Origin of the sequence: Halomonas sp. SIMBA_159 (assembly GCF_046536035.1) — a bacterium.
GTDB classification, from domain to species: domain Bacteria; phylum Pseudomonadota; class Gammaproteobacteria; order Pseudomonadales; family Halomonadaceae; genus Vreelandella; species Vreelandella venusta_A.
On the sequence record NZ_JAWJBT010000005.1, the window covers coordinates 57672 to 115137 of the forward strand.

At 58.4% G+C, this 57466-nt stretch carries 53 protein-coding genes and 1 pseudogene (2 of these 54 only partly in view); 32 read left to right on the plus strand and 22 right to left on the minus strand.

Features of this window, described 5'->3' with window-relative positions; genetic code table 11:
• The 5 genes from R0J87_RS04555 to R0J87_RS04575 all read right to left on the minus strand — a co-directional run.
• Nucleotides 1-976: the 5' portion of a nuclease/transposase family protein gene (locus R0J87_RS04555; protein ID WP_498884615.1), read on the minus strand. Its footprint begins 398 nt before the window's first position; 976 of the gene's 1374 nt are visible here — the first part of the coding sequence; it begins with the start codon at nt 974-976; its stop codon lies off the left edge, out of view.
• A 132-nt stretch (nt 977-1108) separates the two neighbouring features.
• Nucleotides 1109-1387, minus strand: a complete 279-nt coding sequence (locus R0J87_RS04560; protein WP_016915098.1) for a peptidylprolyl isomerase — start codon at nt 1385-1387, stop codon at nt 1109-1111.
• Between the two features lie 55 nt (nt 1388-1442).
• Nucleotides 1443-2561, minus strand: coding sequence for a serine hydrolase (locus tag R0J87_RS04565; RefSeq protein WP_498884616.1), 1119 nt, complete (start codon nt 2559-2561; stop codon nt 1443-1445).
• A 29-nt stretch (nt 2562-2590) separates the two neighbouring features.
• Nucleotides 2591-3697, minus strand: a complete 1107-nt coding sequence (locus R0J87_RS04570; protein ID WP_498884617.1) for a heparan-alpha-glucosaminide N-acetyltransferase domain-containing protein — start codon at nt 3695-3697, stop codon at nt 2591-2593.
• Between the two features lie 191 nt (nt 3698-3888).
• Nucleotides 3889-4185 carry a hypothetical protein gene (locus R0J87_RS04575; RefSeq protein WP_054641241.1) on the minus strand — a complete coding sequence of 99 codons (297 nt, stop codon included), beginning with the start codon at nt 4183-4185 and terminating at the stop codon, nt 3889-3891.
• Between the two features lie 432 nt (nt 4186-4617).
• Between R0J87_RS04575 and R0J87_RS04580 the strand changes: the two genes are divergently transcribed.
• Nucleotides 4618-5559, plus strand: coding sequence for an exopolyphosphatase (locus R0J87_RS04580; RefSeq protein ID WP_498884619.1), 942 nt, complete (start codon nt 4618-4620; stop codon nt 5557-5559).
• Between the two features lie 67 nt (nt 5560-5626).
• Here R0J87_RS04580 and R0J87_RS04585 read toward each other — a convergent pair whose 3' ends face one another.
• From R0J87_RS04585 to speB, 4 genes are all read right to left on the minus strand, one after another.
• Nucleotides 5627-7072, minus strand: a complete 1446-nt coding sequence (locus tag R0J87_RS04585; RefSeq protein ID WP_498884620.1) for an aldehyde dehydrogenase family protein — start codon at nt 7070-7072, stop codon at nt 5627-5629.
• Between the two features lie 9 nt (nt 7073-7081).
• Nucleotides 7082-8710 carry a 5-guanidino-2-oxopentanoate decarboxylase gene (locus tag R0J87_RS04590; protein ID WP_498884622.1) on the minus strand — a complete coding sequence of 543 codons (1629 nt, stop codon included), beginning with the start codon at nt 8708-8710 and terminating at the stop codon, nt 7082-7084.
• 10 nt (nt 8711-8720) lie between these two features.
• The gene (locus R0J87_RS04595; protein ID WP_404464176.1) at nt 8721-10103 is read right to left on the minus strand and encodes a YjiH family protein; all 1383 of its coding nucleotides are present in this window, start codon (nt 10101-10103) and stop codon (nt 8721-8723) included.
• 142 nt (nt 10104-10245) lie between these two features.
• Nucleotides 10246-11196 carry an agmatinase gene (gene speB / locus R0J87_RS04600; protein ID WP_404464177.1) on the minus strand — a complete coding sequence of 317 codons (951 nt, stop codon included), beginning with the start codon at nt 11194-11196 and terminating at the stop codon, nt 10246-10248.
• 251 nt (nt 11197-11447) lie between these two features.
• Between speB and R0J87_RS04605 the strand changes: the two genes are divergently transcribed.
• From R0J87_RS04605 to recQ, 3 genes are all read left to right on the plus strand, one after another.
• The gene (locus tag R0J87_RS04605; RefSeq protein WP_498884624.1) at nt 11448-12866 is read left to right on the plus strand and encodes a sigma-54 interaction domain-containing protein; all 1419 of its coding nucleotides are present in this window, start codon (nt 11448-11450) and stop codon (nt 12864-12866) included.
• 128 nt (nt 12867-12994) lie between these two features.
• On the plus strand, nt 12995-13510 hold the full coding sequence (locus tag R0J87_RS04610; RefSeq protein ID WP_404464181.1) for a P-loop NTPase family protein: 516 nt from the start codon (nt 12995-12997) through the stop codon (nt 13508-13510).
• 93 nt (nt 13511-13603) lie between these two features.
• On the plus strand, nt 13604-15724 hold the full coding sequence (gene recQ / locus R0J87_RS04615; RefSeq protein WP_498884626.1) for a DNA helicase RecQ: 2121 nt from the start codon (nt 13604-13606) through the stop codon (nt 15722-15724).
• Here the strand turns inward: recQ and mtnA are convergent.
• Entirely contained in the window at nt 15721-16740 is a 1020-nt protein-coding gene (gene mtnA / locus R0J87_RS04620; protein ID WP_305947753.1) for an S-methyl-5-thioribose-1-phosphate isomerase, read from the minus strand. The two genes, recQ and mtnA, sit on opposite strands and share 4 nt — an antisense overlap.
• Nucleotides 16741-16844: 104 nt before the next feature.
• Between mtnA and mtnB the strand changes: the two genes are divergently transcribed.
• The 3 genes from mtnB to R0J87_RS04635 are packed head-to-tail and all read left to right on the plus strand — an operon-like array spanning nt 16845 to nt 18704.
• Nucleotides 16845-17435: a methylthioribulose 1-phosphate dehydratase gene (gene mtnB, locus R0J87_RS04625; RefSeq protein ID WP_498884629.1), complete on the plus strand. Its 591-nt coding sequence runs from the start codon at nt 16845-16847 to the stop codon at nt 17433-17435.
• Entirely contained in the window at nt 17432-18118 is a 687-nt protein-coding gene (gene mtnC / locus R0J87_RS04630; protein ID WP_498884631.1) for an acireductone synthase, read from the plus strand. Before mtnB ends, mtnC begins: the two co-directional genes overlap by 4 nt.
• 37 nt (nt 18119-18155) lie before the next feature.
• Nucleotides 18156-18704 (plus strand): 1,2-dihydroxy-3-keto-5-methylthiopentene dioxygenase, encoded by a 549-nt coding sequence (locus R0J87_RS04635; RefSeq protein WP_498884633.1) that lies wholly within the window; start codon nt 18156-18158, stop codon nt 18702-18704.
• An 83-nt stretch (nt 18705-18787) separates the two neighbouring features.
• Here the strand turns inward: R0J87_RS04635 and mtnK are convergent, their stop codons facing one another.
• Nucleotides 18788-20050: an S-methyl-5-thioribose kinase gene (gene mtnK / locus R0J87_RS04640; RefSeq protein ID WP_498884635.1), complete on the minus strand. Its 1263-nt coding sequence runs from the start codon at nt 20048-20050 to the stop codon at nt 18788-18790.
• A gap of 183 nt (nt 20051-20233) precedes the next feature.
• On the opposite strand from mtnK, the gene R0J87_RS04645 reads away from it, so the two are divergent.
• Complete coding sequence (locus tag R0J87_RS04645; protein WP_498884637.1) at nt 20234-21913, plus strand: methyl-accepting chemotaxis protein; 1680 nt, start codon at nt 20234-20236, stop codon at nt 21911-21913.
• Between the two features lie 42 nt (nt 21914-21955).
• Here R0J87_RS04645 and R0J87_RS04650 read toward each other — a convergent pair whose 3' ends face one another.
• Nucleotides 21956-22888, minus strand: coding sequence for a LysR family transcriptional regulator (locus tag R0J87_RS04650; protein ID WP_498884639.1), 933 nt, complete (start codon nt 22886-22888; stop codon nt 21956-21958).
• An 88-nt stretch (nt 22889-22976) separates the two neighbouring features.
• Here R0J87_RS04650 and R0J87_RS04655 point away from each other — a divergent pair, with 88 nt between their 5' ends.
• Together R0J87_RS04655 and R0J87_RS04660 are read left to right on the plus strand one after the other, a co-directional pair.
• Nucleotides 22977-23405: a DMT family transporter gene (locus R0J87_RS04655; RefSeq protein WP_404464198.1), complete on the plus strand. Its 429-nt coding sequence runs from the start codon at nt 22977-22979 to the stop codon at nt 23403-23405.
• A 13-nt stretch (nt 23406-23418) separates the two neighbouring features.
• Complete coding sequence (locus R0J87_RS04660) at nt 23419-23883, plus strand: DMT family transporter (RefSeq protein ID WP_404343809.1); 465 nt, start codon at nt 23419-23421, stop codon at nt 23881-23883.
• On the opposite strand, the gene R0J87_RS04665 is transcribed toward R0J87_RS04660, so the two are convergent.
• Entirely contained in the window at nt 23831-25066 is a 1236-nt protein-coding gene (locus R0J87_RS04665; protein ID WP_498884642.1) for a sensor domain-containing diguanylate cyclase, read from the minus strand. The two genes, R0J87_RS04660 and R0J87_RS04665, sit on opposite strands and share 53 nt — an antisense overlap.
• A gap of 199 nt (nt 25067-25265) precedes the next feature.
• On the opposite strand from R0J87_RS04665, the gene R0J87_RS04670 reads away from it, so the two are divergent.
• A complete protein-coding gene (locus R0J87_RS04670) occupies nt 25266-25550 on the plus strand; it encodes a YrhK family protein (RefSeq protein ID WP_498884645.1) in 285 nt (94 codons plus the stop codon).
• On the opposite strand, the gene R0J87_RS04675 is transcribed toward R0J87_RS04670, so the two are convergent.
• Complete coding sequence (locus tag R0J87_RS04675; protein ID WP_498884647.1) at nt 25547-26305, minus strand: DeoR/GlpR family DNA-binding transcription regulator; 759 nt, start codon at nt 26303-26305, stop codon at nt 25547-25549. The genes R0J87_RS04670 and R0J87_RS04675 overlap by 4 nt on opposite strands.
• Nucleotides 26306-26462: 157 nt before the next feature.
• On the opposite strand from R0J87_RS04675, the gene R0J87_RS04680 reads away from it, so the two are divergent.
• From R0J87_RS04680 to R0J87_RS04700, 5 genes are read left to right on the plus strand one after another with little or no spacing between them, the layout of a single operon-like run.
• On the plus strand, nt 26463-27443 hold the full coding sequence (locus tag R0J87_RS04680; RefSeq protein ID WP_498884649.1) for an ABC transporter substrate-binding protein: 981 nt from the start codon (nt 26463-26465) through the stop codon (nt 27441-27443).
• A gap of 2 nt (nt 27444-27445) precedes the next feature.
• A complete protein-coding gene (locus R0J87_RS04685) occupies nt 27446-29146 on the plus strand; it encodes an ABC transporter permease (protein WP_498884651.1) in 1701 nt (566 codons plus the stop codon).
• Nucleotides 29134-30204 carry an ABC transporter ATP-binding protein gene (locus R0J87_RS04690; protein WP_498884653.1) on the plus strand — a complete coding sequence of 357 codons (1071 nt, stop codon included), beginning with the start codon at nt 29134-29136 and terminating at the stop codon, nt 30202-30204. The genes R0J87_RS04685 and R0J87_RS04690 overlap by 13 nt, the downstream gene beginning before the upstream one ends.
• On the plus strand, nt 30201-31283 hold the full coding sequence (locus R0J87_RS04695; RefSeq protein WP_498884655.1) for an MBL fold metallo-hydrolase: 1083 nt from the start codon (nt 30201-30203) through the stop codon (nt 31281-31283). The genes R0J87_RS04690 and R0J87_RS04695 overlap by 4 nt, the downstream gene beginning before the upstream one ends.
• 11 nt (nt 31284-31294) lie before the next feature.
• Nucleotides 31295-31741: a phosphatase domain-containing protein gene (locus R0J87_RS04700; RefSeq protein WP_498884657.1), complete on the plus strand. Its 447-nt coding sequence runs from the start codon at nt 31295-31297 to the stop codon at nt 31739-31741.
• A gap of 12 nt (nt 31742-31753) precedes the next feature.
• On the opposite strand, the gene R0J87_RS04705 is transcribed toward R0J87_RS04700, so the two are convergent.
• Nucleotides 31754-32437 (minus strand): GntR family transcriptional regulator, encoded by a 684-nt coding sequence (locus R0J87_RS04705; RefSeq protein ID WP_305947738.1) that lies wholly within the window; start codon nt 32435-32437, stop codon nt 31754-31756.
• Between the two features lie 154 nt (nt 32438-32591).
• Here R0J87_RS04705 and dctP point away from each other — a divergent pair.
• From dctP to R0J87_RS04730, 5 genes and pseudogenes are all read left to right on the plus strand, one after another.
• A pseudogene (dctP, locus tag R0J87_RS04710) lies at nt 32592-33587 on the plus strand (TRAP transporter substrate-binding protein DctP).
• An 80-nt stretch (nt 33588-33667) separates the two neighbouring features.
• A complete protein-coding gene (locus tag R0J87_RS04715) occupies nt 33668-34189 on the plus strand; it encodes a TRAP transporter small permease subunit (RefSeq protein WP_253018320.1) in 522 nt (173 codons plus the stop codon).
• 2 nt (nt 34190-34191) lie between these two features.
• Complete coding sequence (locus tag R0J87_RS04720; RefSeq protein WP_498884660.1) at nt 34192-35526, plus strand: TRAP transporter large permease; 1335 nt, start codon at nt 34192-34194, stop codon at nt 35524-35526.
• A 13-nt stretch (nt 35527-35539) separates the two neighbouring features.
• Nucleotides 35540-36895 carry a malonyl-CoA decarboxylase gene (locus R0J87_RS04725; RefSeq protein WP_498884662.1) on the plus strand — a complete coding sequence of 452 codons (1356 nt, stop codon included), beginning with the start codon at nt 35540-35542 and terminating at the stop codon, nt 36893-36895.
• Complete coding sequence (locus R0J87_RS04730; RefSeq protein ID WP_498884663.1) at nt 36892-38415, plus strand: malonate--CoA ligase; 1524 nt, start codon at nt 36892-36894, stop codon at nt 38413-38415. The genes R0J87_RS04725 and R0J87_RS04730 overlap by 4 nt, the downstream gene beginning before the upstream one ends.
• Nucleotides 38416-38654: 239 nt before the next feature.
• Here R0J87_RS04730 and R0J87_RS04735 read toward each other — a convergent pair whose 3' ends face one another.
• Nucleotides 38655-40253, minus strand: coding sequence for a solute:sodium symporter family transporter (locus tag R0J87_RS04735; RefSeq protein WP_285263629.1), 1599 nt, complete (start codon nt 40251-40253; stop codon nt 38655-38657).
• A 303-nt stretch (nt 40254-40556) separates the two neighbouring features.
• Between R0J87_RS04735 and R0J87_RS04740 the strand changes: the two genes are divergently transcribed.
• The 3 genes from R0J87_RS04740 to R0J87_RS04750 are packed head-to-tail and all read left to right on the plus strand — an operon-like array spanning nt 40557 to nt 42775.
• The gene (locus R0J87_RS04740; protein WP_498884666.1) at nt 40557-40970 is read left to right on the plus strand and encodes a DUF350 domain-containing protein; all 414 of its coding nucleotides are present in this window, start codon (nt 40557-40559) and stop codon (nt 40968-40970) included.
• Between the two features lie 12 nt (nt 40971-40982).
• Complete coding sequence (locus R0J87_RS04745; protein ID WP_498884668.1) at nt 40983-41588, plus strand: DUF1190 domain-containing protein; 606 nt, start codon at nt 40983-40985, stop codon at nt 41586-41588.
• Nucleotides 41589-41608: 20 nt separating this feature from the next.
• Nucleotides 41609-42775 carry a glutathionylspermidine synthase family protein gene (locus R0J87_RS04750; RefSeq protein ID WP_498884670.1) on the plus strand — a complete coding sequence of 389 codons (1167 nt, stop codon included), beginning with the start codon at nt 41609-41611 and terminating at the stop codon, nt 42773-42775.
• Nucleotides 42776-42796: 21 nt separating this feature from the next.
• Here the strand turns inward: R0J87_RS04750 and R0J87_RS04755 are convergent, their stop codons facing one another.
• Nucleotides 42797-43753, minus strand: a complete 957-nt coding sequence (locus tag R0J87_RS04755) for a hypothetical protein (protein WP_498884672.1) — start codon at nt 43751-43753, stop codon at nt 42797-42799.
• Nucleotides 43754-44047: 294 nt separating this feature from the next.
• Between R0J87_RS04755 and R0J87_RS04760 the strand changes: the two genes are divergently transcribed.
• From R0J87_RS04760 to R0J87_RS04795, 8 genes are read left to right on the plus strand one after another with little or no spacing between them, the layout of a single operon-like run.
• Nucleotides 44048-46090, plus strand: a complete 2043-nt coding sequence (locus R0J87_RS04760; protein ID WP_498884674.1) for a methyl-accepting chemotaxis protein — start codon at nt 44048-44050, stop codon at nt 46088-46090.
• A gap of 10 nt (nt 46091-46100) precedes the next feature.
• A complete protein-coding gene (gene cheB, locus R0J87_RS04765) occupies nt 46101-47171 on the plus strand; it encodes a chemotaxis-specific protein-glutamate methyltransferase CheB (RefSeq protein ID WP_498884676.1) in 1071 nt (356 codons plus the stop codon).
• The gene (locus R0J87_RS04770; protein WP_498884678.1) at nt 47168-48529 is read left to right on the plus strand and encodes a CheR family methyltransferase; all 1362 of its coding nucleotides are present in this window, start codon (nt 47168-47170) and stop codon (nt 48527-48529) included. The genes cheB and R0J87_RS04770 overlap by 4 nt, the downstream gene beginning before the upstream one ends.
• Nucleotides 48529-50658: a hybrid sensor histidine kinase/response regulator gene (locus R0J87_RS04775; RefSeq protein ID WP_498884680.1), complete on the plus strand. Its 2130-nt coding sequence runs from the start codon at nt 48529-48531 to the stop codon at nt 50656-50658. The genes R0J87_RS04770 and R0J87_RS04775 overlap by 1 nt, the downstream gene beginning before the upstream one ends.
• A 22-nt stretch (nt 50659-50680) precedes the next feature.
• A complete protein-coding gene (locus R0J87_RS04780; RefSeq protein WP_498884682.1) occupies nt 50681-51037 on the plus strand; it encodes a response regulator in 357 nt (118 codons plus the stop codon).
• A 53-nt stretch (nt 51038-51090) separates the two neighbouring features.
• A complete protein-coding gene (locus R0J87_RS04785) occupies nt 51091-52779 on the plus strand; it encodes a GGDEF domain-containing response regulator (protein ID WP_498884683.1) in 1689 nt (562 codons plus the stop codon).
• Nucleotides 52751-53293, plus strand: a complete 543-nt coding sequence (locus R0J87_RS04790; RefSeq protein ID WP_498884684.1) for a chemotaxis protein CheW — start codon at nt 52751-52753, stop codon at nt 53291-53293. Before R0J87_RS04785 ends, R0J87_RS04790 begins: the two co-directional genes overlap by 29 nt.
• Nucleotides 53294-53296: 3 nt before the next feature.
• Nucleotides 53297-53674, plus strand: a complete 378-nt coding sequence (locus R0J87_RS04795; RefSeq protein ID WP_498884686.1) for a hypothetical protein — start codon at nt 53297-53299, stop codon at nt 53672-53674.
• Here the strand turns inward: R0J87_RS04795 and R0J87_RS04800 are convergent.
• From R0J87_RS04800 to fdh3B, 5 genes are all read right to left on the minus strand, one after another.
• Nucleotides 53657-54862 carry a molybdopterin molybdotransferase MoeA gene (locus R0J87_RS04800; protein WP_498884688.1) on the minus strand — a complete coding sequence of 402 codons (1206 nt, stop codon included), beginning with the start codon at nt 54860-54862 and terminating at the stop codon, nt 53657-53659. The two genes, R0J87_RS04795 and R0J87_RS04800, sit on opposite strands and share 18 nt — an antisense overlap.
• Entirely contained in the window at nt 54855-55373 is a 519-nt protein-coding gene (moaB, locus tag R0J87_RS04805) for a molybdenum cofactor biosynthesis protein B (protein ID WP_498884690.1), read from the minus strand. Before moaB ends, R0J87_RS04800 begins: the two co-directional genes overlap by 8 nt.
• Nucleotides 55374-55377: 4 nt before the next feature.
• A complete protein-coding gene (locus R0J87_RS04810; RefSeq protein WP_404343862.1) occupies nt 55378-55728 on the minus strand; it encodes a DUF1244 domain-containing protein in 351 nt (116 codons plus the stop codon).
• A 103-nt stretch (nt 55729-55831) separates the two neighbouring features.
• Nucleotides 55832-56938 (minus strand): formate dehydrogenase subunit gamma, encoded by a 1107-nt coding sequence (locus tag R0J87_RS04815; RefSeq protein WP_498884692.1) that lies wholly within the window; start codon nt 56936-56938, stop codon nt 55832-55834.
• An 11-nt stretch (nt 56939-56949) separates the two neighbouring features.
• Nucleotides 56950-57466: the 3' portion of a formate dehydrogenase FDH3 subunit beta gene (gene fdh3B, locus R0J87_RS04820; protein WP_404343866.1), read on the minus strand. Its footprint extends 98 nt past the window's final position; 517 of the gene's 615 nt are visible here — the last part of the coding sequence; its start codon lies off the right edge, out of view — the gene reads right to left on this strand; the stop codon is at nt 56950-56952.

Sequence of the window (57466 nt, forward strand, 5' to 3'; positions counted from 1 at the left end):
GAGTCAGGTCTTCCGAAGCGAGAAGCGCCGCCTCGTCCATGATGGTATGAGCCGCCTGATAGGCGATGGTGCGAAGGTGCTGCTGGGTGCGCTGGCGGCGAGCCACTTGCTTCTTCTTACCCAGATTATTGGCGCGGATGCGTTCGGCCTTGGCGATCCGTCCTGCCGCCCGATGCTTCTTTTCCAGGGCGTGCAGGCGATTGCGCGCCTTGCCAGTGGCGGATACCTGATGGCTGTACGCAGTGAGCACTTGACCGAACGACTCGCCATGATGCTGGCCTTGCGAGTCAGTGAAGGCCTCCGTGTAGCCCTTATCGACACCCATTACCTTGTCCCCATGAGGCCGCCCTGGCGGTTTCTCGTAGGCATAATGGATCTCGACCTTTCCCTCCCGAACGATGACGCGCAGATTCTTCTTTTCCAGGCTGACGTTCTTGCCTGACGTCGTGGTGTATAGCGTGATGCTGCCGCCCACCTTTTTGGACAGATGCAATGTAATAACCAGTTGGCCGTCGATGATTCGCTCACTGTGCTTGTCGGAACGGACGACGAACTGGTTACTACACTGGCTTTTGCCATGCCTGAAATGTTTGCGCATCATGCGATGCAGATAGGTATCTTCTAGCCATTTGTCCTGTTTCAGCAGCGTGTAGAGGCGTTTGCGTTCGGTTTCGTCCGTGGTGCGTGCGGCCACGGCCCGGCGCACCTTGTGCTTGGCAGCCGCCTTGTAGGTCAGGATGTCGTTGATCACATCCTTAGTGGATTCGGCGCGAACCGTGCCATCCAGTGGCAAGTCTGTATGCCAGCCACCCTGGGTTATTTCCTTGCGAACGGCGCTGGCGCTCTTGCGAACGGTACCAAGGGCACCGTACCGGCGCCAAAGGTCGGCCCGAATGAACCCCATCGTCCGGCACATCGCCAGCAAACGCGAAAGATCCGGACTCGTTGCATGAAGAATGCGTGTGACGGTGGTCATAACACTTCCTCTCTCGGCTCCCTGGCCGCGGGATAGTCTCCTTACATCGCGGGACAGCTCAGAACCAGCGCAGCGCGATGCCAATGGCACCGCGACATGGCTGCCACGGTGCATGACGGCCTTTAAAAGGTATTAAGTGCGGCTGGTGATTTCGAGCAAGTGATAGCCAAACTGAGTTTGAACCGGCCCGTGAACCTTGTTGAGTTCACCGCTGAAGACGACTTTGTCGAATTCCGGCACCATTTGGCCGGGGCCAAAGCTGCCCAGGTCTCCGCCCTGACGGCCAGAAGGGCAGCTGGAGTGCTGCTTGGCTACATCCGCGAAATCGCGGCCGTTCTCGATCTCTTGTTTCAGTGCGTTGCACTGCTCTTCACTGCTTACCAAAATATGACGGGCGCTGGCACGTGCCATAACGAACTCCTTAATAAAAAACCCAATACGGTAGGCCAGTTTATCACGCTCGCTGCTAGTCGTGACCTAAGGCACCGCTATAACGCAGCGCTTCGCCCACACTCGCCAGGGCACGTTCATGGGCCTGCACCGAGAGCAGACCGCGAGCACAGGCCACGATGACCCAGGGGCCATTGACGGCGTCACCCGCTTGAGAGGCACGCGATGCAATACCGGCATCGCAGCTTCGCCGGTGTTGCGTGCCTGTTTTGTGCGCAAAGGTGAATTCGCTGCCCAAGCCTTGTTTCAAGCGCCGCTCGCCAGATTTAGTTCGCTGCATGATCGCCAGCAGCGTTTGGCGCTGTTCTGCATTCACATCCTCCATACCACCGTGATGCAGGCTGGCCAGCAGGTCGCCATAGGTGCGTAGCGTACCCACGTTTTCACCGGTGGCTTCGTAGGCATCGAAGGCGTGGTCGTAGTCGGGCTGTTCGAAGCTCCCTTCACCCATGCCCAATGTGCGCGCTAAGGCGGCCGGGCGCTGGTTCACACGGTGTTGGCGCAGGGCGATAAAATCTAACCCGCCCAGTTGGCGAGCCTCGGGGTGTAACTGGCCATATACCCCTTGGCGCACTTCCACCAGCTTGCTGATGGGACCAAGGTGCTCCGGCTGGCCGTTGCTGGCGGCGACCATGCGGCGGGCGCGGGCGTTCACGGCATCCAAGCCCACACGGTCAATCAGCATATCCGTGGCGGTGTTATCGCTGACGGTGAGCATCTGCTCAAGCAAATAACGAATCGAGATCGGTGTACCAGGGTCGTGCCAGTTGACCGGCCCAGCGCCATCGACAAAGTCGCTACGTGCCAATGTAAGACGACCATCCAGAGAGAGCTTGCCAGCTTGGCGCTCAGCCAGCACCTGAGCCGCTACGGGCACTTTAATCAGCGAGGCCAAATACCAGGGGGAGTCTGCCTGCCAGGAGTACGCCTCGCCTGTTGCGAGGTTCTGAACGTAAACACCTAGCGCGCCGCCAAACACCTCTTCAATGGCGCTTATTCGCGCATCTACATCGCCTTGCCAAGGGCTCTGTTTATCGACCTCGTAGTACCAGTTCGTACTTGCCAATACCACGGTGCTGGCTGGCAATAAAGCGCACAGCAGCGCTGCGGCTAGCCAGCGTTGAACATGTCGCAACTTTCCCTCCTACCGCTGCTGGTGGCGGGCTATTTGTAACGGGCGATCCAGCGCGTTAGCCAAATCCACAGCGCGGCCCCAAGAATTAACAGCCCACCTACGCCAAGCGCCTGTGGATAGGTGTACATGCTTTCGCCTTCCAGCAGAAAACGCAGCACCAGAAAAATCATCACAATGTGGAAAATAAACGCGTTGAGCGCGTCGCTACCCACCATGGTTAATGGCCGTAGCGCCTTGGCTGCCGTAGCTCCACCAGCGAGTGCAGCGCCTAAAATAATCAGCGCACCGCCCACGCTGTACAGCGTGAATTTGAGCCCAGGCGGGTGCTTGCCATCGTTATTGGCTACCGCCAGCATCGCAGTGGAAACATCGCCTTCGGAAAAGGCTAATCCATAGAACGCTGCGACCATGACAGCCCCCACGCCTACCAGCGCCAGCACCAGCTTTCGCCGCAGCGCCGTATTAAAATAGCAGCGCAGCAAGGCTTCACCGATCAGCAGGCCCACCAAGATTAACGGCGCGCGGCTGAGCTGGCCCCAGGTGTAATGGTATTCATGGTCCACCAGCAGGGCTTTTAAGGTGTCGTTACCGCCAAAGCTCAGCCCCTGCAGCCAAGCGGAAAGCGCGGTTAAGCCAACAATAAGCGCACACCGCCCCCACAACGGTGTACGTGCCCATAATGGAAGTACCAGCGGCACCCACAGCAGGGCGATGGCGTAAAAACCGAGGATTTCTACCCAAATCGCAAAGCGCTGATAAAGCAGCGCATCAACAATATCGCCTGGGGCGTAATACGGCAGCATCTCGACGACCGTCAACGCCTTGTACCAAAACCACACTTCAACCGCGCGCACCCATAGTTTTAACCGCCGCTTTGGCCACGCCTCTGTTTGGGTGGACGCTAAAAACGCCACGGCCAGCGCAACCCCGAAGACCAGGATGAACAGGGAAGAAGAGAACTTAGTGAGAAAATGGACGGGCACCATGCCCCAATCGGGGACGTTGCGTATTCCAATCAGCCCACTCACCGTATGGCTGAGAATCATCAGCCCAATCGCTATACCACGGGCGAGATCCATCGCATCTATACGCCCTTCCGCACGAGGCAGGCGTGGCACTTCTTGCCAGGTAAACACGTTAGCAACGTCCTTGTAGGGTGTTCGTGTTAGGGAAACATTGCTTTTACCATAGCCTATTCCACTAGTGTGCTATTGCGCTTTATTAAACGTTGCCACTCATCCAACACAACAGTGCCCCGCAATGGGCGGGGCACTGTGCTGCTCATCCGTGAGCGTGAGGGGAAGGACTTCCTTTCGCTAAAATGGGTTTACTGGCCGGATGTGTCATCCTTTTCCGTTTCCCACTGCTCCTGCTCTTCCTCCTCCTCTTCGTAAGTAAATTCTTGCTCTTCCTCTTCGTACTCGGTGGTCACGCCTTCAGTAGTCGACCCCTGCTCCTGCTCGGTGTCGTAGGAGTTGTAGGTGCCTTGATCATCCTGCATGGTCTCTTCTTGCGGCGTTGCGGGCTGCTCTTCAGGCTCTTCCATTGCAAACGCGAGCGGGCTCGCTACCAGACCAAATGATACACCCAGGATACCTAACTTCTTGAGAGCTTCCTTTTTCATGGTCGTGCCTCCTAATGGCAACTCTTTCGTTCAATTCAGCGTTAAACATTCAACAACGTTATGTCTTCACGATAGATTCACGATCGATAAGAGCGGCGAGTCATCCTAACCTTTCGCTCTTACCCAACTACTGCAGACGCCATACCAGGGCATGCCAAAAATAAATATAAACTCTATATTTCAACTACTTAATACAAAATTCGTTAACTTAAACAAGGTGAAGCGCGATTTTTAATTAGCAAAATCTTGTTTACGTTTGGCACATGAGCCCCAGCGATTCATGCCACCCCGCACCGCGGCTAACTTGGCATAATAAATAGGTACATAGGGCGAAAGCGTTGGTGAGAAAGGTTGCAAGGCTAGAAAGGCTTATTTTAACCCAACATAACTGCTGGTATCTTTTGGTCACCGTTCACCGTATCGAGAAAATAAATGTCTACCCAACAAGCATCCACGTTTCGTTTAGTTACCCGCAGCGATTTTGATGGTTTGGTATGCGGTGCCCTGCTCAAGCACTTAGGCCTTATTGACGACATCACCTTCGTTCACCCGAAGGACATGCAGGATGGCAAGATTGCTATTGATGCCAACGACATCACCACCAACCTGCCCTACGTGCCCGGCTGCCACCTAGCGTTCGACCACCACCTAAGCGAAACCGTGCGCAACGTTGAGCGTGCCGACAACCACATCATCAATGCAGACGCCCCTTCCGCTGCCCGCGTAGTGTGGGAGTACTACGGCGGCCACGAGGCCTTCCCCGCACGCTGGGACGATATGATGGAAGCCGTCGATAAAGGCGACTCTGCCCAGTTCAACAAAGATGAAATTCTCAACCCGCAGGGCTGGGTACTGCTCAACTTCATCATGGACGCCCGCACCGGCCTGGGCCGCTTCCGCGACTTCCGCATCTCCAACTATCAGTTGATGATGAAGCTAATCGATTACTGCCGCGAGCACACCATCGATGAAATCCTCGCCCTTGACGATGTGCATGAGCGCACCACGCTTTACCGTGAGCATGAGCAGTTAGCAAAGGAGCAAATTGAGCGCTGCGCAACCGTGCACGGCAATGTGGTAGTACTGGATCTACGCAACGAAGAGACCATCTACGCCACCAACCGCTTTGTGATCTACGCCATGTACCCCGACTGCAATATCTCGATTCACGTGATGTGGGGGCTCAAGCAGCAGAACACCGTGCTGGCGATTGGTAAATCGATCCTCAACCGCTCCAGCAACACCAACGTGGGCGAACTGTGCCTAAGCTACGGTGGCGGCGGCCACCTGAATGCGGGCACCTGCCAAGTTGATAATGATCAGGCGGAGCGCGCGTTGGCGGAGATTGTTAAGAAGATTAATGCGGATGGGTAAAACGGGTACTTATCTGTCATAAGTAGAGTGGCCGCTACTGGCGGCCACTCTACTTAGTTAACGCAGGCTACTCAGCGCCAATCACATGCTTCACTTCCAAGTACGCACTCAGCCCCCAAGGGCCTAACTCACGCCCGATACCGCTACGCTTGAAGCCGCCCCAAGCGGTTTCAGGCAGCACGAGCTGCTCGCTGTTGTACCAAATACTGCCTGCCTTCAACTGACGGCCAATGCGCTTGGCCCGCTCCGGGTCGCCGCTGATCACCGTCGCGGCGAGGCCGTAGTCACTGTCATTGGCAAGCTGAATAGCTTCGGCTTCGCTTGCGACGCTGCGACCACAGAGCACGGGGCCGAAAATCTCTTCTTTCCACAAACGGCTCTCTACCGGCACATCGCGGTAAAGCGTGGGTACTAGGAAGTAGCCTTGAGCGGGCAGCATGCGGTGTTGTGCATCGCGTACCACTGTGAGCCCTTCCTGATCGGCAATATCCAGGTAGCGCTGTACTGAATCGCGCTGCTTAACGATGGTTAGTGGCCCTAAATCGGTGCCTTCGGCTAGCGGGTCGCCTAGCGTCAGCGCATCCATGCGTTCGGCAAGCGCAGCGTAGAGTGCTTCGGCTACGTCTTCGTGAACCAACAGACGCGAGGTGGCAGAGCAGATCTGGCCGGCGTTGAAGTAAATACCCGCCATTACCCAATCAGCGGCTTGGGCGGGGTCCGCATCTTCCATCACTAAAATGGGTGATTTACCGCCCAGCTCCAGCGATACGCTCGCCGTGCGCGAGCTGGCAGCCTGCATCACCGCTTCGCCAACGCGGTTACTGCCGGTGAAAGAGATTTTATCCACGCCAGGGTGGTTAGTCAGCGGCGCACCGATGCCCTCGCCGTCACCATTGAGCAGATTTAACACGCCTGCAGGCAAGCCGATTTCCAGCGCGATCTCCGCTAGCACTTGTTCAGGCAGCGGCGTCACTTCTGAAGGTTTAAGTACCGCAGTGCAGCCCGCCGCTAGGGCAGATGCCAGCTTCCAAGCACTGGTCACTAAAGGGAAGTTCCACGGCGCAATCAGCCCCACTACCCCAACCGGGTCATGATACGTACGCGCTTCAACGCCTTCCATGTCGACACTGACCCGCTCCCCTTGCCGGGCATCCAGCGCTTTGGCCTGCTTGGCGTAGTAGCGGTAGCAGGCAATTGCATCGTCTAGGTCAATACCTGCTTCCACCAGTGGCTTACCGTTATTGGTGACCGACAGTGTGATCAATGCCTCTCGACGAGACTCCAGCGCATCAGCAAACCCATCGAGGTAGTTGGAACGTGCGGCCCCACCCAACGCCTGCCATTCAGGTTGGGCCTGCTGGGCAGCTTTAACAGCAGCATCCACATCTGCCGCATCTCCTGCGGTGACCTGAGCAATGCGCTCTTCGCGGTAAGGATTCATCACATCGAGCAACCGTGTACCCTTCGATGCAACCCACTGGTTGTTGATAAACTGATGATTGAGTGTCTGCATGGGAATCCCCTAGTCAGAAAGTGAGCACGCGCGCTGCCAGGCAGCGGCGTCAATTTCGATCAGTAGCGGCCCGGTGGGAACGCGGTTGGCGAGTGCCTGGGAAAGCTCAGCGGGGCTCTCGACCAGCATGCCGGGGCAGCCAAAGCCTTCGGCCAGAGTCAGGAAGTTGGGCGCTTGAATATCCACACCTAGGCGGGCCACACCGTTGGCATCCATATAGCGGCGGATCTCTTCGTAGCCCGCGTTATGCCATAGCACGATGACCACGGGCAGGCGGGCTTCCACAGCGGTGGCAAGTTCCGAGAGCGTAAACATCACCCCGCCGTCTCCCACCAGCGCCACTACGGGTAGATCTGGCCGGGCTAGCTGAGCCCCTAATGCCGCAGGCAGCCCATAACCCAAGGTGCCGTAACCGGTGGATGCATTGAAATAGCGGCGCGGCGCAGGCTGGCTGACGAGGTGATTTCCGGCATACACCGGGGCGGTGGAGTCGCCCACTAGAATGGCGTCAGGTAAGTGGTCGGCCAGTGTTTTATAGAGCGGAACGAAATCGCTAAACGCGGGATCGTTGGCCAAATCTAAAGCGTTCAGAGCAGTGGCGGTCCGCTCGCCGCCCTGACGCTTCAGCGGCTCAGAAAAATGCGTTAGCAGAAGCTCCAAACTGCGCCCGGCATCGCCCACCAAACCAAGCGTGGTGCGCTGATTGCGCACCAGCTGCTCGGGATCAACGTCGATACGAATCAGCGCGCCGTTGAGGTGAAAACCGTCGTCAAAAACGACGTCATAGTCGGTTTCGCCCAACTCGGTTCCTACTGCCAGAATCACATCCGCCTTAGCGGCTAGTGCCCTCACGGCGGGCAGAGCAGCATTGGCTCCTAAGTCCAGCGGGTGATCACGACCCAGCAGCCCCTTGGCGTTCATGGTTGTCACCGTGGGGGCATCCAACTGCTCTACCAGTGCTCGCGCGGCGTCAGGCGCCGACACACAGCCACCGCCCAACAGCAACAGAGGCTGTTTCGCCGCCGTGAGTAGCCGAGCCGCTTCGGCCAGCCCTTCTGGGTCGGGAGCCGCGCGGTACAGCGTGGGCGCTTGCCAGCTAGTCGGAACACTGACGGGCGCATTAAACAGATCGATAGGGATTTCGATATGCACTGGGCCTGGGCGCGCTCCGTTGAAAACGGCAAAGGCGCGGGCCAACACCTCGGGTAGCGTGCCGGCATCCAGCAACGTGTGGCTAAAGCGCGCCACACCGCTGATCATCTGCTGTTGGCTGGGCAGTTCGTGCAACCGCCCCTGGCCTAAGCCCAAGGTATCGCGACGGTTGACACTAGAGATCACCAGCATGGGGATGGAGTCCGCCAGGGCTTGGCCCATGGCGGTGGCAATGTTGGTCATCCCCGGCCCGGTGATAATTAAACACACACCTGGCTGACCGCTGGCACGGGCATAGCCATCGGCCATAAACCCCGCCCCCTGTTCATGGCGCGGGGTGATATGGTCTACCTCACTGCCTTCCAGGCCACGGTACAGCTCCACCGTGTGCACACCGGGAATGCCGAACAGTGCGCGCACGCCGTAGGTATCGCGCAGCAGGTGGATCAACAGGTCGGCGCAGGTCATTGTCGTTGACTCGTTCATACCCGGCCCCTTAGAAGAAAAACGTGTGGGCCATAAAGGCGATGATCGGCAGCGTAATCGCCGTGCGCAGCAGGAATACCACGGCCAGTTCCCAGAACTTGATAGGGATCTTCGACTTGAGCAGCAGCGCACCAATCTCCGACATATAGACCAGCTGCGTCATGGAAAGGCAGGCAATCACGAAGCGGGTCAGCTCGCTTTCAATGTTGGTCGCCAGCACCGCTGGCAGGAACATGTCGGCAAAACCGACGAGTGTGGCAGGGGCGGCCGCCTGGGCTTCAGGAATACGCAGCAGCTCCAGCACTGGCACCATGGGGTAAGAGAGCCAGGTAAACAGCGGCGTGAACTCGGCCAAAATCAGCGCTACGGTGCCAATCGCAAACACCAGCGGCAGCAGCGTCAGGAAGATGTCGATAACGTTAAGCAGCGCCAACCGGGCCAGCTCTTTTGGCCCTGGTGCGCCAGCCGCGCGGCGGGTTGCCTGCAGCAGGCTGTAGCGGAACAGGCCCACGTTTTCGGTGCGTTCTTCGCTTAACTGGCAGCCGACCGGCTCGTAGTACTCATCGGATTTACGCGACAGCGGCGGAATACGCGAGACGATCACCGCGGCGATTAAGCCCGACACAACGACGGTAAAATAGAACGGCACGAACAGGTGGTTGAGGTTGACGAAATTAACCACCAGCAGGCTAAAAGCAATGGAGGCGACAGAGAAGTTCGTCGCAATCACCGAGGCTTCGCGGCCATTGTAGTAGCCCTGCTCGTACTGCTGGGCAGTAATCAGCACGCCTACCGTTCCCGACCCCATCCACGAAGCCGTGGCATCAATAGCACTGCGACCCGGCAGATTAAAAATCACTCGAAACGGCTTGCGCACCAGCGTACCGATAAACTCCATGAAACCGAATTCGACCAAAAACGGCAGCAAGACGGCAGCAAAGAAGAAAAATGTCAGCAGCACCGGCGCTAAATCATTGAGCATGACACCACCGGTAAACGACGCGGTGACAAACTCCGGGCCGAACTGGAAAAAGGTCATGATGACAAAGATGGCACCTAATACCCGCATGGCTATCCAAATCGCGCCCACATTGAACATATCGTGAAAGGGGCCGCTTTTTGCCCAAGCAGGCTGGGCTACTTTGACGTAGAGCGTCACGACCACTGACAGGCACAACACAATCATCGCTATAGCGGGTAAGGCTCCCCCCAGCAGGGTTTGCAGCCCATCCGCCATGATGCCCATACCAATATTGATCGAGTCACCGATTTGGAAAGGCACCAAAAACAGCAATACCCCAATGATGGAAGGGATCAGAAACTTCAGGAAGTGTTGGCTAGGTATGGGGTCCGTCGATGTCGGCTCTTCCGACTGAGTATTGCTATAAGACATACGGTTCACCTGTTGGATGTGATTATTGGAGGTGGGCTGGCGGCGTCCTGAAGGGAAGCGCGGCTCCCCTTCTTATGTTTTGTCATCTGCGCCTTGTTAGGTCGGCGCTTTTTCACGAACACGTGCATGCTAGGTTTAGGCGTTACGCGTTACGCTTGACGCCAGGCAGGACGCAGAGCATTTCATACAGCAGCGTGGCACCCATCAGCGCCGTATTGCCGCTGGGGTCATAAGGTGGCGATACCTCTACCAAGTCCCCGCCTACAATGTTCAAGCCCGCGGCACCGCGCACAATTTCCAAGCCTTGGGCAGAGGTTAGGCCGCCCATTTCCACGGTGCCGGTGCCGGGGGCAACAGAGGGGTCTAAGCCGTCAATATCAAAACTGATATACACCGGAATATCGCCCATTTGTTCGCGCACTTCCGCCATCAGCGGAGCGAGCGAGCGGTGCCAACACTCCTCAGCAGGTACCACGCGGAAACCCTGCTCGCGGCACCAGTCGAAATCTTCAGGGGCGTAACCGGTCCCGCGCAGGCCAATTTGCACGACCTTGTTATGGGCGAGTAACCCTTCCTCCTGGGCACGGCGGAACGGCGTGCCGTGCGCAATGGGTTCGCCAAACATGTGCTCGTTCACATCCGCGTGGGCATCAATATGAATCAGCCCCACCGGGCCATGTTTTTTCGCTATGGCACGCAAAATGGGCAGCGTCAGCGTGTGCTCGCCGCCCAGCGTCAGCGGAATGCAGTCGTGCTTGAGCACGTCGTCATAGAAGGCGGTGATGATGTCGACGCTTTTCGGCAGGTGAAAGGTGTTGATGGGCACATCGCCGATATCGGCTACCTGCAGGCTTTCAAACGGCGCGGCACCTGTTGCCATGTTATAAGGGCGCAACATGCGCGACTCATCGCGAATCTGGCGTGGCCCTAGGCGCGTACCCGGGCGGTTCGATGTACCGATATCCATGGGTATACCGATAAACGCCGCATCCAGCCCTTCAGCACTCTCTTGCGTGGGCAGGCGCATCATGGTGGCAGGCCCTGCAAAGCGCGGCATGGTGTTGCCGCCTAGCGGCTGATTAAAGTCCGACATCGTTCTCTCCTTGGATTTATTGTGGCCAGCCTGACGGCTGATTTATCTAGCTCATACCGCTCATACACAGGTACTGCACAGACCATGCCAAGTTACCCGCGCTGATAAATAGGTAGGTTTCCTGCTTTGTCGATGCAAAAATGAATCGAATAGCCGATGAAACGATGCAAAAATGAATCAACGAGTCATCTTTGCATCATTCTGTTCATCCAACGATATAAAAGCGGCGGCGGTAGACAAAGGAGAGACGCATGAGTGAAATCGACAGGCGCGTACTGCAAACCATTGTGGAAACCGCGAATGACCACTTCTTTATTGTCAGTGGCGACGGTCAGATTATGGATATCAGCCCCGGTGCCGAGGCGGTGTACGGCGTATCGCGGGAGGAGCTGCTTTCCAGCAGCGTTCAGCAACTGCAGGCGGCCGGCGTTTTAAAGCCCTCCATTACCGTAGAAGTGATGCGCACCCGCCAACCTGCCCAGTTGATGCAAATCACCGGCACAGGCCGCCGCGTCATCGCAGAAGCCTACCCGGTGTTCGTCAACGGCAAGCTAGAGCGCATTATCAGCCGCTCGAGAGACCTCACCGACTTACAGCTTCTGCAGGACGAGTACGCCCTGCTGCAAAAACGCTTTAGCGAGCACTTAAAACGCAGCCAAGCCGCGCCCGATGCCGAAGAGCAAGCGTTGGATGACGCGCTGGATAACCTGCAGGTCAGAAGCCATGTGATGCGCGAAATTGCCCTGCTGCTCAAGCGTGTCGCGCCATCGGATGCCAACGTCCTGATGCTCGGCGAATCCGGCGTCGGCAAGACCGCGTTCGCCAAACAGCTACACCGCTGGAGCCAGCGCTGCGACGGCCCATTTATTGAAGTGAACTGCGCGGCAATCCCGGAAAATCTGTTTGAGTCCGAAATGTTTGGCTATCAGCCTGGCGCCTTCAGCGGTGCAGCCCGGCAAGGCAAAGCGGGGCTGTTAGAGCAGGCCGAAGGCGGCACGCTGTTTCTGGATGAAATCGGCGAGCTGCCGCTGTTAATGCAAACCAAGCTGCTCAAGGTCATTCAGGATGGCAGCCTGACACGCCTGGGTGATACGCGCTCCCGCCGGGTCGATTTTCGCTTGGTAGTGGCAACCAATCAGGATTTGGGCAAGCAGGTAGAAGCGGGGCTTTTCCGTCTGGATCTTTATTACCGCCTCAACGTCATTCCCGTCACCCTGCCACCTTTGCGCGAACGACGTGAGGATATTCCCGACCTAGTGGAAGCGTGCCTAAAACGGCTGAACCAGCGCTATGGTCGGCAGAAAATTCTCGGTAATCAAGTATGGTCGACGCTCATGGGCAGCGACTGGCCGGGTAATGTTAGGGAGCTGGAAAACTGGCTGGAGAGAGCTTGGCTTTCAAGCCCCACCGATCAAATTGAAGTGCCTGCAACGCAAGCCTATACCGAACAGCATACCCACAGCTTGGCGAATGTATCTGCCTCACCTTTAGCGGCACCGCTCGCCTCAGGCGAAAGCTTGAAAGAGTACCTAGAGCGGTTAGAGCGGGACGCGCTACAAACATTGTGTCACACGCTGCCCAGCACCTATGCCATCGCCAAACGGCTGGGTATCAGCCAGTCCAGCGTGGTGCGTCGGCTACAGCGTTATGGCATTAAAATCACCCATTAACGCTCCCACACGTCACCCGCCTGCCACATAAGCGTCATTCAACCGCAACATCGCCATCACATGATCCCATTACACGACGCGAAAAGGCGTCGACGAACGCCACTCACGACCAGACAGAGGCCTTGAGCATGAGAGATCATGTCATCTTGATGCAGCAGGGAAATATCGTGCAGGAAGGCACACTTAGCAACCAGACTGACAGCGTAGATGCTGCTAGCGCTACCGGCAGTAGGGTCATGAACTTTTTACCTCTGATAGAGGGCGAACACGGCGCGGTGATTGAGGGTGAACCCTCCCTTCCCGTCGCGCCCAAAGAGGCCGCCGGTGGGTATCTAGGCCTGCACCCCGACGCGATTGAATTACACCCAGCATCAGCGATGGGCATGCCCGCTAAAGTACTCCGCATCGAGCGTTGGGAAGGCGACACGATGGCGCATGTAGCCGTTGGACCTCATGTGGTGCGCGTTCGTTTAAACGGTCATCACCCCATCGAAAACCAAGTCTGCAAGCTTACGTGGACGCCTGCGCTTGCTCAGCTCTTTGATGCGCAGGGAGCCCGCCAAGATACGCTGTTGGCCTTTGCACTTTCTGCCCCTGATCGACGCATTCCCCGACCGCCAAGGGTGGGGTCGTTCCAACATTGATTTGGTCATGACGATCACTTGCTTTCGCTAGCCAAACTCACGTGAGTTTTCGTGCGACAATTCTCCTTCACGCACACGACAAGGAGAGCAGCGATGCACGGCGACTCGGCAGCCCTCAAGGTACTGCAGGAGGTCTTTGGCTACGACTACTTTCGAGGCCCGCAGCAGGCCATCATTGAGCATGTGATGGCCGGAGGCGATGCGCTGGTGCTGATGCCCACCGGCGGCGGTAAATCGCTGTGCTATCAGATCCCTGCGCTGCTACGTGAAGGCACCGCGATTGTGGTCTCGCCGCTCATCGCGTTGATGCAAGATCAGGTGGCCGCGCTGATTCAGAACGGGGTGCGCGCCGCCTACCTCAACTCCAGCCTCGATATGCATGAGGCGATGGACGTGGAAAACCGCCTGCGCGCGGGCGAGCTGGATCTTCTCTACGTCGCGCCCGAGCGGCTGGCAACGGCACGCATGCAGATGCTGCTGGAGCAGACCCACATTGCGCTGTTCGCCATCGATGAAGCCCACTGCGTTTCCCAGTGGGGGCACGATTTCCGCCCCGAGTATCGCCAGCTTTCTCACTTGCACCAGCGCTTTCCTGACGTGCCGCGCATCGCGCTCACCGCCACCGCAGACGTACCTACGCGGCACGACATCATGGAGCATCTGCAGCTTCAGGAAGCCGCGCTCTACAACAACGGCTTCGACCGACCCAACATTCGCTACCATATCGCTGAAAATCAGGGCAATGCCAAAGAGCAGCTGCTGGGCTTTATCCGTGAGCATCACGACGGTGAGGCGGGCATCGTCTACTGTCTTTCACGGCGCAAGGTGGAGGAGACCGCCGCTTGGCTGGCACGCCAGGGGCTCACCGCGCTGCCCTACCACGCTGGGCTGCCCGCCGAGCAGCGCCAGCAGCACCAAACCCGCTTTCTGCGCGAAGACGGCGTGGTGATCGTCGCCACCATCGCTTTCGGCATGGGCATCGACAAACCCGACGTGCGCTTTGTGGCGCACCTCAACCTGCCCAAAAGCATCGAAGCCTACTATCAGGAAACCGGCCGCGCCGGACGCGACGGGCTGCCCGCCGATGCCTGGATGGCCTACGGGCTTCAGGACGTGATCACTCTGCGCCAGATGCAGCAGGATTCCGGTGCCGCCGACCAGCAAAAGCGCATCGAACAGCAGAAGCTCGACGCCATGCTGGGGCTCTGCGAGATCATTAGCTGCCGCCGTCAGGCGCTGCTCCACTACTTCGGCGATTCATTAGACGAACCCTGCGGCAACTGCGATAACTGCCTCACCCCGCCTGACACCTGGGAGGCCACGGTGGCTGCGCAGAAGGCGCTGTCGTGTGTCTACCGCACCGAACAGCGCTTCGGCGTGACGTATCTGGTGGATGTACTGCTGGGCAAGCGCAACAAACGTATCAGCCGCTTCGGTCATGACAGTTTGAGTACGTTCGGCATTGGCAAAGAGCTCACCGCCAGCGAGTGGAAAGCGCTGTTTCGCCAGCTGATCGCCAGCGGCTATTTGAGCGTGGATATGGAGGGCCATGGCGGCATCAAGCTCACCGCCAACGCCAAGCCCATACTGCGCGGCGAGCAGAGTCTCACCCTGCGCAAACCCAGCAAGCCCGCGCGGCGCAGCAGTAAGGGCGCCTCCGCTGCCAAGGGCCACGGTGCGCTGTGGGAAGCGCTGCGCCAGCATCGCAAGGCGCTTGCCGACGCCCAGGGCGTACCCGCCTACGTCATTTTCAACGACGCCACCCTGGCCGAGCTGGTAGAGCAAAAGCCGCAAACGCTGCAGGCGCTGGGCACCATCTCGGGCATCGGCGCACGCAAGCTGGAGGATTATGGCGAAGGCTTTCTGGCGGTGGTTCTGGCGCATCCTGATGAGCCTGCCGCTAGCGCCCCTGTGGGCAGCAGCGCTCTTGAATCTGCCGCGCTACTGCGCCAAGGGCTAACGCCGGAACAGGTCGCCGAGCAGCGCGGGCTGGCCGCCAATACCGTGTACCGCCATTTAAGCGATGCCATTCAAGGCGGCGAGCTGGCACTGGAAGAGGTGGTCAACCTGGACCCAGCGACCCTGGCGCAGATTCGCGCGGCTTTTGAGCAGTTTCCCGGCCAGGGGTTGAAAGTGGTGTTTGAAGCGCTGGAAGGCCGTATTGATTACCCGGTTCTACACTGCGTGCGGGCCTCCATGGCTGCTAAGAGTTAGCGCCATCCCCGCAGATGCTCGCCCCGTGCAATCGCCGCTGAGTCGAATACGCCGGTATCCAGAATCCAGGCGGTAACCAGCTTGGCGGGCGTCACGTCGAAGGCTGGGTTCCACACCGGTGCATCGCTCGGTGCCCACACCACCTCGCCAAACGCGCCTGCGGCTCCGCGCACTTCCGCGCCATCGCGCTGCTCGATGGGGATTGCCGCGCCGGTCGCGCAGGCGGGGTCGACCGTGGTGTAGGGGGCGACCACGTAGAACGGCACCTGATGGTAGTGCGCCGCCACCGCCAGCATGTAGGTGCCCACTTTGTTAGCAAAGTCGCCGTTGGCGCAGATACGGTCCGCGCCGACCATCACTTTATCCACCTTGCCCGCCGCCATTAAGCTGGCCGCCATGCTGTCGGTGATTAGCTGGTAAGGAATGCCTAAATCGGCCATTTCCCACGCGGTTAAACGCCCACCCTGGAGCAGCGGACGGGTTTCATCGACATAGACATGCAGGTCGATGCCGCGCTGTTTGGCGATGGCCAACGCGCCAATCGCGGTGCCCACACCGGCCGTGGCCAGCGCACCGGTGTTGCAGTGGGTCAGCACGCGGTCGCCGGATGCCAGCAGGTCGGCACCCCGCTCGGCCATGCGTTGGCACAGCGCGCGGTCCTCTTCAAACAGCGCTTTGGCTCGTTCGGCCAGGGCGTCAGCGCCCTGGGCAAAACAGGCTTCCATGGCGTCCAGGCAGTACATCAGGTTCACTGCCGTGGGGCGCGTCGCCCGCAAGCGGTCGCTGACGGCTTGCCACTCGGATTCGGGATGGCGAGCGGCGTACTGGGCCAGCACGAAAGCAGCGCTCAAACCAATCAGCGGCGCGCCGCGAATGGCGAGGTGTTTAACCGCGTGCTGCCATGCGTCAGGGGAGTCGCAGCGCACCCACTCTTCGGCCTGGGGTAGCCGGGTTTGGTCCAGATACTCAAGCGAGTCGGCATACACCCGTAAACTGCGTGACTGTAAATTGACCATGAGGGGCTCCTTGATAATGGGGCAAGCAGAACAGCGGCACGGCTTATCAGGCGCGAAGCTTATCATATAGAATGGCCGCCACTAGACGAGGCGATGCTGACCCGATGAACACCTTACACACCGAACTGCTGGACGCCATCTCCTGGGCGGCGCAGCAAGGCTGGACGCCCGCCACCGGCGGCAACTTTTCTGCGCGTACCGAGGCGGGCTATTTAGTCACCGCCTCCGGGCGGGATAAAACCCGTATCCAGGCGGATGACCTGCTGCTGTGTGACCTGGAAGGCCGCGTGCTGGAAGGCAACGGCAAACCCAGCGCTGAAAGTGACCTACACGCCGCGCTGTACCGGCTAGACCCAAGCATCCACTGCGTGCTGCACACCCATACCGTCGCCAGCACCGTGCTATCGCGGCGCTTTCCCAAAGGCATTGAGCTAAGCGGCTTTGAGATGCAAAAAGCGTTGGCGGGTAACGTGACGCATGATGCGACGATTCTTTTGCCGGTGGTGCCTAACTCCCAGGATATGGAGGAGTTAGCCAAGCACGTTCGCCAGGGCTGGCCGATGCCCTGGGGCTTTTTGGTCGCGGGCCACGGTATTTACGCCGTGGGCAACAGTATCGCCAGTTGCCGCCGCCACCTGGAAGCAATCGAATTTTTACTTGACTGTGTACTGGAAGAGAGCCGGTGGACCCAATGAGCAACCCGACCGTTCGCGCCATCGTGACCGATATCGAAGGTACCACCACCGATATCAATTTCGTTCACAAAGTGCTGTTCCCCTATGCCTACGCCAAGCTGCCTGACTTTCTGCGCGAAAACGCAGAAGCACCCGCGGTGGCCGAGCAGATCGACTCCGTGCGCCATAACATGCAGGACGCCGACGCCACGCTGGAAGCGGTCATTGCTACGCTGTTGCATTGGATCGACACCGACCAGAAAGTGACTCCACTCAAAGCCCTGCAGGGCATGGTGTGGGCCGACGGTTACCAGCGCGGCGACTTCACCGGCCATTTATACGCGGATGTGGCCCCGGCGCTGCGCCAGTGGCAGGCCGCAGGCGTGGCGCTGTATGTGTACTCGTCAGGCTCGGTGCAGGCGCAGAAACTGCTGTTTGGCTACAGCGATGAGGGTAATTTGACCCCGCTGTTCAGCGGCTACTTCGACACGCACATTGGCCATAAGCGCGAGGCCATGGCCTATCAGCGCATTGTCGAGGCGCTCGATCTACCTGCAGAGTCGATACTGTTCCTGTCGGATGTGGTCGAAGAGCTGGATGCGGCCAAGCAGGCGGGTATGCAAACCTTACAGCTCGTGCGCGAAGGTACTCAGGCGGGCACTGCACACGCCTGTGTCGAAAGCTTTGCTGACATTGCCCTTTAACGGCTACGTTCACCCCTTATCTCTTAGGAGCGTCTTTATGTCCCAACTGAAAGTCTTTGCCGATCAACATCCTAATGATGCGCTGCTGGACACCACGGACGGCGAACAAATTGCCGCTGAGCTGAACCGGGTAGGCGTTCTATTTGAGCGCTGGGCAGCGCCGGGCGAGATTGCCGATGATGCCACCCAGGAGGAGATTCTGGCGCTCTATCAGGAGGACATCGACCGCGTCAAAGCCAAGGGCGGCTACCAAACCGTCGACGTGCTGCACATGGTGCCCACCCACCCAGACAAAGAGGCGATGCGTCAGAAGTTCTTGAACGAGCACCGCCACCATGAAGACGAAGTGCGCTTTTTCGTGAAGGGCCAGGGGCTGTTCTGCCTGCACATCGACGAAAAGGTGTATCAGGTGCTCTGCACCCGCAACGACCTGATCAGCGTGCCTGCCAATACCCCGCACTGGTTCGATATGGGCCCAGAACCGGAATTCACCGCGCTGCGCTTCTTCGACAACGTAGAAGGCTGGGTGCCCCACTGGACCGAAAGCGACATCGCCGGGAAATTTGATCGTTTGGATCAGCTTTAACGTGTGAGTCGTCAATCGCAAGTAGTGAATAGTAGGAGGCCGCGTTAGCGCTTGTACACTAACGCGGCCTCTTTTGTGTGCGCTTACAACACCGCTTTCTGGTTAAACGTTTTGGCCAGCTCTACCAGCGCATTGAGATCGCAGTAAGCTTGCGGCTCCATGATCAGCGCTTGGCCCATCAGCACGTTGCGTGCTTCCAGCTTGGCGCGCAGGGCGGTGTCTTCGATCTCTTCGAAGTCGGCATTGTGGGCCAGCGACAGCACGCGGCGGTGCATTTCGATGCCGCAGTAGGCCAGCGCATCTTCACGGATCTCTTCCAGCAGCGCGTCGCAGGCGTCGTCGGCGCTGTTGCCCTGCTCTTCAAACAACGCTCTGGGGAACAGAATGCCGGTGCGCTCGGTTTGCCAGAGGTGGCGAAACTCCTCATCGAAACGGGTAAAGCAATCGGTGATCACTTCTAAAATCCACGCTTGATAGGCGTCCAGGTCACCTCCTTGGCGGTGGGCGGGCTGGCTAAAGTAGGCCATGAAGAAGTTGGCTACCGCCATGCCCAAGTCGAACGCCATCGGGCCGTATTGAGAAAATTCGGGGTCGATGACGCGCACGCTGGTGTCGGTGGCCATGATGGAGCCGGAGTGCAGGTCGCCGTGCAGCATGGTCTCGGTGTTTGCGGTGAACTTCATCAGCAGCCGCTGCACCTTGGCTTTCAGGCGGGCGTTGCGGCGCAGCTCGTCCACCACGGGCGATAGCTCGGGCGTGTGACGGTTCATCTCCGCGCCGTAGTAGGGGTCGGTAAACACCAAGGATTCGGTGATCGCCGGAATCGCCACGTTGCCGGAGAACAACCCGACATCAGCTTTCTTATCCGGGCTTGCCATGGAGAGCTCAGAGCCGCGAAACGCCGTGCGTGCGCAAAACTCACCCAGAGTAGCGCCCAGCTCCGCCACGCGTTCGCCGCTGATCAGCTTGCGCCGCAGAATCACATGGGGGTGCAGGTACTCCATCACGATCAATGCCTGGGGCTTATCGAAGTAGTACACCTCGGGGGCCACGCCGGGCGCCCGAGTGGCTTGACGCACTAAGGCGTAATACTCGAAGTGAGCGCGATAAAGCGGCAGCGGCCAGCTCTCGCCTACCATGCGCACATAGGGCAGCGCCTGCTTGACCACCACGCTGCCAATGCTGCCCGTCACGATAAACACCAAGTTGAGGTTGCCATCGCCCACTTCACGGATTTGCCACTCGGCGGGGTTGCCGCCCACGCGGCTGGCGACGGCCTCCACACCGCCTAGCCGCTGGCTAAGGGTATCCACTCCCAACGCTTGATAGCTCTGCTCGTCTGTCACCGATGATTCCTCACACAAAATGGATGTGTGTTTGTCATACCCAGTAATGGTTGTCAAATTCACTTCCACCTCTGGCCACGTAAAGCCTCATAACGAGGAGAATGTTAAACAATGCAACGCCTATGGATAACTCTTGTAGCAGATTTATAGTAATACCTGACCAAACCAATCAGGTACTCCATCATGAAAAACAACGGCTCAGTGACCCAGGTGGAACACCCTCTGCGCGAAGATGATGTGCTGATTTCTAAAACCGACAACAGCAGCTACATCGCCTACGCGAACCATCGCTTTGTCGAGATCAGCGGCTTCGAGTATGAAGAACTGGTGGGCTCACCCCACAATATGGTGCGCCACCCAGACATGCCCGCGCCCGTGTTTGCCGATATGTGGAACGACCTAAAAGCGGGCCAGTACTGGAGCGGATTGGTCAAAAACCGGCGGAAAAACGGCGACCATTACTGGGTGCGGGCTAACGTGGTGCCGATTCGGGAAAATAACCAAGTGACCGGATTTGTATCGATCCGCGTCAAACCCTCCCAGGCAGAAGTCGAGAACGCCGAGCATATCTACCGCGATATCCGTGAAAACCAAGGGCGCTTTACGGTCAAACATGGCGAAGTCATGGCCCGTAACCCGCTAAAGCGGTTGTTCAGCGCGTCTTGGTGGGCACCCCGGCTCGCCAACGTATCCGGCGTGCTATTCACCTTGGCCGCCACTGGCGTGCTCATGCAGGCCAGCGCCTGGTGGCTGGGCAGCCAGGTCACAAGCGGTGTGCTCGCCCCGCTGCTCGCGATGATCCTTGCCACGGGCTTGCTGCTCAGCGCTTACCAGTGGCGTCAGGCGCGTCGGCTTCGTCGATTCCTACACAAAGCCAACGACTTCGCACTGCAAATCGCCGCCGGTGACTTGAATGCGCAGGTGCCAACCGTGGGCAATGCTGCCATGGATAACACACTGGCAACCATGAACTTCATGCGCCGCTCGCTGGACGCGCTGATTGGCGACCTTGATCAGCGCATCGCGCAAGTCATGCCCTCGGTGGAAGAGCTTTCCCGCCATAACCAAGCTATGGGCAACCGAGTCGACCAGCAAGCGTCTGCCGTGCAGCAAACCGCGGCCAGCGCGGAGCAAATCGCCTCTACCGTGCGCCAAAGTTCAGATAACGCCCAGCTTGCCAGCCAAGCCTCGGTGGGTAACGTCAGCGAAGTCGATAACGCAGTGGCGATTATGCGTGAACTAGCCGATGCCATGGAGGGCATCACCGCCACCTCTCAAGACATGGCGAGCATTGTCAAAACGATCGATAACATTGCCTTCCAAACCAACATCTTGGCGCTGAATGCTTCCGTAGAAGCGGCCCGAGCCGGTGAGCATGGTCGAGGCTTTGCGGTGGTCGCTGAAGAGGTGCGCCGCTTGGCACGCCAATCCGCTGAGGCCGCCCATCAAGTGCAAACGTTGATCGAAACCGGCCGCCAGCGCATTGAAGCCGGGCAGCATAAAGCCGGCTCGGCAGGAGATGCCATGGGTCGCATTCGCCAAGCCAGCCATAACGTCAACGACTTGATGGAGGAGATTCGTGCGGCCGCTCGGGAGCAGAGCGAGGGCATCGCGCAGATCAGTCAGGCCATTTCGCAAATCGACCGAGGCACCCAAGAGAGCGCAGCCAGCATGGATGCTTACCTGAACGCCGTCGACGTACTCTCGCACGAAGTCGGTCACCTGGCCCACAGCGCGCATGCCTTTATGCCGGTCACAAATGCGATGGCTCCCACGCCCGCGCTTCCTCAACCCAGCAACAACGTTTACCGACTCCCCGTAGCTGAAAAAGCGCGCACCTTCCCCCGAGCGAAAGCGGTGTAACCCTACGCAGCGGGTGGCTTTTGCCACCCCCTGCGATCCATCTCAAGCGCCATCCCAGTAGGGAACGTCGCCAATCGTGCTCTCTAAATAGGCCATAAAAACGGATACCTTCGACGAGCGCAGGCGGTTTTCAGGATAAATAGCGTAGATGTTGTCCAGATAGCCATCCTCAGAGGCTTCCCATTGCGTCAGTAACGGTACCAACGTTTGCTGGCGCAGTGGCTCAAAGAGTAGCCACGAGGGAAACATCACCACGCCCTGCCCCGCCATCGCTGCTTCCACTAGGCTTTCAGCATTATTAGCGACCAAATTCCCCGACAAAGCGTAACGCACCGCCCGTGGTGCGTGGCGTTCCTGGAAGTACCATAGCTGCGTTCCCTTGCTGCCTTTATACAGCAGGCAATTATGCTGGCTGAGTTCCTCTGGCGAAGCGGGTGAGCCGTGTGTTGCCAGATAATCCGGCGACGCGCAGACGATAAAACGCTGCCGGGCGATGCCGCGGGCCACCAAGCTCGAATCCGCCAGCGCCCCCACGCGAATCACCACGTCGGCCCCCTCTTGCACCGGGTCGATAAAGCGATCCTCCAGCGTTAAGTCCACCTGAATATTTGGGAACTGCTGCTGAAACCGCGCCAAGTGCGGCGCGATATGGCGCCGCCCAAACGCCACGGGCGCGTTGATGCGCAGCACACCTTGGGGATGCTGCGCGCCGCCCATCACCTGCTCGGTGGCTAGCTCTAATCGCGCCAGCGCATCGCGCACTTCGTGGAAATAGCGCTCGCCTGCCTCGGTGAGTTTCACTGCCCGCGTATGGCGATAGAGCAATCGCTGGCCCAGCGCCCGCTCCAGGCTAGCTATATGCCGCGACGAAGAAGAGGTCGGCAGCCCGTAGTAACGCGCCGCTTCCGAAAAGCTGCCGCTGGCGGCCACGCGCACAAACAGGCGCAGCGCTAGGAGTCGAACCGAGTTGTCCAAAGTGCAATAGTCCTTTGCCTTTTTAGCGCATTGTAGCAATAAGGCTTCCTCTTTAGAGTGCTGCCTCTTCATAAGAGGGGAGCAACACATGCAACACGCACTGATTCTGCTAGGCGTACTGATCGCCGGTATGGGGCTATCCGTTGAAGCGGGGCTGTTGGGGCCGCTTGGCGAGCAGGTGGGTCACCTTTCCGCCACGCTCTCCATTTTTATGGTCGGGGCGCTGCTGCTATCACTGGCGCTGCTGTTTTCGCCCAAGCGCAAGTTGGGCGCGCTATTCAAACAGCCGCGCTGGCTGTTAACCGGCGGCGTGTTAGGGCCGATGTACGTCATTATTTTAACGTTGGCCACCCCGCTGGTAGGCGTCGGCATGACCATGGTCGGCATTTTGTGCGGCCAGGTAGCGGCCAGCTTAGCCATTGACCATTTTGGCTGGCTCGGCAGCGAACGTCGCCAGGTGGATGGCTACCGTTTAGGGGCTCTTGCCATGATTCTTGCCGCGCTTTGGTTGATGTAACAGGAGAGACACTATGCTTTTACCCATCGTATTTGCCCTACTGCTAGCAGGCGGCGCGGTCTTGGCCGCTCAATCATCGATCAATGGCCGCTTAGGTGCGCATACCGGCGTACTGGAAAGCGCTTGGCTGACCTTTGCCGTGGGTGCCGTGCTGACCTTTTTACTGGTGCTGTTTTTTGAGCCGTCCCACGACGCGACTCTGTTTAGCGTGCCCAAGTGGCAGCTGACTGGTGCGCTGTTTGGCGTGGTATATATGCTGGCGATTGTGTTTGCAGTGCCCCGTGTTGGTACGGCGGCAGCGACGGTCTCGGTGATTTCCGGCCAGCTGTTGATGAGCTTATTAATTGATCACTTTGGCTGGCTCAATAACGCCGAACGTGCGTTGGATGGTTCACGCTACGTGGCGATGGCGCTCTTGCTGTTGGCTATTGTATTGATCTACCTAAGCCATCGCCGCTCAGCGCATCCAGCGAATTGATCATCGCCACCCGGTTACGCCCTTGGCGCTTGGCCTCGTAAAGCGCCTGATCGGCGGCTCTAAACAGCTGAGGGGCGTTAACCCCCGGCTTAGGTCGAAGAACAGCCACGCCCGCACTGATGGTGACGCAGGCCAGTTCCGTGCCTCCATGGTGCGGCAGTTGTAGCGTTTCCACCGCTTGTCTCAGTTGCTCAGCATGTGCCAGCACTGCCTCATGCGACTGCCCTATACTCAGCACCACAAACTCTTCACCGCCAAAACGCGCCACCACACAAGCGTTGCTAGCATTGGCCTGCAGGGTGGCCGCTACCTGCTTTAAGCAGTGATCGCCCTGCAAATGGCCGTAGTGGTCGTTATAGGCTTTAAAGCAGTCAATATCGATGACCATCAGGCCAATGGTGACGCGCTCTTCCACGGCCTGCTGCCAATAGTGGTTAAACAGGGTATCGAACTGGCGGCGGTTGGCTAACTCTGTGAGCGGGTCGGTCAACGACAGTTTGGATAGCTCCGCGTTACTGCGCAGCGCATGCCCGGCTCGATGGGTCTCTCCCAACAACAGCAGGTAGGCTTTGCGCTCGCTCGCTTCCAACCGATAGTTGGCGATCAGAGTAAAGATCGCTTTGGCAACTATGGTAAAAATCGCCAGCCGCTTGACCTCAATGGGCATCGGTTCGTAGCCCACAACGAAGTACACCATGATGGCTACGCTGATCAGCGATGAAGCCAACGCATATGGAAAGCGCAACGAATATAGAACATTACCTACAACTAATATAAGCCCAAACGAAAAGATATCTAGATAGGAGTAAGGCGACTTCGATGAGATAAAAATCAAGCAAGAAGCCAGCATAGCAACTACCACGGTGCTCGCCATCAGCAACTCGCGCTTATTACCCGCCACTCCGCTATAAACAGCCCACAAAATGGGTAACCCAAACGGAACAACCACCAACCCTCTGAGCACGACAGAGAGCCAAAACTCATTAGGCCGAAAGCTATAGTCATTAATAAGAAATAGGCTGTAAATCAGCGCAGCGACCAGCCCTGCCACCACCATGTTACGATTTCGCTGGGGTTTTATATCGGCTTCAAAGCGCGCTTCTAAAACCTCCGAAAAACGCAGATGCCATCTGGGGTGGGCTAACTCATGCTCAATGGTGCTGGTTAAAGAGTCATTGGTCATTCATACCTCACGGAGTAACAACGCCTCTCAACCAAGCGGCGAAGGCAACGTGACTTGATAAAGCCCGTTAATCGTTAAACAAGCACCAAGGCTCGCTCTGCTGCTTTAGTTAATCTACTTTGTTGGGCACTTACAACCGTCTAGAAACACCATTTCAAAATGGTGTCCATAGTTTGCATTTGTTCACAAAGGAGCCGACATGACCCGCCATACTACCGCGCACGGGAACGATCTGACCTTCATCATGGGGCGTGAGGAACTGGTGATTCACCGCCGTTACGAAGTACTCAGTATTCTCAACGATTTTATGCTGGGGCTGTGGTTTGCCATTGGCAGCGTCTGCTTCTTTTTTGATGGTACTGTCAAAACCATCGGCGTCTGGCTATTTGTGATTGGCAGCCTGCAACTGCTGATGCGCCCAGCTATCCGCCTGCACCGCTACATCTATTTCAAGCGGCTGCCAGATGAGCAGCACGATGCCTAACCTCCGCTCATAAAGCGCACGCCCTGGGCAGCTAACGGGCTTCTTAAACGATCGGGCAGCGGGCTGTCGGTAATTACCGCGTGATAATCCGCCAGCGAACCGGCGGCGCAGCGCAGCGGTAGGTCGAACTTGGTCTTATCCAGCACTAGAACTCGGTACGCCGCGTGGGCCAGCAGCGCCTCGCGGGCCATGACTTCGTCGTCGTTATAGTCGTAGAGCTGGCCGTGGCTATCCATACCGCCCACAGAGACAATGCCGACATCCACTCGATAACGCTGAAAAAAACGCCAGGCGTCGCCACCAATCACATCCTGATCACGGCGGCGTACGCGGCCTCCGGCCACCACCAGCTCACACTCCAGCGCGCATAACTTGATCAACGCATGCAGGTTATTGGTCATAATCTGCAGCCCCTGCTTGTCCCGCAGCGCGTCGGCTAGCTGCTCTACCGTCGTACCCGTCCCCAAAAAGAGCGACTGGTGATTGGAAATCAACGCCGCCGCCTGCCGTGCAATATGCCGTTTGCCTTCCTGATTGACGATTTGGCGCTGGTCGTAGCCCACATTCTCTTGATCGGGAAAGGGCATCACCTCGCCGTGGCGGCGCAGAATCATTCCCTGCTCAGCCAAGACGCGAATATCCCCCCGCAGGGTTTGCACGGAGACGCCAAAGTGATGGGCAAGCGCCGCCAGCGTTTGCCGCCCCTCTTCCCGCACGCGCGCCAACACGGCACGCCGCCTTTCTGTCACGTTCATGCTGTACCTACCTTTCTTTTTATCGTACTTGCTGGAAAAACGAAAAAAAATTTCCCGCCAGCGAAATCTAACCGACATCAAACGAAAGCGTAGTGTCACGATGTTGTAAGCCGATGACAGTAGTGTGGTGGCTGTTCACCTACTGGAGGTTTTCCCGATGTTGAAGCGCTCGTTGTGTTCCGCCGTGACTCTCGCAAGCATTGCCCTCTCCACGTCGTTGCTCGCTGATGACAAGCTGGTGCTCTACACCAGCCAACCCAATAGCGATGCCCAGCAAACGGTCGATGCGTTCCAAGCCGCCTACCCGGAGATTGAAGTGGAGTGGGTACGCGATGGCACCACCCGCCTGATGACACGCTTGCGTTCAGAGCTGGCTGCCGGTGTCAGCAACCCTGATGTGCTGCTGATTGCCGATAGCATGACCATGACCTCGCTGAAACAAGAGGGCCATCTGCAGCCCTACCTCAGCCCTGAGCGCGATGCCTACGACGAAGCGCTTTACGACCCAGAAGGCTACTTCTACGGCACCAAGCTCATCACCACCGGTATCGTTTACAACACCGGCGCCGAGCAGCAGCCCCAACGTTGGGAAGACCTGACCGGCCCTGAGTACGAAGGCCTCATCACCATGCCTAGCCCGCTGTACTCCGGCGCGGCGCTGATTCATATGGCAGCCATCGGTGAAAACCAGGCATTAGGGCTTGACTACTACGAGGCACTACAGGCCAACCGCACGGAAGCACAGGGCGGTAACGGCGGCGTGTTCAATGCGGTGGCCGCGGGCACCAAGCCCTACGGCATCGTGGTGGATTTTCTGCCCATCCGCGAAGCTGCGAAAGGCTCGCCCGTGGCGTTTGTGTTCCCTGAAGAGGGCGTGAGCGCCGTCACCGAGCCCGTGGCCATCATGCAAGAGGCTGAGAACCTAGACGCCGCTCAGAAATTTGTCGACTTTGTACTCTCCCAGCCGGGGCAAGAATTGGTGAGCCAGCAGGGCTACCTGCCTGCTCACCCGGATGTGACGCCGCCAGAAGGCTTCCCTGAGCGCAGCACGATCAACCTCATGCCGGTGGATATCGAGCAGGCGCTCGAACAGGAAGAGACGCTCAAGCAGCGCTTTAGCGATCTGTTCGGCGGCTAACCATGACCCCTTCGCTCAACCTTGGCAGCCAGCATCGCTGGCTGCTTAGCCTGATCACCCTGCTCATCGTACTGCTCAGCCTCGCGCCCAGTGTGCGGCTGCTCATCGAGGCACTGAGCGACCTTGGCCAGGGTAGCCAAGCGCCGCTGTGGAAGGTGCTCAACGCTGCCAGCACGTGGCGTGCGCTGTGGCACAGTGTGTATACCTCGGGCCTCGGTATGCTGATTGCGCTGGTGCTGGGTAGCCTATTCGCGTTTGTGATCACATTGACGGACATGCGCGGCAAAGCGTGGCTGGTGTTCTGCTTTATGCTGCCCATGATGATCCCGCCCCAGGTCACCGCCCTGAGCTGGCTACAGCTGTTTGGCCCCGCCAGCCCCTTGTTAAAAAGCATCGGCATGGCCCCGCCACTAGGCAGCCCGCAGCCGCTCTACTCCGCAGAGGGTATTGCGCTACTGCTGGGCATCCAGAGTGCGCCGCTGGTGTTTTTGGCGCTACGCACGTCCCTGCTGTCCCTACCCCGTGAATTGATTGAAGCCGCGCGCATCAGCGGCGCGCGCCAAACTCAGGTATGGGGCCATATTATTCTACCCATCACCCGCCACGGCCTGATTGCAGGGGCCGCCATGGCGTTTATCTCCAGCCTGGGTAACTTTGGTATTCCCGCGATGCTGGGCATTCCCGCCGGTTATTACGTGCTGCCCACGCTGATTTACCAGCGCATGGCCAGCTTTGGCACCGGCGTACTGGCAGAGATGGCGGCGCTTTCTCTGTTGATCGGCATCCTGGCGCTGGCAGGCGTGGCCTTGCAGCAGTATTGGATGAACCGCAGCCGCTTTGGGTTAGGCGGCCATAGCGGCCGCGCCCACGATTTTTCGCTAGGCCGCTATCGCCCCCTCGTGACGGCTTTGCTGGTCGGCGTACTGTTGGTGATCCTGGTCGCGCCGCTAGCCGCGCTGGTGGTGAGCTCTTTAGTGCCTGCCATGGGCGTGCCATTGAGCGTTGAGTCCATTACACTCAATGCCTATCACGAAGTGATTGGCCGTCAAGGAGCCACCTGGCGTGCGGTGCGTAACAGTCTTTGGCTGGCGGGCGGTGCCGCGCTGGTACTGATGCTATGCAGCCTACCGCTCGCTTACCGTTTACAGCGCCTTCCACCGCGCCTGCAGCAGCTCACCCTTAGCGCCATTGAGCTGCCGTACGCGCTGCCCGGCGTGGTACTGGCAATTGCCTGTATTTTACTGTTTGTCCGCCCGTTACCGCTCATCAACCTAGCGCTTTACGGCACGCTCGGATTGATCTTTGTGGCCTATCTGGCGCGCTTTTTGGTGGTCTGCCTGAAACCGTTGAGCGCCAGCTTGGCCCAGCTAGATCCCTCCCTGGAAGAAGCCGCTCAGCTGGCGGGCGCAGGCCCCTGGCGTCGGCTCATTACCATTCTTTTACCGCTGATTGCGCCCTCGCTGTTTGCCGGTGGGCTGCTGGTATTTTTGCTAGCAGTGAATGAACTGACCGTCTCCGCGCTGCTCTGGAGCGCCGGCAATGAAACCCTGGGCGTACTGATTTTCAACCTAGACGAGGGCGGTGAGAGCGTGCTGGCATCGGCAGTCTCCGTGCTGGTGGTGATCATGGTCGCCTCGCTGATGCTATCGCTCAGCCTGCTGGCCCCGCGTCTACCTAAAGGAGTCGTGCCGTGGCAGGGCTAGCTATTCATCGTGTGACCAAGCAGTTTGGCGATCACCGGGCGGTTGATGATCTGTCACTGGAGATTGCCCCCGGCGAGTTTGTGGCCCTACTCGGTCCCAGCGGCTGCGGCAAAACCACCATGCTGCGGATGCTGGCGGGGTTTGAGCAGATCAGCAGCGGCACCCTCACGCTCAACGGCACGCTACTCGCCAGCGACCAGCACCATGTGCCCCCTGAACAGCGCAACATGGCCATGGTGTTTCAGTCGTACGCCCTCTGGCCGCACATGAGCGTGGCCGACAACGTGGGCTACCCGCTGAAACTGCGCCGCGTTCAGGGCAGCGAGTATCAGCGCCGGGTCGCCCACGCGCTGGAGCAGGTGGCGCTTACCCCCTACGCCCAGCGCGCTCCACAGGAACTCAGCGGTGGCCAGCGCCAGCGGGTGGCGCTGGCGCGCTGCCTAGTCACCGATCCAGACGTGGTACTGCTCGATGAGCCGCTCGCCAACCTAGACCGCAACCTGCGCGCCTCTATGGAGCACAGCTTTGTCGACTTCCACCGCCGCACCCAAGCCACCATGGTGTACGTGACCCATGATCAAAGCGAAGCCATGGCAATGGCGGACCGCATTGCGGTGATGCGTGACGGCGCGTTGGTACAGTGGGCGACGCCTGAAACGCTCTACCGAGAGCCACGTAGCGAATGGGTGGCTAGATTTATCGGCCAAGGTAGCCAGCTAAAGGTCGCAGGCGGCGCACCGGGCCAGCGACTAAGTGAATCAGCGCTGATGCAAGGCTTGGCCGCGCCGCTCACGGCGCGCACTCAGCCCGTTTTGGTACGTCCTGAACATATCCGTATTGAGGCAGACTCCCCTGCACAACCGTCCGCGCACTCGCCTAACTCTCACGACTTAACCGGACGTGTGGAGCGGCTCACCTTTCGCGGTGAACGCTATGAGCTACACCTGCGCTTATCCACGGGAGAAGCGCTGCTGGCCTATCATCACACCGCGCTCAACGAGGGCCAGCACGTCGCGGTGCGCTTGCTGGAAGGCTGGTGCTTGGAGCCTGACCAATGAGCGCCACGATTCAGATCCTCAGCGGGCTGGGCGGCAAAGGGCCGGCAGCTATCGTAGTGGAAGCGCAAGGCAAACGCCTGCTGCTGGATGCCGGAGGCGCACTGCACCCCGGCGAGCCGATTACCTGGGCACGCGGGCTGGACGTAGACGCCGTATTGATCAGCCATGACCACGTGGACCACATTGGCGGTGTCGCGGAACTGCCTGCGCAGATACCGCTTTACTGCACGCCGTTAGTCGCCAAGGCGCTGCCCCCACAACGGGCGTGGCAGCCACTGCCCTATCGGGGTCGTATTAACGTCGAAGGGATTGCAGTGACCACCGGGCAAGCGGGCCACTCGCTAGGCGGCGTCTGGCTGCATCTCGACGTTGCAGGCGGTATTTTCTACAGCGGCGATGCCTGTTTTGAGTCGCGCCTGTTTCCGTTGGATACGCCCCCACCCGCACACACGGCGCTGCTGGATGCCTCCTACGGCCGCTACGACCAGCCCCAAGCGCAGTGCATCCACGCCATTGGCAAAGCGTTAGACCACCCTCTGGTGCTGCCGGTACCGGAAACGGGGCGCGCCCTGGAAATGGCGCTATGGCTGATGGAAGAGGCGGATCAACGCCACCTTCCCTTGGCGATTGACCCGATCATTCGCGATAACCTGACCGCCCTACTCGCGCTGCCCAATGACCTTCGCCGTGAAGGGTTAAACGAGGCTATCCAGGCGGTTTTAAAACGCCCCAATGCCCGCCACCCGGCGCTTTGGCTGGTTAGCGATCGTGGTGATAACCCTGCCGATTGGCCGCATCACCGCCTGCTCCACACCGGCTATTTAACCCCACAGCGTCGCAAACAGCTCGCCGCTGGCGAGGTTCTTTGGCAGCGTTGGAACGTGCATTTACGCGCCTCGCACTTGGTGGCCCTGGCCAACCAGCTCCAGGCGGCCCAAGTGGCACCGCTATTTACTTCGCTCCATGCCGATGCTGAGGTCGCTTGGCGTGATTTGCTGGGCAAACGGTTCATCACGCAGCCTTCGCTAAACGCCCCGTCAGCGGCGCGCCCGCTCTCTTCACTTCTGTTAACACATTAGGAAACATGTTTATGAACGCAGTCATTGTTGATGTCGACGGCACGCTAGCCGAGTTTCACCCTGCCGATGTCTACGAGTGGGTACTTGGCCCCGCTAAACAGTGGGACCCTTTCTTTGCTCACATGGCGAACGCGCCGGTGATTGAGCCCGTCGCCCGGCTGGTCAAGCTGCTCAAAGCCCAAGGCCAGCACATCGTCATCTGCAGCGGCCGCCCAGACAGCCACCGAGAGCACACCCACGCATGGCTCACCCGCCATGACATTCCTTTCGACGCCATGTACTTACGCCCGGAAGGCGATGACCATGTGGATGACGAAGAGGTGAAATCAGCGCTACTGAACCAAATGCACAGCGACGGCTTCGCACCCTGGCTCGTGCTGGATGACCGCGATGCCGTCGTCGCTCAGTGGCGCGCACTCGGGCTGACCTGCCTACAGTGCGCACCAGGGGATTTTTAACACTACTGGCCGCTAGCCCGTGCGCTCCATCGGCGCTTCCATGCGGCGCACGCTGGAAACGAAGTCGCTAAAGCGCTCGCCTTGAATCAACACGTGGTCGCAAAGCGCCTGTTGGGCCTGGGCAGCGTCGCCTTGCTCGATGGCGTCGACGATCGTTTGGTGCTCATGGAGCGAGTTGTGCATGCGCTGGCGGACCTGCAGTTGCAAGCGGCGGTAAGGCTTTAAGCGCTGCTTGAGTTGGCGGGCTTCGCTGGCTAAAAACGTGTTGTGGCTGGCGGTGTAGATACAGTCATGGAAGGCTTCGTTCTCGTAGTAGTACTCATCGGTGTCGCCCGCCAGGGCGGCGGCTTCGCAGCGCTTGTGTGCGGCCTTGAGCGCCGCCAGCTCTGGCTCGCTGATACGCCGCGCGGCCAAGCGGCCACACATGCCTTCAAGCTCTGCCATCACTTCAAACATTTCGATTAGCTGATCGATACCCACCTTTGCAACGAACGTGCCTTTCTTCGGCGAGACCGTGACCAGCCCGCTGGCCACCAATTGTTGAAACGCCTCACGCACTGGGGTGCGCGACACATTGAACTCTTGGCCAAGGGCTTCCGGGTCTAGCCGCTCGCCGGGGGCGCGCCGCCCGTTGATGATGTCATCCTCTAAAGAATCCCTTAGCCGCTGTGCGTTGGAACGCTTCGTATCCGCCATGACTGACCTCCTTCGGTAACGCCGCAGGCTATGACATAAATATGGCATAAATTTGACATTAGCATACATAACCGCTATTGAAATATATATCAGATCGCCTGATAAACACACAACGCTAATCCAAACACACAACAACAACTGTTGGAGACGCCACATGAAACGCTTCTTACTGCCCACCGCTGCGGCCCTGGGCCTCGCTATTGCAGCCTCCCACGCCAATGCGGACACCGTCCTACGCGCTTCGCACCAGTTCCCCGGGGGCCAGGGCGATATTCGCGATGAAATGGTGCAGATGATGGCACGCCATGTCGCCGATGCGGATGTCGGTTTAACCATCGAAGTCTACCCAGGCCAGTCGCTATTCAAAGCGCGCGAACAGTGGGGCGCCATCGCCCGCGGCCGCCTGGACATCACCTCGCTGCCGTTGGATTACGCTAGTGGCCGCCACCCGGAATTTTCGGCCACGCTGATGCCGGGCTTGGTGCGTAACCAGGCCCACGCCCAGCGGCTGAACGACTCCTAATACATGACGATGATCAAAGACGTCATCTTGGAAGGCGGGGCGCGGGTATTATCCGATGCGTGGCTCTCCGGTGGCTTTGCCTCTAGCGAGCAGTGCATCACTTCTCCGGAAACGGTGGCGGGTCAAAACATCCGCGCCGCTGGCCCTGCATTTGAAGAGATGCTGGAAGCGGCCGGGGCGTCGATCTCCTCCATGCCCTCCTCCGAGGTGTATACCGCCATGCAAACCGGCGTGCTGGAAGCCGCCAACACCTCCTCTATGTCGTTCATCTCCTTCCGCCTTTACGAACAGGTGGAGTGCTTGACGGAACCCGGCGATTACGCCCTCTGGTTTATGTACGAGCCCATCCTGATCTCTGAGCAGGTGTGGCAAGGCTTGACCGAGGAGCAGCAAGCCGCGCTCATGGAGGCCGGTGAGGCCGCCGAGGTCTATTTCGCGGAAGAAGCGGCTGCCATCGACCAGCAGATGGTCGACGTGTACGAGGAGAACGGCGTCGAGGTGGTCAGTATGAGCGAGGATGACTACAACGCCTGGCTTGAGATTGCCCGCGAAACCTCCTACAAAAACTTTGCCGATAACGTTCCCAACGGTCAGGCCATTATCGACGCAGCGCTTGCCGTCGAGTAAGGCGCGCCCCCATTGACCGTGTTGGCCACTCGCTGAGTGGCCACGTTTGTCCGCTGCTTGCTGAGCTTGACGAGGGAACTATGGCAACTTCAACCACTCACCCCCCTGCCGTACGCAGCGGGGTTATTGGCGGCTATATCCGCTTGATGGATACGCTGTCGCGCGCGTCGGCTTACCTCGCCTGCGCCATGTTTGTGGCAGGCGTTCTGGTGATCTGCCAAATGGTCTTTATCCGCTACGCCTTGGGCATGAGCACAAGCTGGCAGACCGAATTCACGATTTTCTCCGTGACCGGGGCCATGCTGATGGGCAGCCCCTACGTACTGATGACCGGTGGCCATGTGGCGATCACCATCGTGCCAGATGCCCTCGGTGGCTTGGCCAAAAAAGCCATGTATTTGGTGGCATCGCTGTTTGGCCTGCTCTTTTGCGCGGCGTTGGCCTACGCCTCTTGGGTGTATGTCTTTGAAGCGCTGCACGGCGAATGGACCACTGGCTCGGTGTGGAACCCGCCGCTATGGCCCGCCATTCTGCCCATGGCCGTGGGGGCCACGCTGCTCTCGCTGCAATACGTGGCTGAAATTATGCGCGGGGAGGGCTAATCATGGATCCCATTACGCTTGGCATTATCGTGGCCATTGGCTTAATCGTGCTGATGGCGATTGGTACCCCGATTGCGTTCGCACTCGGCGGTGTTTCACTGCTGGCGCTGCTGTACGACCGGGGCCTGCCGGAACTTACCTACTTTGGCGAAAAATTTTTTGATCGCATCGCAGAGTTTGGCTTTGTGGCCATCCCGATGTTCATTTTGATGGGCGCGGCGGTGGCCTCCTCACCTACCGGGCGCGATCTTTACCGCTCGCTAGACCTGTGGATGGGCCGCCTGCCCGGCGGCCTGGCAGTCTCTAATATCGGTGCCTGCTCTATTTTCGCTGCGCTCTCGGGTTCCTCCCCGGCCACTTGCGCCGCCATCGGCAAAATGGGCATTCCTGAAATGCGCACCCGTGGCTACCCGGATGGCGTGGCGGCGGGCTGTATCGCGGCGGGCGGCACGCTGGGGATTTTGATTCCCCCCTCGGTCACCATGATTATCTACGGCATCTCGACCGAAACCTCGATTGGACGATTGTTTATTGCCGGGGTGGTGCCGGGCTTTATGCTCGCGGGCCTGTTTATGATCTGGACCATGATCGCCTGCAAGATGGCCGGGGGTTACAACAACCCGCTGGCGGCCTCTGCTGAAAAGCTGAAGGAGAACATCAAGCAGAACGTCGATAGCAACATGAAGGCGCTGGTGCGGGTGCTGCCCTTCTTGGGTGTGGTCGCGGGTATTCTATTTGCGCTTTACGGCGGCGTGGCGACCCCGTCGGAAGCCGCAGGCGTGGGGGCGTTTCTCTGCTTGGCGCTGGCGATTGTGATTTACCGCATGTGGCAGCTTGGCCCCATCAAGCTGATCATGCGCGACTCGCTGCGGGAAAGCGTGATGATCATGCTAGTGATCGCCACCGCCGAGGTGTTCGCTTACGCGCTCTCGTCGATGTTCATCACCCAAACCGTGGCCGCTGCCATTGCCGATTTAGAAGTGAATCGCTGGGTGCTGATGGGCATTATCAACCTGTTCTTGTTGGTCGCGGGGTTCTTTCTGCCCCCCGTGGCGGTCATCGTGATGACCGCGCCGATTCTGCTGCCGATCATTTTGGCGGCGGACTTCGACCCCTACTGGTTCGCGGTCATTCTCACCATCAACTTGGAAATTGGCCTGATCACGCCGCCGGTGGGGCTTAACCTGTTCATCATCAAAGGCATCGCCCCCGATATCTCGCTGCGGGATATTCTGATGGGCAGCCTGCCCTATGCGCTGTGTATGGTGCTGGGCATTCTGCTGCTCTGCCTGTTTCCGGGGATTGCGCTATGGCTACCGAACCTGATCATGGGTTAAAGGGGGACGCATCATGAACATGACCTTTCTCCAAGAGATGTTTAACAGCATCACCCAGCGGGACGCGCTGTTACGGCGCAAGCACCCGGAAACGCTGACACCCGACCATAATCAGTTGGTCAAGGCCTGCCAAGCGCTGCTGGCCAGTGACGGCGAAGCCTCCAGCATTGCGCTGGCCAGCCGCGCACTGGCGATTTACCAGCGGCTGTCGGAAGGGGAAAAACGCCAGTTTTTTCAGCGCCTAGCCGACGACTTTGCCGCTGAGCCCCAGCAGATCGATAGCGCCTACCAGGCCTATCAACAGGCCCGCGACAACCACACGCTGCAGGCGCTGTTTGAAGCCTGTGAGCCGCGTCGCCAGGAGCTGTTTAGGCGCTTGAACCTCGCCACCGACGGTACTTACGACCTCGTCAAAATGCGTGAAGATCTGCTGCAGCTGCTGCGCGAGGAGCCTAACTTAGCGCCCATCGATGATGATTTTGCGCACCTGTTTGGCTCCTGGTTTAACCGCGGCTTTTTGATGCTCAAGCGGATCGACTGGAACACGCCTGCTTCCATTCTAGAAAAAATCATCCGCTATGAAGCGGTGCATGAAATTCAGGACTGGAACGACCTGCGGCGGCGCTTGGATGCCCGAGACCGCCGCTGCTTCGCGTTTTTTCACCCCGCGATTGGCGACGAACCGCTCATTTTCGTGGAAGTCGCGCTGCACAAAGGGCTACCCAGCCGCATTCAACCCATTTTGGCAGGCGTTGAGGATGGCTTGGCAGACCCCGATGATGCCGATACCGCGGCCTTCTTCGGTATCAGCAACTGCCAAACCGGACTGCGCGGCATTTCATTTGGCAACTTTTTGATCAAGCAGGTGGTGCAGGAACTCAGCCAGGAGCTGCCCCAGCTCAAGCACTTCGTCACCCTCTCGCCGGTGCCCGGTTTTGCCCAGTGGCTGGAAGAGCAGCAGCAAAATACCCAGTGGCCCGACACGATTCGCGAAGCGCTGGACGCACTAGCGACGCCAAACTGGCAGCAGGACAAAGTCCGCGAAGAGCGGCTCAAAACTGCCATTCGCCCGCTCGCTGCCCACTACCTGGTCGATCAGAAAAGCCGCCATGGCCTGCCGCTGAACCCGGTGGCCCGCTTCCACTTGGGCAACGGTGCCGAGCTGCATCGCATCAACTGGCTGGGCGATGTGTCTGCCAAAGGGATGAAGCAAGCGGCAGGGCTGATGGTGAACTACCTCTACGTGCTCGATGATATCGAGCGCAATCACGAAAACTATACCGCAAAGGCCACCGTTGCCTGTTCAAGCGAGGTGCGCGACCTGGCTCGCCGCGCCCGCAAGCTGGCCAAGGGAGAGACCACCAAATGAACCACAACTTATTTGATACCTTTGCCGCGCGCATGCGCGAGCGTGGCAACGCCCCCTTTATTACCACCCGTGAGGGCCGCCACTACAGTTACCAAGACGCGCTGAATGAAAGTGCCCAGTTGGCCGGTGCGCTAACCTCGCTAGGCGTTAGCGTTGGTGATCGCGTGGCGGTGCAGGTGGATAAAAGCCCGGAAGCCATTTTGCTCTACCTTGCCTGCCTGCGTATCGGCGGCGTCTATTTACCGCTCAATACCGGCTACACAGGCGATGAGATCCGCTATTTTTTGAAAGACGCCGAGCCCGCGCTGTTCGTGTGCAGGCCTTCTGATATCGACACCGCCCGCGCCATTGCCAGCGATACCGGCTGCCCGGCGGTCGAAACCTTAGGCACCGATGCCGATGGCAGCCTGATGGAGAAAGCGCAGCAAAGTGACCCCAGAAACGACATCGTCACGCTGGGCGAGCGAGATTTAGCGGCGATTCTATACACCTCGGGCACGACAGGCCGCTCAAAAGGCGCGATGCTGACCCATCGCAACCTCGCCTCTAACGCGGAAACGCTGGTCTCGTCTTGGCACTTTAGCGCTGAAGATCGGCTGATCCACGCGCTGCCTATTTTTCATACCCACGGGCTGTTCGTGGCGTGCAACGTCACGCTGATGGCAGGCGCCAGCATGTGTTTTCTGCCTAAATTCGATGCCGATGTGATTTTCGATGAGCTGCCCAACGGCAGCGTGATGATGGGCGTACCGACGTTCTATACCCGCCTGGTTCAAGACCCGCGCCTCACCCCCGAGGTCACCGCCCATATGCGGCTGTTCGTCTCGGGCTCGGCACCGCTCACCGCAGAAACCCACGAAGCCTTCGAGGCCAAAACCGGCCACGCCATTCTTGAGCGCTATGGCATGACCGAAACCAATATGAACATCTCCAATCCCTACACCGGCGCACGCCGAGCGGGCACCGTGGGTATGCCGCTGCCGGGCGTCGAGATGCGCATTACCAGCCGGGACACCGGTGAAGAAGTGCCGCAGGGCGAGATTGGTATGCTGCAAATTCGCGGCCCGAACGTGTTCATTGGTTACTGGCGCATGCCGGAAAAGACCCGTGAAGAGCTGCTGGAAGATGGTTTTTTCATTACCGGCGATCTCGCCATGGTCGATGAGCAAGGCTACGTGCATATCGTCGGTCGGGATAAAGATCTGGTGATTTCCGGCGGGTATAACGTCTACCCCAAAGAGGTGGAGCAGGTGATCGATGAGCTGCCGCAGGTGGCGGAATCTGCCGTGATTGGCCTGCCCCACCCAGACTTCGGCGAAGGCGTCACCGCCGTGGTGGTGCCCCAGCCAGGGGAGCAGGTGGATGAAGCCGCCATTCTGAATCATTTAGCGCGGCGGCTGGCTAAATACAAGCAGCCGAAGCGGGTCTTTTTTGTCGACTCACTGCCGCGCAACACCATGGGCAAAGTGCAAAAGAACGAGCTGCGCAAACGCTTCGACACCACCTACCACGCCGCTTAGCCGATTCGTTAAAAACACCCCACCAAAAACAGCCACGCCCCGCAAAGCGGGGCGTGGCTGTTTTTTCTCAAATGCTGCTTTTAAACGCTGGCGTGATTAGGCTCTGCCGGAAAAGTCGGCGAGCGAAGACCAGACAAGGCAAAAGTCGGCGAAAAGACGGAGTTTACATGTTGTAAATGAGTACTTTGAGCCGATTTTTAACGCCGTATGATCGAGCGTAGCAAGTTTTCAGACAGAGCCTAGCCGCCTGCAAAGGAGGCGTACATGATCACCACCAACACCACCAGCACGATACCGGTAGGCACCGCGCCTTTCCACGGGGTGAGGTCGACATCGCCGGAGTCTTCCTGCACCCAGTCCGTAGCGCGGGGGCGCAGCTTACCGATCACCAGCATGACCGCCACCAGCAGCACGAACACAGCAGCGACGAAGTGGAACTCGTGCATCACCATGGGCAGCTTGTTGAATGGCGGCACGAAGTAGCCCGCCGCAATCAGCAAACAGCCGCCGACCAGCGCTACTTTCGCGGCCATGGGCGGCACGCGTTTTGTCAGCAGGCCCACCAGCACCACGGCAAGAATCGGGATGAAGTAGATCGCGTTCATCTTCTGCAGGTAGCCGAACAGGCTGTCCTGGCCCGCCAGCAGCGGCGCAATAATCATGGTGGTAATCGCCATGATCCAGCCAAACACCTTGCCGGATTTCACCACCTGCTCTTCCGTGGCGTCCTTTTTCAGCACGCCCTTGTAGATCCCCAGGCTGAAGATCGTCGTGGTGCTGTTCAGCGCGGAGTTAAACGAGGAGAGAATCGCCCCGACCATCACCGCCGCAAAGAAGCCGGTCAGGTAGGGCGGCAGCACGTTGAATACCAGGTGGCCATATGCCTCGTCCGCGCGAATACCCTGGTCGGCATACAGGTGGTAGGCGATGATGCCGGGCAGCACCAGATACAGCGGCCCCAATAGCTTTAGAAAACCTGTGAGCAGGACGCCCTTCTGGCCTTCGGCCAGGTTCTTGGCGGCAAAGGTGCGCTGAATGATTTGCTGGTTGGTGGTCCAGTAGAAGAGGTGAAGCAGCAGCACGCCGGTAAAGATGGTTGAGAATGGTACCTGCTGTTCCGGGCCGCCCATGGAGTTGAATTTGCTGGGGTCGCTCTCTTTTAGGATATTCCAGCCTTCCATCACGCCGGTGCCGCCGCTCACCGCCTGTAGGCCGAAGTAAACGATCACGAAGCCGCCGATCAGCAGGCCTACCCCGTTAAGGGTGTCCGATACCGCTACGGTGCGCAGGCCGCCAAACAGCGCGTAGACCGCACCAATCAGGCCCACCGCCCATACCGTCGCCCAGAGCAGCGCAGTGTTGGATTCAATGCCGGTCAGGCCCTGTAAGTCCAGCATGCCCTGAAGGCCGATGGCCCCGGAGTAAAGGATGATCGGCAGCAGCACCACCGCGTAAGCAATCAGGAAGATAACGTTGGCAATCAGCTGCGTGCCTGTATCAAAACGAATCGCCAGCAGCTGCGGCAGCGTGGCAATGCCGCTTTTCAAAAAGCGCGGCAGGAAGAATAGCGCCAGCGCCACCAGCGCAATCACGGCGATCACTTCCCAGGCCATGACGCTTAAACCATCAGTAAAAGCGGACCCGTTCAGCCCCACCATCTGCTCGGTGGAGAGGTTGGTCATCAGCATGGAAGCCGCGATCAGCGGGAAAGTCAGCGTGCGGCCTGCCAAGAAATAGCCGCTGGTACTGCGGTGGTCATCACGCCGCGTGATGCGCCATGTGACAAAGGCCACCAGGCCCGTAAAGAACAGAAACGATGCCAGGGTTAGGGCATGCATGGGGGAGGATCCTTCGATGCGGTCGCGTCTGAAGCGGTGCCCAACAGGGGCACGAAGAGCGGTATCAAGCGATACGACACGGTGAGTTTAGGTAAAAATACCAAGCATCGCGGGATTCTAAGCAGGTGACACGTTTCATCTATTAGTCTTTAGTCGCATAAAAATATTAAAAAGACGTTTTTTAACTACCAGAAAAACAACTTAAAGAAACACAGCCTGCGATTCTCGCTACTCCGCTAAGCTATGCCACAATGTCGACTGCTTATTGACCACACGTCATTAACTACAAGGATGCCCATCGCCATGCTGCACTATTTACAGGGATTACCGTCTTTCTTTGCCTACCTGCTGGGCGCGCTCGCGCTGCTGGTGGCCTTTATGTACTGCTATAGCCGCCTGACCCCGCACCACGAGTGGGCGTTGATTCGAGCAGGCAATGCGGCAGCCGCCACAGCCTACGGCGGCTCTATCCTGGGTTTCACATTGCCGCTCTACAGCGCCATGGCCAACTCTATTAGCTATATCGACTTCATTCTGTGGGGCGTGGTGGCCTTCGGAGTGCAGATCGCCACGTTCTTTGGCTTGAAACTGTTCCTGCGCCGTCAGGGAGAGAGTTTGTCTCAGCACATCACCGAAGGCCACCAGGCTTACGGCACGCTGGTGGGCAGCATCTCGATTACCGTGGGCTTGATCAACGCGGCTTCAATGACCTGGTAACGGAGCGCTCTCATGGAAAAGCAGACCCAACCTACCCACCTGCCCCGCCGTAAGCGCAGCGCGCGCCTCTCTTTGGCGATGATGGGAGCGAGCGCCTTCGGTTTGACCGCCTGCACCCAGCCAGCCGAAGATGAGCACTTAACCGATGTTCGCTTTGATGAGCCGCAAAGCTTTCAAAGCGTTGAGGATTGCGTGGCGGCCAACGTGTACACCCGCAGCGCCTGCGAAGACGCCTACGACGCCTCTCTGGAGTCCGTGCCGCGCTTCGATACCTTGGAAGCCTGTGAAGCCGAACACGGCGAAGGCGCCTGTGCGGCACCCACCGATGAGCAGGCCCAGGCCTCGGGCGGCGGCGGTGGTTGGTTTATGCCCGCCATGATGGGCTATATGGTCGGCAATATGCTGGCGAATACCAGCCGAGGGCGCTCCTTTGAACGGGTGTACCAAGAGCCGGTCTATCGCAACCGCCAAAACCAGGGCAACTGGAACACCGCCACCAGCCAAGCGACCCAGCGCGTTAATCAGCGTAATGACGCCATGCGCAGCTCCGTGGTGCAAAGCCGCCAAGCGGTCACTCGGCGCGGCCTGGGTACACGCTCTGCCTCCTGGGGATCCTAGCCACTCGTTGCGGAGCCGCTATGCTGCGAATCAACGTTCCTGAACGCCCGCAATGGAAAACCCTGGCCAAAGAGCTAGGGTTTCATTTCCATACCATTGATGGCGAACCTTACTGGAAAGAGAACGCTTACTACCAGTTCACCCTGGAGCAGGTGGAGCAAGAGATCGAAGCGCCCACCGAAGCGCTGCACGAGATGTGTATGGCGCTGGTCGATAAGGTCTGCCACTCCAATGCCTTAATGCAGCGCCTCGCAATCCCCGAGCATATGTGGGACATCATCCACCACTCCTGGCGAACCGGGCAGCCGCCGCTCTATGGGCGAATGGACTTTGCCTATTCAGGCAATGGCCCCGCGAAGCTTTTAGAGCTCAATTACGACACGCCCACCTCGCTCTATGAAGCGGGCTTTTTCCAATGGGTGTGGCTAGAGCAGGCCATTGAGCAAGGCATCCTGCCCCGCCATGCCGACCAGTACAACTCGATTCAAGAACGCCTGCTCAATGCCATGGCGCATCTGGGCGACCGCTTGGAAAACCGCACCCTCTACTTCTCCTGTGTAAAAGGCAGCGACGAGGAGCGCGCCACCGTCAGCTACTTGCAGGATATCGCCCTGCAGGCAGGCTTACAGGCGCCGTTTATTTACATCGAAGACATTGGCGTTGCGCAGGGAGTCGAGCACTTTGTCGATTTGGATGACCAGCCGATTACCGCGCTGTTCAAGCTCTACCCATGGGAAGAGATGGCGGTAGAAGCGTTTGGCGAGGCGGTCACGCAGCTCAACACTCACTGGTTCGAACCGCCCTGGAAAGCCGTGCTCTCCAATAAAGGGATTCTGCCGCTGCTGTGGGAAAAGTTTGAAGGACACCCGAATCTGCTACCGGCGTATTTTGAAAAAGATAGTCACTCGCCGCTGGAAGCAGGCTGGGTCCGCAAGCCGTTTTTCTCACGGGAAGGGAGCAATATCAGTTTGATAACGCCCAGCGGCCAGCAAGAGAGCGTGGACGGGCCTTACACTGATAACCGGTGGATACGCCAGGCGTACCACCCGCTGCCGCGCTTTGGCGACAAACACGCGCTGATTGGTAGCTGGGTAGTGGGCGATCGCGCCTGTGGCATGGGCATTCGAGAGGACGTGGGGCGTATCACTAAAGATACATCGTGCTTTATTCCCCACGCCATTGTTTAACAGCCCGCAGACACCGGCATATTAAGCGGCGCTGGCACCGGGGCGATTCGCGCTGAAGGGCACGCGCCATGTCGGCGATGTGCTGAGCAGGTGGCTCTCGATAGCCAGGGTACGCTTTTCAACCGAAGCAGACACATCGCTGAGTTGGAAGTGGCGTGCGCCCACCCAGCGCAGCGGCTCAGCAAGCTGCACTTCTTCAGGAATCGCACCTTTAGACAGTTTTAGCAGATAGTCGTCGCTTTCGGTGGGATGCCAGTGCGAGAGCAGTTCAAACGGCGCTTGCTGAGAGCGGCGCGCAGCTAAAATGCCTAAACCGGGCTGACAGTGCAGCTCGATAATATGAGCAACGCCTTTCGTCAGCAGCGCCCGATAAGTCTGCTTATCTAACGGCGACGTTGCTACGGCGGTCATATTCATTGGCAACGAAGGAAGCCGCTGAGCAAGCTGACGCCAGCGGTCTTCGCTGGTGACCATGATATCGCCCGCGTTGAGTTCCCACAGGGCATTAGCGTGATCAAACAGGGAGCGGGAATGCCAGTGTGCTAACTGCGGCAGTAAAGCACCCAGCATAAAGCCTGTGGCGGTTTGCGCCGATAGCCAACTGACGAGTGTGCGGCTGGGGGCATCACCTACCAACAGCGTTTTTAGCGCCTCGGCTTCCTGACTAAGCGACGCTGCGCTGTAGCGGTGCTGACGCTGTAGCTGGTGGCTAAAAGCACCGCCACCAGCACTCTCAAAAAGATGTAGATGTGTGATGTTACCGCACTCACTTAACGCATCTGCCCACTCTTCTAACGTAATGGAAGCATCGGACAGCGCAGACACATCGGTTAATGCAAAGAAATGCTTAACCGCATGCACTAGCCCCTTCCGCTCAGGAGTGCCGGCGGCAGGAAGCATATCGCTCTGCGTGCTGCTGTAGCGGGACGCAATGCCTCGCAACACGGTGAGAAGTGTGGGTGAATTCAGTGACAACATGATGCTTCCTTAGCAAATCATCGTTCCATTTAGTTAACAGGCTACGTGCATGTATCACTTTTGTCAAAATATTAACTTATATCAAAAATTACGAACAACCTTTGTATAAATAAACCCGCAGCGCCAGAACAGCGTTAATGCAAATAGTGGACACTCCTACCAAAAGCCGCTGCAATCATTGCTATCATGCCTGAACTGGCAATGACCTCATACGCTGGTAAAAGCACGCTAGTAAAAGCGTAGTAGATCTCTCCCTTTTTTAGAGTTTTTGTCTCACTTGGAGCAATAGCGATAATGACAGCGCGCTGGAAAACCCTGCCATTACGGCTACGACTGTTTATTTCGTTCGGCACGGTACTGGCCCTGGCCATGCTGCTGGCACTCTATTTACAAGCACGAACGAACAGCCAAGCACGTCTGGATAACCTGCTGAACGTTGAGCTTCCTGCCCAAGTAGAAGGCTTAGCTAACCGTATTAACCTGCGCTTAAGCCCCGCCCTGGCAGTGTCCGAAAGTCTAGCTAACAGTTATTTTATTGAGCAGTGGGTACAAAATGGCCTACCTGAAGCGCAGCAGCCGGATATAGCGCGCTACCTAGAGCGCCACATGAACCAACTAGACACCGAACTCTTATTTATCGCGGCGCAGTCCCCAGGGCGCAGCGTTTATTTCCAATACCGTGACGGCGAATTTTTACAGCGCCCTCTTCAGCGGTCAGGCGGAGACGACGACTGGTACTACGAGTTCCTAAATAGCGGCGCCGAACACAACCTGAACTTAGATAGCGACAACTTTTCGCCTGAAGAGGCGTTTGTGTTTGTTAACTTCCGGGGCCGTGAAACCGTAGCGAATGACCTGCCGATCGTGGTCGCGGGTGCTGGGCTTAACCTGTCGCGCATGGCCCAGTTAATTACCGATTATCGCCTTGGCGAGACAGGCCGTGCGTCCATTTTGAGCGCCGAGGGGGAGTTCTTAATTACCAGTGATGAGACGAGTATTTCAGCGTTACGAACCCAGGAATCCTCCACGTTACTGCGTACCGATAGCGAACTTCGCGTGCGAGAAATAGAACGCGACGGTCAACACTACTTCGTCACCACGCGCTGGCTACCTGAGCTACAGCGCTTTCTCATGGTGGAAGTCTCTAAAGAGGAGTACACCACCAGTATTCGCGACCGCTTCATTACTTCCATTGAGCTGGGCTTGCTAATTTTGATCGCTGGGCTGGTTTTGCTCTATCCGTTAACCGGCAGTTTGATTCGACCTCTCACGCGCTTCCAGCGCCAGTTGAAAGAGATCACCCACAGCTTGGACCTTTCTCGCCGCGTGGAAACCGATGACCGTGCTGAGCTGGGTGACCTTGCCGACCAAACCAATCAGCTGCTTGAACGACTTTCTCGCGCTATTGCGGCCGTCTCTACCAACGCGCTGGCGCTGAATCAGGTCGCCGACCGATTAGCCCAAACAGCGGGCCTGTCGGGTATACAGGGTGGCGATATTCGTCATGAGGCCAACCAAACCATGGCGGCCTCAGTAGAAGAAATGGCTTCTTCTGTGGCGGAAATCACCTCCACGATGGAGGAGCTCTCCACGTCATCGACGCAAATTGCCGACCATTCACAGTCGGTGGTGGATGTGGCGAACCAAACCCTAGAACGTAGTCGCAAAGGCAGCACTGCCATGCAGCTACTGCAGACCAAAATGCAGGATATTCGCAGCGACAGCGAGCAGAGTCTTGCTGAAATTATGACCCTGGGGGCGAAGTCCAAGCAGATCAGCAAAGTGATGGAGCTGATCAACACCCTGGCCGCCCAAACCAAGCTGATCGCCTTCAATGCCGCCCTGGAAGCATCCAGCGCCGGGGAGTCCGGTCGACGCTTCTCCGTGGTCGCCAATGAGATACGCCGCTTGGCCGACAGTGTGACCGACTCCACTCAAGAGATCGAAGGACACACCGACGATATCCAGCAGGCGATTAATCGCTTGGTGGTGGCCTCCGAAAAAGGGGCTACCTCTATTGAGCAAGGCGTTGAGGCAAGCATTAGCACTAACCAAGACCTGGAAGCCGTTTTAAAAGCCGCTAGCCAGACCAGCAGCGCTGCTCAGCAAATTTCACTCTCCACACAGCAGCAAAAAACCGCCAGCAACCAGGTCGTGATCGCGCTGAGGGATATTGATACGGCCAGTGCGCGAAACGCTCACTCTGTCCGCAGCATCACCGAGATCAGCCAGGACATGGTGCAGATGTCCGCCGAACTGAATGCGCTCGTTCAGGAGTTTACGCTCGATCAACAGCACGACGCTGCTCCCCATTATGAAAAGCAACGCTCCTCTTGAGGACGCTTCAATGAGTGTAATTCGGGTAGTGGTGGCGGATGACAGCCAGCTAGCACGGGAGGTGTTACGCGAGATACTTACCCGTGATGGCGACATCGAGATTGTCGGCGAAGCCACCAACGGCCAGGAAGCCGTTGAGATGGCCAAACGGCTGAGCCCACAGCTCATCACCATGGATTTAACCATGCCGGTGATGGACGGGCTCAGCGCGATTGAAGAGATCATGTACACCAAAGGGGTCCCCATCGTCGTCGTTAGTGACCGTTCGGACGCTCAAACCGCGTATCAAGCGTTAGAAGTGGGTGCTCTGGAAGTGCTGCCCAAGCCGGGCCTAGAAGAGGAGGATGCGGAGCGGTTATTAGCGCGTATCCGGCTGCTGTCAGGGGTGTCAGTGATTACCCGGCTACGTCGACGCACATCGGCAGCCCTAACCCCGGCACCGGTTAGGCTGCCCATCACATCACCCTGCCCAACGGCGATGTCTCGGGGCTTTCAGCAGATAGTCGCCATTGCCTGCTCCACCGGTGGCCCACAGGCACTAGCGCGACTACTGAGCAAGCTGCCGAAAGGTTTCCCTGCCCCGGTGATCATTGCGCAACACATTAGCCCAGGGTTTATTGATGGCATGGCCACATGGCTGGGCTCGCTGTGTGCGCTGCCTGTCAGCGTGGCCCAGAGTGGCGAACGGTTGATGCCTGGGCATATATATTTGGTTCCTCCAGAGAGCCAAATGAAGATCACTGCCCAACACCGTTTTTTGCTGACCCCAAGCCCGTCCGATGCGCTCTATCACCCTAGCTGTGACACCATGCTACACAGCGTGGCGAGCGTGTACGGCACTGACAGCATCGGCGTCATTTTAACCGGCATGGGGCGCGACGGCGTGAGCGGGCTGCGTGCCATTCAGCTCGCCGGTGGCGCCACCTTGGCACAAGATGAAGCCAGCTCTGTGATCTACGGCATGAATCAAGAAGCAGTGAACGCAGGCGTGGTGCAGCAGGTGATGGGGCTAGATGACTTGCCCGCTCGCTTGCTGCGTGAAGTGCGGTTTACGCCCTCCCCTTGGCAGGAGCCTCAATGAGTTCACTTGCTCCCTTTAAACAGTGGGTTCACCAGCACTGTGGGCTGCACCTTGAAGGGCTTGCAGAAGCACGCCTGATACGCGCGGTCGACGCCTTACAAACCGAGATAGGCACCCAAGACAGCGACACTCTCTTGGCGCACTTAGCGCACGATAACGCTTTGTTTGACCGCTTTATCAGCCAGCTCACGGTCAATGAGACGTATTTTTTCCGTGAGCCAGAGGCTATTCATTGGCTAGCAGAGACGCATTTGCCCCGTCGCCTAGCGGATAAAGGCGGGCCGCTACGCCTGCTCAGCGCAGGATGCTCCTCGGGAGAGGAGCCCTACAGCGTTGCCATGGCACTGCTAGAGCGCTACGGCGACCGCGCCCAGACGCTTTTCCATATTACCGGGGGTGATGTGGACCAGCAGGTGCTGAATAAAGCCCAGGCAGGTCTCTATAGCGGCATGGCGTTTCGCGCGTTACACCCAGCGCTTAAAACGCGCTACTTCACGCCAAAGGAGCGCAGCTTTCAACTGGTTGACTCACTACGTCAGTGGGTCTCTTTTCGCTCGCTGAACCTGCTCGCCCCCAGCGCAGAGCCGATTGGCGGGCCATTTGATGTGATCCTGTTTCGCAATGTCTCTATCTATTTTGACGAAGCAACTCGCCGCCAGATACAGCGCCAACTCAAACAGCTGCTGGCCCCCAAGGGCATTTTGCTATGCGGTGTGACAGAAACGCTTGGCAACGACTTAGGCGTGCTGTCGTTAGTGGATGACCACGGTATTTTCTACTTTCAAGCCGACAACACAGCGTTGCCAGATATAACAGCAACGCTCGCTGCGCACGATGTTGAACCGCCTGAGGCTCCGTTGGCTCCTCCTCTCGCCATGCCGTTGCCAGCTGCTCAACCGGAAGCCCCCCCCTCTTCCGCCCAAAGCGAGCCAACAGCGCTGCTTCAACAGGCACTAGAGCAGCTTAACCAGAACCGTTTTAGCGAGGCAAAAGCGCTGTTAGAGCCGCTGCTTGCCGACGACCCATGGAGCGTTGATGCGCTGCTACTAGCGGGGTTGGTGGCACGCTGGCAACAGCAGCCTCAGCAGGCGTTTGACTGCTTTAAGCGCGCACTCTACGTCGCCCCGGAGTGCTGGCCTGCGCACTTTTACCAAGCGGAGCTACTGCGGCAAGGGGAACTGCCCGATAACCCCACCCAACGACAGCGTGGCTACGCCGCCGTGGTGCGGCTGCTAGAAGCATCACCCACCTCAAGCGGCGGGCTTAAGGCCATTTTGCCACCGCTACCACCTGGCGATGCCTGTTTTTTGGCAAAACGCTACGCCGCTGAGCAAACCGCCACACAGGGAGTGGGCTAATGGCACTGGATATTCGTCGTTTTATTCAGCGGTTTGTGGAAGAGGCCGCGGATCATCTCCCCCGCCTGCGCGCAGGTGTCAGCGCGCTGGAGCAGGGTGAAGCCGACAAAGAGCATATTAATGAGCTGTTCCGTTCAGCGCATACGCTCAAAGGCTCTTCTCGCATGCTGAAGCTTGCTCCGATAACGGCCGTCGCTCATAGCACAGAAGAACTGCTCAGCGCTTTTCGTGATGGAAGCCAAACGCCAACCCCTGGCAGTATCGGCCTGCTCTATGAAGCCATCGACGCCCTGGCAGACCTAGTCAGTCAGTTGGCCCAAGGGGCAACACCAGATGCGCTGCCTGATGCCGACCCGGCCCTTTGCCAAGCGCTGGAAGCGGCTGCCAGCGGTGAACGTGCCGACGATACCTTCTCTAAGCCAACTCCGCCGCCAACGACGCCAATATCAGAGCCTCCCATTGAGCGTGACGACGCACCGGCCGCTAAAGCAGCCAGCTCCACGCTGACATTGAGCGATACCGTGCGTGTCCGTATGGACCGCTTAGACGATGTGATTCGCCTGATGGGGGAAGTGCTGTCAGGGCATCATCACCTACACACCCTGGTGGAGCAGGCCCAAGGGTTGGAAAAAGCGCTCCCCGAGGAGCATCGAGGCGCCTTGCATGCCTTTAACCGTGAGCTAAAGGACAGCGTTCTCGGCCATGACGCGCTGATGAGCGACTTGCATGAACGCGCGCTGCAAATGCGTATGCTGCCGCTCGGCGTTGTGTTCGACCCGCTCGCTCAAATGGCGCGGGAGCTGGCCCAATCGCTGGGTAAGCGCGTGGACTGCCGAGTACGAGGCAGCGAAATTGAGCTAGATCGCCAGCTGATCGACCGACTCTCTGACCCGTTGATTCATCTATTGCGCAATGCGCTGGACCACGGCCTGGAAACACCGGCGGAGCGGCAAGCCGCAGGCAAACCGCCCAGAGGCCAATTGACCATAGAGGCGTGGCAAGATGGCAACTGGGTCATCGTAGAAATGCGCGACGATGGGGCGGGTATTCACCTGGAGGCGATTCGTCAAAAAGCGCTGGCCAAACAGCTGCTCTCCGAAGAGCAGCTCACAGCTCTTAGCGACCAAGAGACGCTTGAGCTGATCTTTTTGCCCGGCTTTTCTACCAAGGCCATGATTACCGACTTTTCTGGGCGCGGCGTGGGCATGGATGTGGTGAAACGCACGATGATGGACGAGCTGAGCGGCGACCTACAGCTCGCCAGCGAACCCGGTAAGGGCACGCGCTTTACGCTGAGACTCCCGCTCTCACTGGCCATGATGCGGGTGCTTCTCGTAAAAGCCGGACATGTGACGCTGGGCGTTACCGCGCCCCATGTCGCCGAGCTGGTCGAGTATGCGCCGGAGCAGTTCATCGACGCGGCGGGCCAGCCCGCGCTGATTTTGCGCAATGAGTTCGTCCCGGTAGTGCCGCTCGCGGAGCTACTAGGCCTGCCCGTTGCGGCAACGCTGCCTAGTCCGGTGTTGCTGCTGGTGGTGCATCAGCGCCAACAAAAACTGGCGCTGATTGTGGATACGCTAGTCGATGAGCGAGATATGGTGATTAAGCCACTGCCAGAACATCTGCGTTATTTACCGCTGGTGTCCGGTATGATCTCCCAGGGGCGCAATGCGCTAGTCAGCTTGCTGCATGTGCCAGCGCTGCTAGAGCGCGCCAAGCGCCATGCCCACCCTGTGAGGAGTAGCGCTGAGCCTACTGATAAGCCGCACCGCGTGCTGGTTGTGGATGACTCCCTCAACACCCGAGAGATCGAAAAAGACGTGCTGGAAGCCTGGGGATATCAGGTGACGCTAGCGGAGAATGGCCGCGATGGCTTGAACAAAGCGCTCGCAGAAACCTTCGACGCCGTGCTCACCGACGTTGAAATGCCCGTGATGGATGGCTTTGCGCTGACCGCGAGACTGCGCGAAAATGACCTTTATCGTCATAAGCCGATTATTATCATCACCTCGCGTGAAAAAGAAGCTGACCGCCAGCGCGGCATGGAAGTCGGTGCCGATGCCTATATCGTGAAGGGCAGCTTTGACCAAAACAACTTAGTGGAGACGCTAAAAGCCCTGCTGGGCTAAGTCTCCCGATGAGAGGATTACCATGCGAATATTGGTCGTAGACGACGACCCACTAGCCGGGGAAATGATCGGCGCATTGCTGGAGTTTCAGGGCCACGAGGTTCTGCTCGCCACCGATGCCATGGAAGCCACCAGCCAGTTGGACGCCCATGACAATATTGCGCTGATTGTCAGTGACATGCATATGCCGTTAATTAACGGCATTGAGCTGCTTAGCATGCTTCGCGAGCAGGACGTAACGCTGCCATTTATTTTACTAACAGGCGATACGCCTGATGAATCACTGCGCCAGACGCCTGGGCTCAGCGCCTGCTTGCAAAAAGACGCAGCGCTGGACACTTCTCTCGAGCACGCTGTTGCCCAAGCGGTCGGTGAGTAGCTTTATGCGCTTATATGCCCACGCACTGCTTGCCCATCCGCACAGGTAGCCTGATGTCACCCTCTGCTCCTTCGCTGCACGATAAACTCAATCAATTGCGCCAACGGTTCATTGAACAGCTACCTGCTCGTTTGCAGCTTGTTACCGATCAGTGGCAACAGAGCCGTACCTCGGCAGAGGCAGCCGCGCGGCTGGCGCCAGAGCTACATCGGTTTTTCCATAGCTTAAAGGGGACCGGGCGCTCCTTAGGCTTTGAGCGCCTTGCACTGCTTGCCGACCAGGGCGAAACCGCTCTCAACGAGCCGACGCCTTCAGCCCACGTCATTGAGCGGGTGTTTGTTCAACTGGCAGAAGAGCAGCAGCGGCTGCAATCCCTGCCTGGCCAACAGCGCGCATTGGCAGCCCTCAACAGCGTCGAATTTGCCCCAACGCCGATCAAAACCCGCAGCAAGCGCCAGCGTTTAATCTACCTGTGCGATGACGAGGCGGATCAGGTCAGCCAACTCCTCCATCACCTGCGCTGCTTCGGTCATGAGGTTGTGCATTTTGAAGAGACGGACGCTTTCTTTAATGCGGTGATCAGCCGTCGCCCTGACGCCATCATCATGGATGTCCAATTTCCTCAGGGGAATACCGCTGGCACCGAGACACTGACGAGTTTAAATAAGCTCACTGGCACGCGGCTGCCCTCGATTGTTTTATCTTCCCACGGCGATTTTCGCTCGCGTCTTAGCGCCGTGCGGGCAGGCTGTAACGGTTACTTCACTAAGCCGGTTAAGCCGCTAGATTTAATGCTGGCGGTGGATGAACTCACCACCCCCTTGGATGATGAGCCGCTACGCGTCTTGGTGGTAGATGATGAGCCAGAAGTCGCGGCCTATCATGCACTGTTGTTAGAGCAGGCTGGCATGGTCGTACAGCAGGTCAACCATCCCTCGGATGCCTTGATCGCGCTGGAACGTTTCAGCCCCGACCTGCTTTTGGTGGATGTCTATATGCCGGTCTGCTCAGGGGAGGAGTTGGCCAACATTATCCGCCAACAGCCTGAACACGTGGGTCTACCGATTATCTACCTCTCCAGTGAGACCGACAGCCAAAAGCAGCTCTCGGCAATGACCGCAGGGGTCGAGGCGTTTATCACCAAGCCGGTGGTACCTGAGGAGCTAGTGTCAGCGGTGAAACTGCGTGCTGAACGCTTGCGCCTACTGCGCTCGCTGATGACCCGCGACAGCATGACCGGGCTGTATAACCACAGCACCACCACTGACCTTATTAGCAAAGCCCTGGCGCAGGCTTATCGAGACAATACCCAGCATGCCATGGCGATGATCGACATCGACCATTTCAAATCGGTCAATGACACCCACGGCCATCTAGCAGGCGATCAGGTCATTATTACCCTCGCCAGACTGCTCAAAACCCGCCTGCGTATCTCGGATATTATCGGCCGCTATGGCGGTGAGGAGTTCGTGGTGCTTTTGAAAGGGGTCACCGATGAGCGCGCCAGCGAACTCATTGATGGGCTGCGTCATGACTTTGCCCAGGTAGATTTTCACGCCGGTGGCGCCTGCTTTCGCTGCACCTTTAGCGCAGGCATTAGCAGCTTTCCTACCCAGCCCTCGACCGAATCGTTACGCCTTAGCGCCGACCAAGCGCTGTATCGCGCCAAGCACCAGGGTCGCAACCAGGTAGTCACCAGCACGGAGCAGGACGATGACGGATTCCCCACGGCCCGCCTCTGAACCTCAAGGCGCGACCTTTGAGCAAGCGCTCAGCGAGCGCAACGACGACACCACGATTGTTGATGTCGATGAGCCAAGCCAACAGGTGGTGCTTTTTCAGCTGTCAGGCCAGTCGTTTGCACTGCCTGGCCATGCGGTCAGTGAAATACTGAAAGGCGATACGCCGGTGTATTTTGTACCCGGCCTACCCAGCTCCACCGAAGGGGTCATCCACCTGCGCGGTACAATTGAGTCGCTGATCACGCTTCAGCCGCTGCTGGGGCTAACCGCTTCTCAGGACGAGGGTATGCTATTAATGGTGAAGGGTGCCAGCCTACGCAGTGCGGTACGTATCGACCGGCTTGATGACGTCTGCGAGCTGCCTATTAGCGCCTTCAAAGCCCCACCAGAAACGCTTTCCAGCACCCTAAGACCTTACGTGAGCGCGCTGTGGCAAGCAGATGATGAGCGCCACGCCACGCCCCTACTCGACCCAGATGCCTTGTTTCAGGCGTATCAACAGGGGCTTGGCTAAGCCGTGAGCCATGTAACCTGCGTCTGCTTCTATGCAAGCGGCTACCGGTGGGCAATGGAAGCGCGTCATGTGCGACGCATTGACAGCACGGTCACCCAGCCTCGCCACACGGCCATAGAGCAGCTGCTGCTAAAACAGTCGAGCCATCCCACACGCTGGCTAACGCTTCACGATGCCCAAGGGCCCTGGCAGCTTGGCATTACCGGCGACAGCGAGATTATCCACCTTCCCAGTAGGGAAATTCATCCACTGCCGCCCCTACTGGCTGCCCGCGTCCATCATCCAGCGCTATGTGGCATTGCTCAGGATGAGCAGTCGTTCACTCTACTGCTGAACGGGGCACGGCTTAGCCCACTTCACGCGTCAGCCTGCCAGCCATAAACAGCGCACGTGGCTGCCCTTCTCCACTTGGCTATGCGGATCAATCACCGCCAGCGCATCGGCAGCAATGCAGGAAGAGAGCATCGCTGAGTTTTGGTCATCAAAAGCATCGGCCTCGATGCCGCTAGGCGTAAAGCGCAGCGCCACCCGCATGTAGTGCTGGCGTGGGCCGGTGTCAGTGGCAAAGGTAGCCGTCGCCGTTAAGCACGGAAGCTCCGCCAGCGCAGGGCAGCCTAACAGTGCCCCCATCAGCGGGCGAAGAAATAGCCAGGCACCCACAAACCCCGACACCGGGTTACCCGGCAGCCCCACAAACCGAGCATGGCTGCCATCGTCGCGGGGCAGGCGGCCTAGTGCTAGCGGCTTGCCGGGACGAATCGCCAACTTCCACATATCGAGCTGCCCAAGCGACTCCAGCGCCGCTTTGACGTGGTCTTCCTCCCCGACGCTGACGCCACCCGTGCTCACCACCACATCCGCCTCGGCAGCCGCGTGGTTTAACAGCGCCACGGTTTGGGCGTAGTCATCGGGCACGCTCACCAGCTGAACCACCTCTGCCCCGAACGTCTCCAGCAGCCGCTTGAGCATGGGTCGGTTGGAGTTGTATAGCTGGCCCGGCTTTAACGGCGTGCCGGGGTCGACGATCTCATCGCCAGTAGAAAGCAGCGCCACTCGGGGGCGGCGGCGTACGCTCACATGAGTGATGCCCTGCCCTGCCAAATGCCCCAGCGCAGCAGCTTCAAGGCGTTCGCCTGCGTCGAGTAGCAGGTCGCCCTGACGTACATCGCGGCCCTGTAAGCGAACGTTATCGCCTTCCGGCACATCCGCTGGCATCAGCGCCTCGCCATTTTCCTGGGCCACCCGCTCCTGCATCACCACGCAGTCGGCACCCAATGGTATCTGCCCGCCGGTGAAGATCCGCGCGCAGGTTCCCTCTGCCAGGGGCTGTGCTGTATCGCCTGCGGCAATCCGCTGGCTAACCGGCAGCCGCTTACCCGCATCCATAGCGCGCAGCGCATAGCCATCCATTGCGCTGTTATCAAACGGCGGTACATCCAGCGTGGCCATTACCGGTTCAGCCAGCACGCGGCCAGCGGCGTCATTCAAAGCGACCTGCTCGGCGGTGAGCGGCGTCACATCGGCCAGCAGCGCTTTCAGTGCCGCTTCAATGGGCTGTAACTCAGCCATGCTGCCCCCGGCCGGGGATCACTAGGTTGGCAAAATTACACGGCTTATGGCGGCTATCGAGCTGTTCCGCCAGAATGCCATCCCAGCCGGTACGGCACGCACCAGTAGAGCCTGGTAGGCAAAACACTACCGTGGCATTCGCGAAGCCACCCAGCGCACGGCTCTGAATGGTGGAGCTACCAATCTCATCGCCGCTGAGCTGGCGAAAGCGCTCGCCAAAACCTTCGATACGTTTATCCAGCAGCACCGAAACCGCTTCTGGGGTGGAATCACGCCCAGTAAACCCAGTGCCGCCGGTAGTCAGCACCACCTGCACGCCGGGGTCGGCAATCCACTGGGCGACCACCGCCCGGATTTGGTACACGTCATCCGGTACGATGCACTTATCCGCCAAACGGTGCCCCGCCTCGGTTAGCCGCTGCACCAGCGACTGGCCCGAGCGGTCAGTCTCTTCCGTGCGCGTGTCAGAGACAGTGAGCACCGCGATATTCAGCGCTTCCATAGCGTCCATGGCGTTACTCCTTGTGCTCGCTCTCGGCCTGGGCTTTGGCCTTCTTGTTGGCTTGACGAGCATCAAGGGCGGCTAGCTGCTCTGGCGTTGCCTCACCCTGGTGATGGGCTTTCCACTCGCTGTAGGGCATGCCATAGACGTACTCACGGGCGGCGTCCATCTCCAGCGCCGTGCCGTGCTCGTCGGCGGCGGTCACCAGCCATTTCGAGAGGCAGTTACGGCAGAAATCGGCCAGAATCATCAGGTCGATGTTCTGCACATCTTTATTGTCGTCCAGATGCTTCAACAAGCGGCGAAACGCAGCGGCTTCAAGCTCGGTACGGGTGGTCGCATCCAGTTCGTCAAATGTCGCCATGGTGATTCCTCTTTCAAAATTCGTTGGAGTGCAGCATAACAAAAGACACCGCCCGAAGGCGGTGTCGCAGGGCGTTCACATCCACTTAACTTCAGGGCGTGACTCAGCTTGGCTTGGCAGGTGAAGGGGTGCCGCTGTCGCCCGCTTTACGCGCCGCCAGCTCTTCTTCACTGATGGCCTGATCCTTGACCTCTTCGTACCACAGATTGTGGTGCTCTTTGGCCCAGGTTTCATCCACGTAACCGGTGGTCATGCCTTCCAGTGCGCCTTCCGTTCCCAGCGTGCCGATATAGATGTGGCCCAGCGAGACGGCGGTAAGACCCAGCGCACCCACGGCGTGGATGATGTTAGCCCACTGCATGGTGTCGCGACCCTGGTCGAAGTTGGGGAAGTCGAGCACGAAGCCACTCGCCACCACCAAAATACCCACCGATGCCAGCAGCCAGTACCAGGCTTTTTCACCGCCGTTGCAGAAGCCCGCATCGACGTGGCCTTTGCCAATCATGCCGCCGCCTTTCTTAAACCATACCCAGTCTTGCTTTTTGGGAATGTTCTCTTTGATCAGGCTAATCAGCAGAATAACCAGCAGCACGCCGAAAATCGGCCCCAGGTAGTTATGCAGCACTTTAGAAGCCGCGACCATCCAGCCCCATACGGCATCACCAAACAGCGTACGGAACACGAACTTACCCAGCAGCAGGTTCAGCCCGGTCAGCGCTAAGGTGATAAACAGCGTCGCCACGGTCCAGTGCAGCGCGCGCATCAGCAGCGACCAGCGCAAGAGCTTACGCCCTGTACGCGGCTCTTCGAGATGCTTACGGCCCACAATGAAGTAGAACAGCGCGATCAGCGCGGCCATCCCACCAATAGCGATCATGCCGAAGGGAGACACCCAGCGGTTGCGCAGAATCCGCCACGTTTCGCCGCTGGCGTTGATCAGGTTGTAGTTACTTTCATGCCGTGAATCACGGTAGTTAGGTCCTGTTTCACCGCTACGCACCTGACGCCACTGGTCGGCAGTAATGCCGGGGGCAGCGGTGGTCATTTCACGGTTTGGGTCCGCCTGCGCGACGGCAAGCTGAGTCACCCCAAGGCTTGCGACCAGCAGCACTAACATCAGACATAAGCGCCAGCAGCGTTGCCGCCAGCTAGCGGTTGCGCTAGGTGCCCGTGAGGGCACCTGTGCGGTTGTCATGGTCAACGTTGTCATGACACGCCTCCTTACCCTTTACGGGCAGCATCGTAGGCAAGGTCGTCAGTGCTAGCCTGAGGATTGTTCGACCATGCTCCATCTTTATGGCCACGGTGTACCACACGCTGACGGAAGATATCGGCCACATCCTGCGCGTCACCGGCCAGCAGCGCTTTGGTAGAACACATCTCAGCACACAGCGGCAGCTTGCCTTCTGCAATGCGGTTAGAGCCGTACTTCTGGTACTCCTCTTCTTTGGTTTCCGCGGGGCCACCGGCACAGAAGGTGCACTTGTCCATTTTGCCGCGCTCGCCAAAAGCATCTTGCTGGGGGAACTGCGGCGCGCCGAAGGGGCAGGCGTACAGGCAGTAACCACAGCCGATGCAGAGGTCTTTATCGTGCAGCACGATGCCGTCGTCTGTTTTGTAGAAACAGTCGGTGGGGCAAACGGCCATACAGGGGGCGTCATCGCAGTGCATACAGGCAACGGAGATGGACATTTCATCCGCTTCGCCGTCGTTCAGGGTCACCACGCGGCGGCGCTGA

Coding starts and splice junctions, on each gene's coding strand:
- R0J87_RS04715 (WP_253018320.1), top strand. CDS start 33,668: ATGGCAACTTCAACCACTCACCCCCCTGCCGTACGCAGCGGGGTTATT.
- cheB (WP_498884676.1), top strand. CDS start 46,101: ATGAGTGTAATTCGGGTAGTGGTGGCGGATGACAGCCAGCTAGCACGG.
- R0J87_RS04700 (WP_498884657.1), top strand. CDS start 31,295: ATGAACGCAGTCATTGTTGATGTCGACGGCACGCTAGCCGAGTTTCAC.
- R0J87_RS04660 (WP_404343809.1), top strand. CDS start 23,419: ATGCTTTTACCCATCGTATTTGCCCTACTGCTAGCAGGCGGCGCGGTC.
- R0J87_RS04670 (WP_498884645.1), top strand. CDS start 25,266: ATGACCCGCCATACTACCGCGCACGGGAACGATCTGACCTTCATCATG.
- R0J87_RS04590 (WP_498884622.1), bottom strand. CDS start 8,710: ATGAACGAGTCAACGACAATGACCTGCGCCGACCTGTTGATCCACCTG.
- R0J87_RS04680 (WP_498884649.1), top strand. CDS start 26,463: ATGTTGAAGCGCTCGTTGTGTTCCGCCGTGACTCTCGCAAGCATTGCC.
- R0J87_RS04610 (WP_404464181.1), top strand. CDS start 12,995: ATGAGAGATCATGTCATCTTGATGCAGCAGGGAAATATCGTGCAGGAA.
- R0J87_RS04685 (WP_498884651.1), top strand. CDS start 27,446: ATGACCCCTTCGCTCAACCTTGGCAGCCAGCATCGCTGGCTGCTTAGC.
- mtnB (WP_498884629.1), top strand. CDS start 16,845: ATGAACACCTTACACACCGAACTGCTGGACGCCATCTCCTGGGCGGCG.
- R0J87_RS04760 (WP_498884674.1), top strand. CDS start 44,048: ATGACAGCGCGCTGGAAAACCCTGCCATTACGGCTACGACTGTTTATT.
- R0J87_RS04775 (WP_498884680.1), top strand. CDS start 48,529: ATGGCACTGGATATTCGTCGTTTTATTCAGCGGTTTGTGGAAGAGGCC.
- R0J87_RS04580 (WP_498884619.1), top strand. CDS start 4,618: ATGTCTACCCAACAAGCATCCACGTTTCGTTTAGTTACCCGCAGCGAT.
- R0J87_RS04810 (WP_404343862.1), bottom strand. CDS start 55,728: ATGGCGACATTTGACGAACTGGATGCGACCACCCGTACCGAGCTTGAA.
- mtnA (WP_305947753.1), bottom strand. CDS start 16,740: ATGGTCAATTTACAGTCACGCAGTTTACGGGTGTATGCCGACTCGCTT.
- moaB (WP_498884690.1), bottom strand. CDS start 55,373: ATGGACGCTATGGAAGCGCTGAATATCGCGGTGCTCACTGTCTCTGAC.
- mtnC (WP_498884631.1), top strand. CDS start 17,432: ATGAGCAACCCGACCGTTCGCGCCATCGTGACCGATATCGAAGGTACC.
- R0J87_RS04725 (WP_498884662.1), top strand. CDS start 35,540: ATGAACATGACCTTTCTCCAAGAGATGTTTAACAGCATCACCCAGCGG.
- R0J87_RS04750 (WP_498884670.1), top strand. CDS start 41,609: ATGCTGCGAATCAACGTTCCTGAACGCCCGCAATGGAAAACCCTGGCC.
- R0J87_RS04755 (WP_498884672.1), bottom strand. CDS start 43,753: ATGTTGTCACTGAATTCACCCACACTTCTCACCGTGTTGCGAGGCATT.
- R0J87_RS04730 (WP_498884663.1), top strand. CDS start 36,892: ATGAACCACAACTTATTTGATACCTTTGCCGCGCGCATGCGCGAGCGT.
- R0J87_RS04560 (WP_016915098.1), bottom strand. CDS start 1,387: ATGGCACGTGCCAGCGCCCGTCATATTTTGGTAAGCAGTGAAGAGCAG.
- R0J87_RS04655 (WP_404464198.1), top strand. CDS start 22,977: ATGCAACACGCACTGATTCTGCTAGGCGTACTGATCGCCGGTATGGGG.
- R0J87_RS04645 (WP_498884637.1), top strand. CDS start 20,234: ATGAAAAACAACGGCTCAGTGACCCAGGTGGAACACCCTCTGCGCGAA.
- R0J87_RS04595 (WP_404464176.1), bottom strand. CDS start 10,103: ATGTCTTATAGCAATACTCAGTCGGAAGAGCCGACATCGACGGACCCC.
- R0J87_RS04575 (WP_054641241.1), bottom strand. CDS start 4,185: ATGAAAAAGGAAGCTCTCAAGAAGTTAGGTATCCTGGGTGTATCATTT.
- recQ (WP_498884626.1), top strand. CDS start 13,604: ATGCACGGCGACTCGGCAGCCCTCAAGGTACTGCAGGAGGTCTTTGGC.
- R0J87_RS04585 (WP_498884620.1), bottom strand. CDS start 7,072: ATGCAGACACTCAATCATCAGTTTATCAACAACCAGTGGGTTGCATCG.
- R0J87_RS04720 (WP_498884660.1), top strand. CDS start 34,192: ATGGATCCCATTACGCTTGGCATTATCGTGGCCATTGGCTTAATCGTG.
- R0J87_RS04815 (WP_498884692.1), bottom strand. CDS start 56,938: ATGACAACGTTGACCATGACAACCGCACAGGTGCCCTCACGGGCACCT.
- R0J87_RS04605 (WP_498884624.1), top strand. CDS start 11,448: ATGAGTGAAATCGACAGGCGCGTACTGCAAACCATTGTGGAAACCGCG.
- R0J87_RS04675 (WP_498884647.1), bottom strand. CDS start 26,305: ATGAACGTGACAGAAAGGCGGCGTGCCGTGTTGGCGCGCGTGCGGGAA.
- R0J87_RS04705 (WP_305947738.1), bottom strand. CDS start 32,437: ATGGCGGATACGAAGCGTTCCAACGCACAGCGGCTAAGGGATTCTTTA.
- R0J87_RS04790 (WP_498884684.1), top strand. CDS start 52,751: ATGACGGATTCCCCACGGCCCGCCTCTGAACCTCAAGGCGCGACCTTT.
- R0J87_RS04800 (WP_498884688.1), bottom strand. CDS start 54,862: ATGGCTGAGTTACAGCCCATTGAAGCGGCACTGAAAGCGCTGCTGGCC.
- R0J87_RS04740 (WP_498884666.1), top strand. CDS start 40,557: ATGCTGCACTATTTACAGGGATTACCGTCTTTCTTTGCCTACCTGCTG.
- speB (WP_404464177.1), bottom strand. CDS start 11,196: ATGTCGGACTTTAATCAGCCGCTAGGCGGCAACACCATGCCGCGCTTT.
- R0J87_RS04695 (WP_498884655.1), top strand. CDS start 30,201: ATGAGCGCCACGATTCAGATCCTCAGCGGGCTGGGCGGCAAAGGGCCG.
- R0J87_RS04665 (WP_498884642.1), bottom strand. CDS start 25,066: ATGACCAATGACTCTTTAACCAGCACCATTGAGCATGAGTTAGCCCAC.
- R0J87_RS04745 (WP_498884668.1), top strand. CDS start 40,983: ATGGAAAAGCAGACCCAACCTACCCACCTGCCCCGCCGTAAGCGCAGC.
- R0J87_RS04770 (WP_498884678.1), top strand. CDS start 47,168: ATGAGTTCACTTGCTCCCTTTAAACAGTGGGTTCACCAGCACTGTGGG.
- R0J87_RS04635 (WP_498884633.1), top strand. CDS start 18,156: ATGTCCCAACTGAAAGTCTTTGCCGATCAACATCCTAATGATGCGCTG.
- R0J87_RS04785 (WP_498884683.1), top strand. CDS start 51,091: ATGTCACCCTCTGCTCCTTCGCTGCACGATAAACTCAATCAATTGCGC.
- R0J87_RS04780 (WP_498884682.1), top strand. CDS start 50,681: ATGCGAATATTGGTCGTAGACGACGACCCACTAGCCGGGGAAATGATC.
- R0J87_RS04735 (WP_285263629.1), bottom strand. CDS start 40,253: ATGCATGCCCTAACCCTGGCATCGTTTCTGTTCTTTACGGGCCTGGTG.